Origin of the sequence: Paraburkholderia sp. A3BS-1L, assembly GCF_051125215.1 — a bacterium.
Classification (GTDB): Bacteria; Pseudomonadota; Gammaproteobacteria; order Burkholderiales; family Burkholderiaceae; genus Paraburkholderia.
Genome location: NZ_CP120445.1, coordinates 1 through 56,369 on the forward strand (window position 1 = coordinate 1; position 56,369 = coordinate 56,369).

General features: G+C 65.1%; 50 protein-coding genes and 1 pseudogene (1 of these 51 running past the window's edge). 23 read left to right on the plus strand and 28 right to left on the minus strand.

Annotated elements, in window-relative coordinates; all coding sequences use genetic code 11:
• The first annotated feature begins 216 nt into the window (after positions 1-216).
• A complete protein-coding gene (gene argG / locus P5W99_RS30875) occupies positions 217-1,551 on the plus strand; it encodes an argininosuccinate synthase (RefSeq protein WP_421028438.1) in 1,335 nt (444 codons plus the stop codon).
• A gap of 220 nt (positions 1,552-1,771) precedes the next feature.
• The gene (locus P5W99_RS30880; RefSeq protein ID WP_421028439.1) at positions 1,772-2,194 is read left to right on the plus strand and encodes a hypothetical protein; all 423 of its coding nucleotides are present in this window, start codon (positions 1,772-1,774) and stop codon (positions 2,192-2,194) included.
• Between the two features lie 40 nt (positions 2,195-2,234).
• Here P5W99_RS30880 and P5W99_RS30885 read toward each other — a convergent pair whose 3' ends face one another.
• Together P5W99_RS30885 and P5W99_RS30890 are read right to left on the minus strand one after the other, a co-directional pair.
• Positions 2,235-2,963, minus strand: a complete 729-nt coding sequence (locus tag P5W99_RS30885; protein ID WP_421028776.1) for an MBL fold metallo-hydrolase — start codon at positions 2,961-2,963, stop codon at positions 2,235-2,237.
• Between the two features lie 190 nt (positions 2,964-3,153).
• Positions 3,154-4,101: a pseudouridine-5'-phosphate glycosidase gene (locus tag P5W99_RS30890; protein ID WP_421028440.1), complete on the minus strand. Its 948-nt coding sequence runs from the start codon at positions 4,099-4,101 to the stop codon at positions 3,154-3,156.
• A gap of 210 nt (positions 4,102-4,311) precedes the next feature.
• Between P5W99_RS30890 and P5W99_RS30895 the strand changes: the two genes are divergently transcribed.
• Positions 4,312-5,373, plus strand: coding sequence for a methyltransferase (locus tag P5W99_RS30895; RefSeq protein WP_434665989.1), 1,062 nt, complete (start codon positions 4,312-4,314; stop codon positions 5,371-5,373).
• Positions 5,374-5,401: 28 nt separating this feature from the next.
• On the opposite strand, the gene P5W99_RS30900 is transcribed toward P5W99_RS30895, so the two are convergent.
• From P5W99_RS30900 to P5W99_RS30910, 3 genes are read right to left on the minus strand one after another with little or no spacing between them, the layout of a single operon-like run.
• Complete coding sequence (locus P5W99_RS30900; protein WP_434665991.1) at positions 5,402-8,236, minus strand: Hsp70 family protein; 2,835 nt, start codon at positions 8,234-8,236, stop codon at positions 5,402-5,404.
• 26 nt (positions 8,237-8,262) lie between these two features.
• Positions 8,263-10,125, minus strand: coding sequence for an Hsp70 family protein (locus P5W99_RS30905; protein ID WP_421028442.1), 1,863 nt, complete (start codon positions 10,123-10,125; stop codon positions 8,263-8,265).
• On the minus strand, positions 10,122-10,730 hold the full coding sequence (locus tag P5W99_RS30910; RefSeq protein WP_421028443.1) for a DUF2760 domain-containing protein: 609 nt from the start codon (positions 10,728-10,730) through the stop codon (positions 10,122-10,124). Before P5W99_RS30910 ends, P5W99_RS30905 begins: the two co-directional genes overlap by 4 nt.
• A 574-nt stretch (positions 10,731-11,304) precedes the next feature.
• On the opposite strand from P5W99_RS30910, the gene P5W99_RS30915 reads away from it, so the two are divergent.
• The 7 genes from P5W99_RS30915 to P5W99_RS30945 all read left to right on the plus strand — a co-directional run bounded on the left by P5W99_RS30915 (position 11,305) and on the right by P5W99_RS30945 (position 15,652).
• Positions 11,305-11,844: an aspartate carbamoyltransferase gene (locus tag P5W99_RS30915; RefSeq protein WP_421028444.1), complete on the plus strand. Its 540-nt coding sequence runs from the start codon at positions 11,305-11,307 to the stop codon at positions 11,842-11,844.
• 24 nt (positions 11,845-11,868) lie between these two features.
• The gene (locus P5W99_RS30920; RefSeq protein ID WP_421028445.1) at positions 11,869-12,513 is read left to right on the plus strand and encodes a Crp/Fnr family transcriptional regulator; all 645 of its coding nucleotides are present in this window, start codon (positions 11,869-11,871) and stop codon (positions 12,511-12,513) included.
• 290 nt (positions 12,514-12,803) lie between these two features.
• Positions 12,804-13,322 carry an Rrf2 family transcriptional regulator gene (locus P5W99_RS30925; protein ID WP_434665996.1) on the plus strand — a complete coding sequence of 173 codons (519 nt, stop codon included), beginning with the start codon at positions 12,804-12,806 and terminating at the stop codon, positions 13,320-13,322.
• A gap of 186 nt (positions 13,323-13,508) precedes the next feature.
• The gene (locus P5W99_RS30930) at positions 13,509-14,048 is read left to right on the plus strand and encodes a hemerythrin domain-containing protein (RefSeq protein ID WP_434665999.1); all 540 of its coding nucleotides are present in this window, start codon (positions 13,509-13,511) and stop codon (positions 14,046-14,048) included.
• Positions 14,049-14,087: 39 nt separating this feature from the next.
• On the plus strand, positions 14,088-14,357 hold the full coding sequence (locus tag P5W99_RS30935) for a DUF2249 domain-containing protein (RefSeq protein ID WP_421028448.1): 270 nt from the start codon (positions 14,088-14,090) through the stop codon (positions 14,355-14,357).
• Positions 14,358-14,413: 56 nt separating this feature from the next.
• Positions 14,414-15,253 carry a helix-turn-helix domain-containing protein gene (locus P5W99_RS30940; RefSeq protein ID WP_421028449.1) on the plus strand — a complete coding sequence of 280 codons (840 nt, stop codon included), beginning with the start codon at positions 14,414-14,416 and terminating at the stop codon, positions 15,251-15,253.
• A 177-nt stretch (positions 15,254-15,430) separates the two neighbouring features.
• Positions 15,431-15,652, plus strand: a complete 222-nt coding sequence (locus P5W99_RS30945) for a hypothetical protein (RefSeq protein WP_434666003.1) — start codon at positions 15,431-15,433, stop codon at positions 15,650-15,652.
• A 281-nt stretch (positions 15,653-15,933) separates the two neighbouring features.
• Here P5W99_RS30945 and P5W99_RS30950 read toward each other — a convergent pair whose 3' ends face one another.
• The 15 genes and pseudogenes from P5W99_RS30950 to P5W99_RS31020 all read right to left on the minus strand — a co-directional run bounded on the left by P5W99_RS30950 (position 15,934) and on the right by P5W99_RS31020 (position 29,799).
• Positions 15,934-16,509, minus strand: coding sequence for a hemerythrin domain-containing protein (locus P5W99_RS30950; protein ID WP_421028451.1), 576 nt, complete (start codon positions 16,507-16,509; stop codon positions 15,934-15,936).
• Complete coding sequence (locus P5W99_RS30955; protein WP_421028452.1) at positions 16,493-16,846, minus strand: carboxymuconolactone decarboxylase family protein; 354 nt, start codon at positions 16,844-16,846, stop codon at positions 16,493-16,495. Before P5W99_RS30955 ends, P5W99_RS30950 begins: the two co-directional genes overlap by 17 nt.
• 117 nt (positions 16,847-16,963) lie before the next feature.
• A complete protein-coding gene (locus P5W99_RS30960) occupies positions 16,964-17,176 on the minus strand; it encodes a hypothetical protein (RefSeq protein ID WP_421028453.1) in 213 nt (70 codons plus the stop codon).
• A 20-nt stretch (positions 17,177-17,196) separates the two neighbouring features.
• Positions 17,197-17,580 (minus strand): cupin domain-containing protein, encoded by a 384-nt coding sequence (locus P5W99_RS30965; RefSeq protein WP_421028778.1) that lies wholly within the window; start codon positions 17,578-17,580, stop codon positions 17,197-17,199.
• Positions 17,581-17,609: 29 nt separating this feature from the next.
• Complete coding sequence (locus P5W99_RS30970) at positions 17,610-18,317, minus strand: succinate dehydrogenase/fumarate reductase iron-sulfur subunit (RefSeq protein WP_421028454.1); 708 nt, start codon at positions 18,315-18,317, stop codon at positions 17,610-17,612.
• A gap of 434 nt (positions 18,318-18,751) precedes the next feature.
• Positions 18,752-19,081, minus strand: a complete 330-nt coding sequence (locus tag P5W99_RS30975; RefSeq protein WP_421028455.1) for a hypothetical protein — start codon at positions 19,079-19,081, stop codon at positions 18,752-18,754.
• Positions 19,078-19,626, minus strand: coding sequence for a hotdog family protein (locus P5W99_RS30980; RefSeq protein WP_434666008.1), 549 nt, complete (start codon positions 19,624-19,626; stop codon positions 19,078-19,080). Before P5W99_RS30980 ends, P5W99_RS30975 begins: the two co-directional genes overlap by 4 nt.
• Complete coding sequence (locus tag P5W99_RS30985; RefSeq protein WP_421028457.1) at positions 19,623-20,453, minus strand: beta-ketoacyl synthase chain length factor; 831 nt, start codon at positions 20,451-20,453, stop codon at positions 19,623-19,625. Before P5W99_RS30985 ends, P5W99_RS30980 begins: the two co-directional genes overlap by 4 nt.
• A gap of 7 nt (positions 20,454-20,460) precedes the next feature.
• Entirely contained in the window at positions 20,461-21,717 is a 1,257-nt protein-coding gene (locus P5W99_RS30990) for a beta-ketoacyl-[acyl-carrier-protein] synthase family protein (RefSeq protein ID WP_434666011.1), read from the minus strand.
• A gap of 65 nt (positions 21,718-21,782) precedes the next feature.
• Positions 21,783-22,739 (minus strand): polysaccharide deacetylase family protein, encoded by a 957-nt coding sequence (locus tag P5W99_RS30995; RefSeq protein WP_421028459.1) that lies wholly within the window; start codon positions 22,737-22,739, stop codon positions 21,783-21,785.
• Positions 22,736-25,327: an MMPL family transporter gene (locus P5W99_RS31000; protein WP_421028460.1), complete on the minus strand. Its 2,592-nt coding sequence runs from the start codon at positions 25,325-25,327 to the stop codon at positions 22,736-22,738. Before P5W99_RS31000 ends, P5W99_RS30995 begins: the two co-directional genes overlap by 4 nt.
• 45 nt (positions 25,328-25,372) lie before the next feature.
• Complete coding sequence (locus P5W99_RS31005) at positions 25,373-26,077, minus strand: outer membrane lipoprotein carrier protein LolA (RefSeq protein WP_434666015.1); 705 nt, start codon at positions 26,075-26,077, stop codon at positions 25,373-25,375.
• Between the two features lie 164 nt (positions 26,078-26,241).
• A pseudogene (locus P5W99_RS31010) lies at positions 26,242-27,183 on the minus strand (acyl-CoA synthetase); the annotation flags it as partial.
• Entirely contained in the window at positions 27,180-29,045 is a 1,866-nt protein-coding gene (locus tag P5W99_RS31015) for an AMP-binding protein (protein ID WP_421028462.1), read from the minus strand. The gene P5W99_RS31015 and the pseudogene P5W99_RS31010, both read right to left, overlap by 4 nt.
• Before the next feature lie 61 nt (positions 29,046-29,106).
• Complete coding sequence (locus P5W99_RS31020; RefSeq protein ID WP_421028463.1) at positions 29,107-29,799, minus strand: hypothetical protein; 693 nt, start codon at positions 29,797-29,799, stop codon at positions 29,107-29,109.
• A 667-nt stretch (positions 29,800-30,466) separates the two neighbouring features.
• Here P5W99_RS31020 and P5W99_RS31025 point away from each other — a divergent pair.
• From P5W99_RS31025 to P5W99_RS31035, 3 genes are all read left to right on the plus strand, one after another.
• Entirely contained in the window at positions 30,467-30,727 is a 261-nt protein-coding gene (locus P5W99_RS31025; protein ID WP_035529598.1) for a phosphopantetheine-binding protein, read from the plus strand.
• Positions 30,728-30,797: 70 nt separating this feature from the next.
• Positions 30,798-31,577 (plus strand): glycosyltransferase family 2 protein, encoded by a 780-nt coding sequence (locus tag P5W99_RS31030; protein WP_421028464.1) that lies wholly within the window; start codon positions 30,798-30,800, stop codon positions 31,575-31,577.
• 34 nt (positions 31,578-31,611) lie between these two features.
• Positions 31,612-32,394 carry an alpha/beta fold hydrolase gene (locus tag P5W99_RS31035; RefSeq protein WP_421028465.1) on the plus strand — a complete coding sequence of 261 codons (783 nt, stop codon included), beginning with the start codon at positions 31,612-31,614 and terminating at the stop codon, positions 32,392-32,394.
• A gap of 16 nt (positions 32,395-32,410) precedes the next feature.
• On the opposite strand, the gene cobA is transcribed toward P5W99_RS31035, so the two are convergent.
• Entirely contained in the window at positions 32,411-33,172 is a 762-nt protein-coding gene (gene cobA / locus P5W99_RS31040) for a uroporphyrinogen-III C-methyltransferase (RefSeq protein ID WP_421028466.1), read from the minus strand.
• Positions 33,173-33,684: 512 nt separating this feature from the next.
• Here cobA and nirB point away from each other — a divergent pair.
• Genes nirB through P5W99_RS31055 form a run of 3 tightly spaced genes read left to right on the plus strand, consistent with a single transcriptional unit; the run spans position 33,685 to position 40,887 of the window.
• A complete protein-coding gene (gene nirB / locus P5W99_RS31045; RefSeq protein ID WP_421028779.1) occupies positions 33,685-36,276 on the plus strand; it encodes a nitrite reductase large subunit NirB in 2,592 nt (863 codons plus the stop codon).
• A 36-nt stretch (positions 36,277-36,312) separates the two neighbouring features.
• Positions 36,313-36,672: a nitrite reductase small subunit NirD gene (gene nirD / locus P5W99_RS31050; RefSeq protein WP_434666019.1), complete on the plus strand. Its 360-nt coding sequence runs from the start codon at positions 36,313-36,315 to the stop codon at positions 36,670-36,672.
• Positions 36,673-36,702: 30 nt separating this feature from the next.
• Positions 36,703-40,887 (plus strand): molybdopterin-dependent oxidoreductase, encoded by a 4,185-nt coding sequence (locus P5W99_RS31055; protein ID WP_421028468.1) that lies wholly within the window; start codon positions 36,703-36,705, stop codon positions 40,885-40,887.
• An 87-nt stretch (positions 40,888-40,974) separates the two neighbouring features.
• Here P5W99_RS31055 and P5W99_RS31060 read toward each other — a convergent pair whose 3' ends face one another.
• Positions 40,975-41,298, minus strand: coding sequence for a hypothetical protein (locus tag P5W99_RS31060; RefSeq protein ID WP_421028469.1), 324 nt, complete (start codon positions 41,296-41,298; stop codon positions 40,975-40,977).
• A gap of 49 nt (positions 41,299-41,347) precedes the next feature.
• Here P5W99_RS31060 and cynR point away from each other — a divergent pair, with 49 nt between their 5' ends.
• On the plus strand, positions 41,348-42,247 hold the full coding sequence (gene cynR, locus P5W99_RS31065; RefSeq protein ID WP_421028470.1) for a transcriptional regulator CynR: 900 nt from the start codon (positions 41,348-41,350) through the stop codon (positions 42,245-42,247).
• A gap of 50 nt (positions 42,248-42,297) precedes the next feature.
• On the opposite strand, the gene P5W99_RS31070 is transcribed toward cynR, so the two are convergent.
• Both P5W99_RS31070 and lhpI read right to left on the minus strand, forming a co-directional pair.
• Complete coding sequence (locus P5W99_RS31070; RefSeq protein ID WP_421028471.1) at positions 42,298-42,522, minus strand: hypothetical protein; 225 nt, start codon at positions 42,520-42,522, stop codon at positions 42,298-42,300.
• A gap of 120 nt (positions 42,523-42,642) precedes the next feature.
• Positions 42,643-43,566 carry a bifunctional Delta(1)-pyrroline-2-carboxylate/Delta(1)-piperideine-2-carboxylate reductase gene (gene lhpI, locus P5W99_RS31075; RefSeq protein WP_421028472.1) on the minus strand — a complete coding sequence of 308 codons (924 nt, stop codon included), beginning with the start codon at positions 43,564-43,566 and terminating at the stop codon, positions 42,643-42,645.
• A 132-nt stretch (positions 43,567-43,698) separates the two neighbouring features.
• On the opposite strand from lhpI, the gene P5W99_RS31080 reads away from it, so the two are divergent.
• Positions 43,699-44,448 carry a FadR/GntR family transcriptional regulator gene (locus P5W99_RS31080; RefSeq protein WP_434666025.1) on the plus strand — a complete coding sequence of 250 codons (750 nt, stop codon included), beginning with the start codon at positions 43,699-43,701 and terminating at the stop codon, positions 44,446-44,448.
• Positions 44,449-44,471: 23 nt separating this feature from the next.
• Here the strand turns inward: P5W99_RS31080 and lhpH are convergent, their stop codons facing one another.
• Positions 44,472-45,479: a trans-3-hydroxy-L-proline dehydratase gene (gene lhpH, locus P5W99_RS31085; RefSeq protein WP_421028474.1), complete on the minus strand. Its 1,008-nt coding sequence runs from the start codon at positions 45,477-45,479 to the stop codon at positions 44,472-44,474.
• A 271-nt stretch (positions 45,480-45,750) separates the two neighbouring features.
• Entirely contained in the window at positions 45,751-47,991 is a 2,241-nt protein-coding gene (locus P5W99_RS31090) for an NADP-dependent isocitrate dehydrogenase (protein WP_421028475.1), read from the minus strand.
• A 549-nt stretch (positions 47,992-48,540) separates the two neighbouring features.
• On the opposite strand from P5W99_RS31090, the gene P5W99_RS31095 reads away from it, so the two are divergent.
• From P5W99_RS31095 to P5W99_RS31115, 5 genes are all read left to right on the plus strand, one after another.
• Positions 48,541-49,575 (plus strand): helix-turn-helix domain-containing protein, encoded by a 1,035-nt coding sequence (locus P5W99_RS31095; protein ID WP_434666028.1) that lies wholly within the window; start codon positions 48,541-48,543, stop codon positions 49,573-49,575.
• Positions 49,576-49,803: 228 nt separating this feature from the next.
• Positions 49,804-50,043, plus strand: coding sequence for a hypothetical protein (locus tag P5W99_RS31100; RefSeq protein WP_421028477.1), 240 nt, complete (start codon positions 49,804-49,806; stop codon positions 50,041-50,043).
• A gap of 234 nt (positions 50,044-50,277) precedes the next feature.
• The gene (locus P5W99_RS31105; protein ID WP_434666032.1) at positions 50,278-51,675 is read left to right on the plus strand and encodes an MFS transporter; all 1,398 of its coding nucleotides are present in this window, start codon (positions 50,278-50,280) and stop codon (positions 51,673-51,675) included.
• A 478-nt stretch (positions 51,676-52,153) separates the two neighbouring features.
• Complete coding sequence (locus P5W99_RS31110; protein ID WP_421028479.1) at positions 52,154-53,980, plus strand: S10 family serine carboxypeptidase-like protein; 1,827 nt, start codon at positions 52,154-52,156, stop codon at positions 53,978-53,980.
• A 41-nt stretch (positions 53,981-54,021) separates the two neighbouring features.
• Positions 54,022-54,462 (plus strand): 2-oxoglutarate dehydrogenase, encoded by a 441-nt coding sequence (locus P5W99_RS31115; protein ID WP_421028480.1) that lies wholly within the window; start codon positions 54,022-54,024, stop codon positions 54,460-54,462.
• Positions 54,463-54,520: 58 nt separating this feature from the next.
• Here the strand turns inward: P5W99_RS31115 and gcvA are convergent, their stop codons facing one another.
• Positions 54,521-55,408, minus strand: coding sequence for a transcriptional regulator GcvA (gcvA, locus tag P5W99_RS31120; protein WP_421028481.1), 888 nt, complete (start codon positions 55,406-55,408; stop codon positions 54,521-54,523).
• A gap of 53 nt (positions 55,409-55,461) precedes the next feature.
• Positions 55,462-56,369, minus strand: partial view of a LysR family transcriptional regulator gene (locus P5W99_RS31125; RefSeq protein ID WP_421028482.1) — the 3' portion only. It continues 31 nt past the right edge of the window; the window shows 908 of its 939 coding nt (coding positions 32-939); its start codon lies beyond the right edge, outside the window; the stop codon is at positions 55,462-55,464.

Consider the following 56,369-nt stretch of genomic DNA (forward strand, 5'->3'; position numbering starts at 1 on the left):
CTTGCAAGACGCGATCAGTAGCGGGTGGGTTTGTGGGGAGCGACCCTGCAAGAACGGCAACTCCTCGCCACCTCTCGCCAAACCCGCCAAAATTGGCCCCAAAATGCGCTTCAAAAGTCGCTGCCGGGCACGATTTCTACCGGAGCAGGGGTTCAGCCCTCGCGCTTCGGGTAAACTATGCGCCTGGTCAATGTCCTCCATTAACGGGTTTTGTCGATGAGTACGATTCTTGAAAGTGTTCCGGTTGGTCAAAAAGTAGGTATTGCGTTCTCGGGCGGCCTCGACACGAGCGCCGCGCTGCACTGGATGCGCAAGAAGGGCGCCGTGCCGTACGCCTATACCGCCAACCTTGGCCAGCCCGACGAGGACGACTACGATTCGATCCCGCGCCGCGCAACGGAGTACGGCGCCGAGGGCGCCCGCCTGATCGACTGCCGCGCGCAGCTCGTGGCCGAAGGCATCGCGGCGCTGCAAAGCAGCGCGTTCCACGTCTCGACGGGCGGCGTCACCTACTTCAACACCACGCCGCTCGGGCGCGCCGTGACGGGCACGATGCTCGTCGCCGCGATGAAGGAAGACGGCGTCAACATCTGGGGCGACGGCTCGACCTACAAGGGCAACGACATTGAGCGTTTCTACCGCTACGGCCTGCTCGTCAACCCGGATCTGAAGATCTACAAGCCGTGGCTCGACCAGCTGTTCATCGACGAGCTCGGCGGCCGCGCGGAAATGTCGGAATTCATGCAGCAGTCGGGCTTCGCGTACAAGATGTCGGCGGAGAAGGCTTACTCGACGGACTCGAACCTGCTCGGCGCGACGCATGAAGCCAAGGATCTGGAGAGCCTCGAGTCGGGCATCAAGATCGTGAACCCGATCATGGGCGTGGCGTTCTGGCGCGACGACGTCAAGGTCGACCGCGAGGAAGTCACGATCCGCTTCGAGGAAGGCCAGCCGGTTGCGCTGAACGGCAAGACCTTCCCGAATGCGGTCGAACTGCTGCTCGAAGCGAACCGCATCGGCGGCCGTCATGGTCTGGGCATGAGCGACCAGATCGAGAACCGCATCATCGAGGCGAAGAGCCGCGGCATCTACGAAGCCCCGGGTATGGCGCTGCTGTATATCGCTTATGAGCGCCTCGTCACCGGCATTCATAACGAAGACACCATCGAGCAATATCGCGAGAATGGCCGCCGTCTGGGCCGCCTGCTGTACCAGGGCCGCTGGTTCGATCCGCAGGCGATCATGCTGCGCGAGACGGCACAGCGCTGGGTCGCGCGCGCGATCACGGGTGAAGTGACGCTCGAGCTGCGCCGTGGCAACGACTACTCGATCCTGAGCACGAAGTCGCCGAATCTCACGTATCAGCCTGAACGTCTGTCGATGGAGAAGGTGGCTTCGACGTTCTCGCCGCGCGATCGTATCGGTCAGCTGACGATGCGTAATCTCGACATTACCGATACGCGCGACAAGCTGCGTGTTTATGCGCAAGTCGGCCTGCTGACGCCGGGCGAGGCTTCGGCGCTGCCGCAGATCAAGGACGAGAAAAAGTAAGGGGGGCGGCCGGGTGGTTTCAGGCCGCTGCGTCGCTATGCTGTGAATCCCCGCGTTACCGGTCGGTCGATATGGACGGCTTGGGACGCGGGTTTTTTTTGGCGCTTCGCAGCCAGGCACTTGATGCACCAGATTTTTGGAGGATGATCCCGCAACCGCGTTTTTCCTTTAACTACGGCATGGTTTTTCTTGCGTCGCCGAGGTACGGCAGGAGGCTTGCATGACTGAAACATGGCAGTTCCAGATCCGCATTACCGTCGCGCCCGAACTGGCCGAGGCGTTGCGCACGCGCACCCAGCATCAAGAGCGCGATTTGCTTGAAGCGGTCTTGCATGAGCGCAACGCCTCGTTGAAGTGCCAGTACGATGCATTCGCCGAGTATGTCGAAGAAGCGGAGAAGGCGGGGCGGGACCGTTACCCTCTGTACCAGTGGACGAAGGATACGATCGATAGCCCCGAGAAAAAGGCGAAGTATCTGAGGTCGTTCACGGTGTACGTCCGAGGCGACGAGGTCTACGACAGGGAAACAGCCGCCTGGCTATACGAACGGCTATCTGCTCTCGCTGGCAAGGTAGGCATCGAAGCAGTGAGCCGGTTTGATACGAATCCGGCAAATAACCCGCAGCCGCCCGCGCGAAAGTGAGGCAGGCCCGTCGCACCGAAGCAATCCTTTCACATCGAGGCTAGCCGCGCTCGACGCTATCGGCGAGCGCGCGCAGCAAGGCTGCGCCATCGCCGCGCCAGGCACTGCCGTGCATGCAGGCGAGCGTGGTCGGCTGCAATGCCGCGAGGCGTTCCAGCATTGAGCGGGCGTTGGTGGTGTGCGAGAAGTAATCCATCTGATGACGGAAGGCCTCGCTCGGCTCGAAGATGTCACTCTCGACAAGCGGCGGGGGACGCGAGCCGCCTTGAGTAAACAAGTCGCCGCAGAGCAGCGTTGACGATGTGGTTTCCATGAGAAACCCGCATTCCCACGAGTGAGGTAGATGCGGCGTGTAAAGCCAGCGCACGCTGTGCTGCCCCAGCGAGATCGTCTCGTCATCATCGAGTGCGCGTGGCGGCCGGTCGGCAAAATCGCCAACCGAGACCATGGCCGCGATTTGACCGCATAGAGGCTCCGCACGCGGCGCGACGGCGAGAAATTCATTAAGTGCGCCGCATTCGTCGGATTCGAAATGCGAGAAGCCGATATGGCGCAAACGGTCTATTGGCATGATCCGCTCGACCGCTTCTCTCACGACTGGAAACAGTTTGCGCAGACCAGTATGAAATAGCAGCGGCTCGTCGTCGTCGATCAGGTACTGGTTGAAGGAGAATCCGCCGCCGGGGATCTCGGCCGGCGTGGAGATGCGATAGATGCGATTCGCAATCTCATCGATGGTCGTGCCGCTAAAAAGGGATAGGGTCGCCATGGTGCGCTCCTTCAATCGATGTGCGCGGACTACCGAGGAATCTGCCGGCGTTGATTCGTCGCCAGACAGGTTTTCATTGCGAGCCGCCCGGCCGTGCCACAACCGCGCGCATCACGGCCCTCTGCCACCGTGGCGGCCGCCGGTTGCCTGCTGGGGATTGGGCAAGCATGCGCATGGTCCTCTCGCCTTGCTACGCCTCACCGGCTCCACGCCGCGAGTGTGCCAACGCGAGCGCGAGCCGTGCGCCGACCTCTGCGTTGTGTTTGACGAGTGCGATGTTTGTCGCCAGACTGCGCCCGCCCGTCAGCGCCTTGATGCGGGCCAGTACGAAAGGGGTGACGGCCTTGCCGGTGATGCCTTGCGCCGCAGCCTCAGCAAGCGCCTGCCGGGTCAGGGCATCGATTTCTTCGGACGGCATCGCCGCTGCTTCCGGGACCGGTGTGCTCAACACCACGCCGCCCACAAGGCCCAGGTCCCACTTGGTGCGGATGAAGCGCGCCTGGTCCGCGGCGTCGTCCAGCCTGAAATCCGCGCGATAGCCGCTGTCCCGCGTATAAAACGCTGCGAAATTGTCCTGCTCGCAACTGAGCACGGGTACGCCGTGCGTTTCCAGATATTCCAGTGTGAGCCCGATATCGAGGATGGACTTCGCACCGGCACACACCACCGCCACCGAGGTCTTTGCCAACTCCTGAAGATCCGCGGAGATGTCAAAGGTTTCCTGCGCACCGCGATGCACGCCTCCTATGCCTCCGGTGACGAAAACCTCGATGCCGGCCAGGGCGGCGCATATCATCGTGCCCGCCACCGTCGTGGCGCCGAGACCGCCGCTGGCCAGCACGGCCGGCAGGTCGCGGCGGCTGACCTTATGCACCTGATCCGAGCTGCCGAGCAGTTCCAGTTCGTCTTCGCAAAGACCGATGCGGATTCGTCCGCCGATCAGCGCGATCGTCGCGGGCTCGGCGCCCAGATCACGGACCAACGCTTCGACTTCGCGCGCGGTGCGCACGTTCTCCGGATAGGGCATGCCGTGCGCGATGATGGTCGACTCCAGCGCGACCAGCGGGCGGCCGGCGGCCTTTGCAGCGGCTACGGTGGGGTTGAACGTCAACCAGGCGTGTGCGCGGTCTGCGGTCATGTCCTTGGGTCTTCGAGGAGTTTGAACTTGAGTATGCAGTATAGGACCGCTTCATAAGTCTGTTGAACTCGCACAAGGACACTTTCATCGTGGCCGACATGCCAGGTCTTTGGCTTCGCTTTGTACGGTAGCGCACATCGAGCAAATTTGGTCAGCCTACGATGTCAGCAGGCACTTCACCCCCCCCCCACATCGGTGCCGGGAGCAACCATGGCCAACACACCACACCAGGTTCCACAGGCGTCCGGGGCTGACGCCGCGAATCAGCGCGAGCCCTCGCCTGAACGGCTGCTCCAGGTGGGCATGGGATTCTGGGCGGCCAAGACGCTGCTGTCAGCGGTCGAACTGGGTGTGTTCACGCACCTTGCGCTCACTCCTCGCGACGTTGCGGAACTTCGTGACGTAGTCGGACTGCATCCGCGCTCGGCCCACGATTTTTTCGATGCGCTGGTCGCGTTGAATTTTCTGGAGCGCGAGGACGGGAAATATCGCAATACACCAGACACCGCGTTGTTTCTGGACAAGGCGAAGCCCAGCTACGTGGGTGGATTGCTGGAAATGGCCAACGCCCGGCTGTATCCGTTCTGGGGCCTGCTGACGGAAGCGCTTCGCACCGGAAAGCCGCAGAACGAGGCCAAACACGGCGGCAACCCTTTCGATGCGATCTATCGAGACGAGTCGTCGCTACGCGGCTTCCTTCAGGCGATGACGGGGATCAGTCTGGGTGCAGCCAGGGCGATGGCGCAGAAATTCCCGTGGCAAAACTACGGCACATTCATCGACATTGGCGCGGCGCAAGGCGCCTTGCCCGTGGAGATCGCACTTGCGCATCCGCACTTGCACGGCGGCGGTTTCGACCTGCCGGTGGTGGGCCCGGTGTTTGAGGACTACGTGGCCTCGCACGGCCTGCAGGAGCGGCTGCACTTTCATTCGGGCGACTTCTTCAAAGATCCGTGCCCCTCGGCGGACGTGCTGGTGATGGGGCACATCCTTCACGACTGGGACCTCGAGCAGAAGATGGCGCTCCTCGCGAAGTGCCGCGCGGCGCTGCCTCCCGGAGGTTGCCTGATCGTCTACGACGCGTTGATCGACGATGAGCGCAGGCAGAATGCATTCGGCCTGCTGATGAGCTTGAACATGCTGATCGAGACGCCGGGCGGTTTCGACTATACCGGTGCGCAGTGTTGTGCATGGATGAGGGAGGCCGGCTTCTCCCAGGTGCGCGTCGAGCCGCTCGCCGGCCCGGATTCGATGGTGATCGGAACCAGATAAAAGCGTCCGGAATTCCGCCACGAACCGCTCACTCCACCATCAACTTCAAGCCCGCCGGCAACGCTTCGCCAAATACCCGTCCCGTATCGGCGCTGTCGAGCGTCACGACCTCGCGCACCATCTGGATCCACGTGGCCGGCGCATTCGCGCCTTCGAGCCGCTTGAGAACCGCTTCGCGCACAGCAGGCTCCAGATCGCGCGACCGGTCCCCCGTCATGCGCGCAATCTGCGCCGCGGCGAACATGGCCGGCTCGACCTTCTTCCAGTCGAGCGCGAGAATCGCGTCGAGCCAGCGCGTAGCCACCTCGGGTGCTACAACCCCATGCGCACTGCCATAAAAAGGCAAGCGAGCACCAATGCGCCCCACGGCCCACCAACTCTGATGATTCTCCGCAGGCTTCTGCAAGCGCGCCAACAGCTGCTCGCCGATCTCGATCTTTCGCTCCGCGCCAATGCGCTCCAGCGATGCATAAAGCCGCACCATATCTGCATGCCCGAGCTTCGCGGGATCGAATGGAAGCTTGTGCTTCTTCGAGCTCGCCGCTTCCTCGAGCCAGCGCATCGCTTCGAGCACCTGCTCCTGCGCAGCTTCGTCGAGGCCGCCTGCCGTGCGCCGCCATAGCGTCCACCACTCGGACCAGACCTGGCCTTCATTGACGTGCTGTATGCCGTCGTCGAAGAGCGTCCAGAGTTGTTCGACGCGCCACTCGTCAAGCGGATAACCGAAGCCAGGGCGCACGCAAAAACCCGCAAGGTTCAGCCACAGCCGCTCATGATCGGGCGAACGGCGTCGGCGCGCCGCGCGCTCCCACAGCGCGCCGAATAGCTCGCGCAGCAGGGGGCCGTCCCAGTTCTGTCTCGGCCCGAGGCAGTGTTCGAGTTGCGCGCGCAGGCGCTTCACTTCCTTGTGATCGACCTTCGCCGACTTCGGGCCAAAGACCCGGTCGATCAAGGCAATCGCTTCATCGAGCCCGGCGTGGCGCGCGCTCTGGTCCGCCGCGGCGCCCGAGGCTTCGTCGCGGCGCAGCTGGAATTCGAGCAGCCAGCGTTGCGCGTCGTTGTCGGTGGCGATGCAGCGCACTTCCAGCGTGCCCACTTCGGTCAGTTGCGCAGTGAGCCTGACTGGCCGTTCTTGTTCCGCGTGGCCGCCGGGTGCGCCCCTGGTTTCCTGGCGTTGCACCACCGTGGAGAGCGGCGGCAAGCGCACGAAGTCCGCCGACGAAACATCGGCGATTTCGCCGGGCCGCCAGGCCGTGTCCGCGACCGTCGAGACCAGATGGAATTGCACCGGATGGCCCAGGCGCAGCGCGAACACGCGCTCGTCGAGGCGCACCTCGTGGCCTTCCTCGGTGCCGCGCGGCAACAGGCAGACGCCGCGTGCTTTCGCGTTGTCATCGTCGGCGCGCTTGCCGTTTGCTTCGTCCAGCACGAGAAAGTAGCTGCGCGGCGAGCCGCCGCCGATGCGCGGCGCGCGCCCCGCGCGGGCCAGCGCGAAGGCGACCGCGCCGCGCGCGACCGCCACGTCGGGCTGGTCGTTTTGCAGCACGGTGAGCGGCTGCTCGCGCCACGCGCCCAGCGTTTCGCGCAGCCGCGAGGAAAGCGCTTTCGCGCGGAACACGCCGCCATTGAGCAGCAGCGTGTCGGGTACAGGCAAGGGCGCGGGCAGGGCGGTTTCCCCGCTTCCCGCATCGCCGAGCGCCTCGCGCGACTGCGCGGCGAAGCGGTGCAGGAACGCCGCGATATGGCGCGTGATCGCCGCGTCGGCGGCATAGGGCAGGCCGAATTCGACGATGGCCGCTCGCGAGCGGCGCGGCAGGTCGTCGGGGCCGCCTGCGGGGAAGAAGCCATCCACGACGATGCGTTCGGCTTCGTCGCGCGCAAGCTGGGTCGTGCGCGCGCCGCCGATCAGCCGCGAGCCCGCGCCGAGCAGCGTCACGCCAACGGCCTCGGGCGCGGCTTCGCCCAGCAATTGTTCTTTGGCGACGCGGCACCGCTCCACGAGTTGCGAGAGGCTTGCGGCGCTCAGACGCGCGTTCTCGCCCGCGAGCCGGCTTTCGGCTAGATGGGCGAGCGCGAGGTCCATGTTGTCGCCGCCCAGCATCAGGTGGTTGCCCACGCCAATGCGGCTCAGTTGCGGCTCGCCGTTTTCGACGTGGACCTTGATGAGCGTGAGGTCGGTCGTGCCGCCGCCCACATCGCACACCAGCACGAGGCGCGTCTGCGCGAGCTCGGTCTGCAGCGTTTCGCGATGATGGAACAGCCAGTCGTAGAACGCGGCCTGCGGTTCTTCGAGCAGACGCAGCGCGGGCAGTTGCGCGCGCCGCGCGGCTTCGAGCGTGAGCGCGCGTGCGCCGTCGTCGAACGAGGCGGGCACGGTGAGCACCACGTCCTGCTGTTCGAGCGGCGCGTGCGGGAAACGGTGGTTCCACGCTGCGCGCACGTGCGCGAGGTAGCTCGCGCTCGCGTCGACAGGCGAGACCTTGCCGACGTCGTCGGGCGCCCCCCACGGCAGGATCGGCGCGAGCCGGTCCACTGAAGCGTGCGAGAGCCAGCTTTTCGCACTGGCGACGAGCCGGCCCGGCACCTGCGCGCCGAGCGTGCGCGCCAGGCAGCCGATGACCGGCACAGTTGCTGTGGAATCCGAAGCATCGGGCGTGGGCCACGGCAATTGTTGCGCACCGGGCGCGAGTTCGCCCGGCGCCGGGTGATAGCGCGCCGAGGGCAGGAGCGGCTGCGCGCCCACTTCGCCGGGCGTGGTGAGCTGCTCGATATCGAAGACGCGGATCTCGTCCGCGCCTGCCTCTGCGTAGGCAACGACCGTGTTGCTCGTGCCGAGGTCGATGCCTACGACGTATCGCTTCATGGAGCTCAAGAGAGGGTTGGCCGGAGTCAGGCGCTCGCGCCGCCGCGCACGTCGAACTCGACCTTCCAGCGCTCGCTGCTGCCGCTCGGCACGGCTTCGAGTTCCAGCGTGCCGGCTTCGGTCACGCGCGCGTGCAGCTTGACGGGCACGACTTCGCCGGGCGTGCGGCCATCTGCGGGCAGCGTGGCCTGGATTTCTTCGAGCTCTTGCAGTTCTTCCGGCGACCAGTAGTCGAGCAGGGTGCCCACTTGATCCTGGCGGCGCACCGATGAGCCGAAGAAGCGGAAGTGCACCGGCTCGCCCACAACGAGGCCGAACTCTTGCGACGGCAGCGCGGCGTCCGTGCCTTCCTCCATGCCGAACGGCGCGACGCACAGCGCCGAGACTGGCGGCTCGAGCCCGGGCACCGCCGGCATGGCCGATTCGATCGCCACGTAGTACGCGCGCGCCGTGCCGCCGCGAATGCGCACGCCCTTGCCGCGCTTCACATAGCCGTAGTACGCCGCGCCGCGCGCCACGGCGAGGTCGAGGTCGGCGCCGCCCAAGAGGCGTGCCGCGGCCGCGCCTTCGGCGGCGAGCCAGCCGTTGAGAATGTCGAGCACGCGCCCGGCGAGCAGCGGCGACTTGAACACGCCGCCGTTGAACAGCACGGCCGTGGGGTGCAGGAAGCTGGCGCCTCCATCGATTCCGGCCTGATCGGCCGATTGCGCAAACCCTTCGAGTTCCGCGAGCGCGCCCACCTGGCGGCCGAGGAACGCCGCGAGATGGCGCGTCACGCCCGCGTCCTGCGCGTAGGGCAGCCCAAGCTGCGTGAGGCCGGCGCGGGCGCGCGTGACGGGCCGCGCTGCCGCGTCCACTTGCGGGAAGAACCCTTCGAGGATGATCTGCGTGAGTTCGGTGCGTGTGAGCTCGGTGCGGATCGAGCCGCCGATCAGCTTCGAGCCGCGGCTCGGCACGACGAGCGGCACGGTCTCCACGCTCGGGTCGGAGAGCAGCGTCTCCTTGGCCGAGCGGCACGCGTAGGTGAGCGCGCGCAGTTGCCACGGATCGGCCTGGGTGCCTTGCGCCGCGAGCTTGCGCGCGACCACGTGGGCGAGCGCGAGATCCATGTTGTCGCCGCCGAGCAGGATGTGCTCGCCCACCGCCACGCGGTGCAGTTCCAGATTGCCTTCGCGCTCGACCACGGCGATCAGCGAGAGGTCGGTCGTGCCGCCGCCGACGTCCACCACGAGGATCACGTCGCCGACCTTCACTTCCTTGCGCCACGCGCCGCCGCTCTTCTGAATCCAGCTATAGAGCGCGGCCTGGGGTTCTTCCAGCAGCGTCATGCGCGCGTAGCCGGCGGCCTGCGCGGCCTCGGCCGTGAGTTCGCGCGCGGCCGGGTCGAACGAGGCCGGAATCGTGACGGTGATGTCCTGCTCCGCGAACGGGGCTTCGGGGTGCGCGTGGTCCCATGCCTCGCGCAGGTGCGTGAGGTAGCGAATCGAGCTTTCGAGCGGCGAGACGCGCGCGACTTCGGGCGGCGCGTCGTTGGGCAGGATCGCGGCGCGGCGGTCCACGCCGGGATGGCAGAGCCAGCTCTTGGCGCTCGACACGAGACGGATGGGCGTGCCGGCGCCGCGGCTGCGCGCCATCTCACCCACGGCGTATTCGCGCGTGGTGGTCCAGGGCAGCGTGAGGTCGCCCGGCGTCAGTTCGCCCGCGTTGGGCAAGTAGAGGAACGAGGGCAGCAGCTCGGGCGACTCGATCGCGCCGGGCGCGGTCAATTGCGTGACAGGCAGCACGCCCTGAGTGGCCTTTTCGCCATCGCTGCCGGCGAGATCGACGTACGAGAGCGCGCAATGCGTGGTGCCGAGGTCGACGCCGATGGAATAACGCGGATCGCTCACAGTTCCACCTCTGCCGGTGCGAGGACCTTGGCGTCGTTCGACTTCACGAGCTTGGGCAGCTTGACGTCTTCGACGCGCCAGCCGCGGTGGCTGATCGTGCCGTGGTACGGCGCCGCGCCCACCACGTTGCCGGTCAGGCGAATGGCGGTAGCGTCGAAGCCTTCGGCGACGGTCACGCGGCTGCCCTCGGCTTCCGTGCGCACCGGGCGGATCGTGAAGTGCTCGCGCAGCGTGGCGCGGCAGCCTTCGTGCACGAGGCGCGCCGCAGCGCCGATGTCGGCGTCGCCATAGTTGGCGATGTCTTCCTCGACGAAGTCCACGAAGCGCGCGTTGCGCTGGAGCAGGCCGAGCAGTTGCAGCGCCGACTGCGGGCTGGCTTCCTCGATGGCGGCCACGGGCGCGGGAGCGGGCTTGGCGACGGGCGCGGCGGCCGGAGCCGGAGCTGCGGCTTGCGGTGCGGGGGCGGGCGCAGGCGTGGATACCGGCGTCTCGCCGTCGCGCAGGCGGCGCACGCCGGCGGCCAGTTCGGCATTGCCGAGAATGGCAAAAAACGATCCGAAGGCAAGCGAGAGCCTGCCCGCGAAAGAAATCTTGGGTTCGGTCATCAAAACAACTCCAGTGGGCTCGCCGGTCTGGGCGAGCGGTCCGGCCGGCTTCGCGTCGAGGTGTTCACAGTACCTCTTCGGGACGTCCATCGTGTGACGGCGGGGGCTGTTCAGGCCCCACAGGCGGCAGCCGGCAGGAAAAACATGAGCCCTGCATGGGATCAAACGTGGGCTCAAAACCCGTATTTTGCCTTGTCGCGGGCGCGAGACGGGTATTTTGGCCGTTCGGGGGAGGGAATTAGCGGTTCCGCAGGCCGTTGGCCGCGCATTTGCGGCTGCCGGAACGCGACCGGCGGTGTACTTGGAGCGTCGATATCGGCTTGACTGCGGGACTTGCCTACTTACCCCCGTTAACTCCGCCATCTTGCCGCGAAAGACTATGACGCAAGCTGAGACGCCATGGAGGGTAAGTCATGCAGGGCGCCGGTTACGGGGCTAGCGTGCGGGGTGCTTCGCCGCTCGTCGCGGTTGCAAAAAACCGGCTCTGCGCGCACCTGGCAGATATGATTCCAGTCATAGTTAACTGGCGACAGGGCGCGCTACACTGCACGCGCATTGATGACCGGGGACATCCATGGCACGCATCGCCTCCGTTTTCCTGCTTGCCGCGTCCGTCGCGGCAGCAGTCGCCTGTTCTTCCGCCGTTGCCGACGCGACAGCGAGGCAGAAAGACGTTGCCGAACGGGGACATGACGTTATGCCGTTTTCCCTCACGGCGACCACCCACATCTTTACGAAGACCGCGGACGGTGGCATCCAGCAGGTCGTAACCACGCGAAACGATCCCGGACAGGCCACGTTAATCCGCCAGCATCTCGCGATGATCGCGCAACAGTTTGCCGCCGGCGACTTCGAAGGCCCGGAGCATATCCATGGGAAAGACATGCCGGGTCTGGCTACCCTTCGCGCCGCGAAGCCGGGCGAGTTGACGATCACTTACCGCGACCTGCCAAAAGGCGGCGAAATTGCCTATCGGAGCGCTCAGCCCGCGCTGGTTATCGCGCTGCACCAGTGGTTCGAAGCACAATTGTCCGACCATGGTCACGATGCGATGGCAGGACACCGCCCGGACATGATGCATCACCATGCGGCTGGTACAGGGACTTCCAGGTGATGCCAACGCGCTAAAGAAGCCCCCATGGTCACGTCCGATTCGAACGCAGCCCCGTGCGGGACCAGTCTCCCGTCTTCCTGGCCCGAAACCCTGCGTCTGGCCGCAAAGCCAAGACACTACGACGCCAGCGCGACCGTCTTCCATCGCGGACAGTCGGTGCAGGCCGTCTATCAGGTTCTTTCGGGGCGTTTGTTGCTGAGGCGTGACGAAGCCGGCGGTGAGTCCATTACGTTACAGACTGCCGAACCGGGCGACTTCGTGGCCGAAGCAAGCCTCTTCAGTGCGCGGTACCACTGCGATGGCGTGTGCCCGGTGGCCAGTCAATTGCTCGTTCTACCTAAAGAAGCGGTACTGGCATCTCTGCGGGCCGATTCGACCTTTGCGATCGACTGGATCCGTCTGCTGTCGCAGCAATTGATGCAATCGCGTGCACGCGCAGAGCGCCTTACCCTCCGATCACCGCGCGAGCGCATCCTGCAGTGCCTGCGGCTCGAAGCCGACGCGCGGGGCACATTCACGCTGCCCGGGACCCTCATGCAATGGGCGCGCATGCTCGGCATGGCACACGAGACCCTCTATCGCACGCTGGCCCAGCTCGAGCGAGAAGGTCTTGTCGAACGTGACGGCCCCCGTTTCGCCTTGTGTGGATCAACTCGTAAGGATAGCTAATCTACTCGATCTGAATCAATGGCGCCCGGCATAGCTCATCACCACGGCGCCATCCAGCGCGACGATGTCAATTTGTCGCACCACGAGAAGTGTTGCCCGCCGGGAGCTGAAGCGACAGGCAGGTTGCTGAAATTATCGGGTACCACAGTTGATTTGTTATGCGAACCAATCTTACGACGGCATTGTAAATTCGGAATAAATGATGTACCGTGAATGCATGTTAATTGCCGGTCCGCGTTGAACGGCCGCGCACCCGGGTCCAGCCAGACCGCCTCAGGCAAGGAGTTGCCATGCATCTCACCGTCTACACCGATTACACGCTTCGGGTGATGATGTACCTTGCTCTGAAGTATCCGGATGGTGGCGTCGCGACGATCGACGAGATTGCGGGGGCTTACGGGATTTCGCGCAATCACCTGACGAAAATCATCCACGAACTCAGTCAGGTCGGTCTCATCGAGACGGCGCGCGGGCGGGCCGGTGGCGCCCGTTTGGCGCGCGCGCCCGGGAAGATTTCGGTGGGGGAAATCGTGCGCGTGGCCGAGAAGGATTTCTCCGTGGTGCGTTGCCACGACATGAGCGTCGCGCACGACTGCGCGATTTTTCCAGCCTGCAATCTCAGGCGCAGGCTGTACAGGGCGGTCGATGCCTTTCTCCATGAACTCGACACCATGACGTTGCAGGAGGCCATTGTTGCGCCCGCCGTTGCGGCTTCCGTTCTGGGCGTGACCGGCGGTCGCGAACGGGTACCGGTGGCCGTGTCGAGACCGCACGGTGGCACGAGGCACAGGGCAGGAGTCCAGTCATGAAAACACATCTCCCGCATCGTTTTTCTTTCGGGTCACCTGCATTGGAGTGGCCCGTACTGAGACTCGGACTCCGACCGTTTTATCTCTGCAGCGCGATGTGCTCGCTACGCTGGTCTGGCCTGGCGCGCGGCAAGGCGTGTCGAATCGACGGCAAGGCGGGCTGACACGAAACGATGTGAGCACACAATGAAGTCCAACAGTTTACTTACCAAAGCCGCACCGTCTTTCGACGAACCCGTTGAAATGCTGAAGGCGTGTCATGAACGCATTGCAGCGCAGTGCGCGACACTCGGGAAGCTTGCTGCATACCTGCCTTCGCACGGCGCGGATACGCAGGCGCAGCAGACAGCCAGAAACATCATGCGTTATTTCGACATCGCAGGGCCGCATCATCATGCCGACGAGGAACAGGATCTCTTTCCGGTGTTGATCGAGGCTAGTGCGCGCCTGCACTCACCAGTGGGTGAGCGAATCGCATCCCTGCTTGACGAGCATCGGATTCTGGAGGCGTCGTGGGCGCAATTGCGCACAGTATTGGCCGACATCGCCGAAGGGAGAACAAGGCTGCTCGAACCGGTCCTGGTGTCCGACTTTGTCGACGCTTACCGCAGCCACATCGCGCTTGAGGAACGTGAGATTTTCCCGTTTGCTCAAGCATGTCTCGATCGACAGCAATTGGCGAGGCTAAGCGCCAACATGGTGGCACGCCGCACCATTACGCCTTAGTGACGCACACGATCAACCACCTTTTCAGAAGAAACCGCCATGCAAGATCCAGCTGAGGTCTTTCCGATTCTTTCCGAACCGCACGCCTTCGACGCCCGCGGCGTCGCCAGACGTTTCCGTCACGCTGCCCTTTTCGGCGCGCTCAATGCACTGGAGCCCGGCGAGGTGATGCGTTTTGTCAACGACCATGACCCGCTGCCGCTTCTCGCACAGATCAGGCAGCACTTCGGGTCGCGCGTGGGCATCGGATATGTTGCTCGCGAGCCGGGCAACATCGTGATCGACTTCACGGTGAAGACTCCGGATTGAAATGCGGGCCCGATGCGGTCATGCGTTTAGCTGGATATTCATGAGCAGAGGGAAGCATGTTCACCACAACCTTAACCGGGAGAAGCGCCCCTTCGGTTCCTGTTCGCGAGTTGCCCGTGCAGCCAGGCGACCAGCGGGCACGAATGATGAATGTCGGCTGCAAAACCTGCGCAATGGCGGGACTGTGCACCCATAGCCGCATTGACACGTCCACCCACGAGCGGATCAACGATGCTGTCCAGTGCGTGCGCATCGTCCATCGCGGCCACGCGTTGTACCGCCCGGGCGACGCGTTCCGGAGCATCTATGCGATCCGCACAGGGTCGTTCAAGACTGTGGTCATGCATCGCGAAGGGCATGAGCAGGTCACGGGTTTTGGCATCGTTGGAGATACGCTTGGCATCGATGGCATTGCCAATGGCAGGCATAGCTGCGAGGCGGTCGCGCTGGAAGACAGCTCGGTATGCGTGATGCCGTTCGATCTGCTCGAAGTGCTGTGCCGGGAAGTGAGCGCAATTCAGCATCATGTGCACCAGATGCTGGGTGCCGAGATCGTGCGTGAGTCCACACTCATGATGCTGCTCGGCACCATGACAGCGGAGGAGCGGGTGGCCTTCTTTTTTGCCGACCTGTCGCGGCGCTGGCAGGCGCGCGGCTATTCCGCCGCTGAATTTACGCTGAAGATGACACGCGAGGAAATGGGCTGCTACCTCGGGTTGAAGCTTGAAACGGTCAGCCGGACAGTAACGAAATTGCAGCGGCGCCGGCTGATTCATGCGTGTGGCAAGGATCTCCGGATTCTTGATATCGACGGGTTGCGAGAGTTGGCGGCGGACGTTGCCCCGGCTCCCTTCCGGGGTCAACCGCAGCAGCAGGCATATGGACTGCGTGCCTGAGGCTCGTTTATCAGAGCGTCGGACTGGAGGACATGGATGAACACGTTACACGAAGTCGAAAGCCTTGCATCCCGACAGGTCGACCATAGCGGAGACCCGGGCGTGAGGCACGCACGGCCTTCGAGCCGCACCACATCAGAAAGCATGGCGGCACCCGCTTGCGCCACGAATTTCCCGATGTTGACGCCGCACGAGATCGCCACGCTCATGCTCGTCGCCCATACCCCCGGGCAGGTCAGCATCGAGCGGCCCGACCTGCTGCCCTTGTTGACCGGCGATCTGGTCAGCATCGACAGGTGCCCCAGGTGCCGGGGCAAACCTCAGGTGACGCCGTTGGGCGAGCATCTCGTTGTCCGGCTTTGCAGGGCGACGCAGCAGGCATCGAAAATCGCGTCTTGAATCCTTTAGCCCGGTTCAGGCCATCATTGAGGCACGTTATGCAAACTCTTCCTGACACCATACGCACGGACCATTCGTGCGCAGATCACCTCGAAGCCCTGATTGACGAGGCGGGGGCGGAAAGCTTCCCGGCAAGCGATCCTCCCGCCGTCCATCCGGACTCCTGGCGCGTCACGACCCGTGCGGCCCCCAGGGTCACGCCGGCAGGAACCCCGGTATAGATCAAGTGCTGAAGGCGGGGGCACCAGCTTGGCGGCCTCCCGTTTGCCCGTCCGGAGGCGTTACGCGTCGTCCTCCGGGCATCCGCAATCCGCTTCGGTCGCGATCACGCGGTGCAGTTGCACAAAGCGCTCATGGACCGGCGTCTGGAAAAGCGGGTCGGCCAACCGATCGGGGCTTGCCCGCGCAATTGAAGACCAGTCGCCGGAATCCAGATGACGCGTCGCGATGGGGAACATCGTGAGTTCCTCAACGGCCATGTTATGGCGCAGCCGCTCCGCGTACAGCCGGACACGGAACTCGAGGAGTTCTGCGGACATATTTTCATCACGTACCATCGATTCGAGGTCCTGAATCAGTTCGTGGCCCTGAAGCGCCAGCGTCGCGTGCTGTGCCGACAGCTCGCTTGCCAGCTCCCGGGCCAACGCCTTCTTCTCGAGCAGCTTGCCGATAATGCGGTCCTCCAGCGCGTGGTGGTTCACGTCAGGAAACCGTGTCAGGTAATACAGGGCATCCACGAGCAGCGCGCTGTTCGCCGCTGCCCGCGCGTCGCGGAGCATCGATTGACGCTCGAGGAGGCGCACGAGTCGCTCAAGACGCCGGTGCTCGGCGATCAGGCTGTCAATGATGCTCGTCATGGCGGGCCTGGCGCGACTGCGCCTCTTCCTTCATTACGTCGAGCGCCAGCACCGAATGTGCGTAAGCCGCGCCTGCACGCATTTCGGCCGCGACCCAGATCGCCTCCATGATTTCGTTATCTGATGCCCCAGCCTTCAGCGCCTCCTTCGTATGCCCCCGTATGCAGTAAGGACATTGGGTGACGTGCGCGACGGCCACCGCGATCAGTTGTTTCGTTTTTGCCGGTAGTGCGCCATCGGCAAAGACGCTGCTGCTGAAAGCCCTGAACGCCGTGATCGCTTCGGGAGCAAGTTCCCGGCGTCGTCTGGCTATTTCCGGGCCTGGTTGCGGATACATTGAATTTTCCATCATTCACCTTCTGCAAAAACGTGGACGTTCGAGGTCGACATCGTCGTGCTGGACGTGCCGGGCGCTGACCGCCGCCAGGAACTGAGGTTCCGGCGGGCGCGGCCGTCATGACGGCCGGGGTGCGGAACCCGTTTGTAACCATCGCTTGAACTCCAGATACGCGACGATGAAGCGATGCCGGTAGGGATGGGCGTGCGCGAAATGTCCTTTGTTGAGGATCGCACGACGGTAGATGTACATCGTGCGGCGCACCCACTCGGTGGCCTCAGGCAACCCGTCACGTTCAATGAGAAACTCAATGCGCGCCCGCTCGCTCATTCTGGCCTCGCTGTCCTCTTTCAGGCCTGGCTTGTCGCGTTTCCCTGCTGATCGTCCGCTGGGGTCGCCTGGTGAGCATGCGGAAGGTAAAGGGTCACGAGCACTGAGCCGCTTTCTACGGCCTCGAGCCAATGGGGTTCCCCGGGCAACAGGAACAACAAATCTCCGCTGCGCATCACCTGTGTTCCCGCGCCGGTGCCGAACTTGACGACGCCTTCCAGGCACTGCACGGTGATTTCACCGGGCGCCCGGTGCTCGGGGATATGCTTGCCCGCCGGAAGCACGAGTCGAACGACTTCCATGTGCTCCGAGCGCATGAGGGTGACAGATTTCGAAACTCGCAGTGCATCGCCGAGGGGGTGAACGTCGATCAGTTCGCCCTGTGACGCCCGTGGCATCGCCATAATCGCCTCGCTATGTTGTTTTGCAGTATTCAAATTGTCCGGCGCGCAAGCATGGTGCGGATCTCGCCGATCGCTCTGGCCGGATTCAGGCCCTTTGGGCAGACGTCCGTGCAGTTCAGTATCGTCCGGCAACGGAAGAGGCGGTACGGATCGTCAAGATTGTCGAGTCGCTCGCCGGTGGCTTCATCGCGGGAATCCACCAGAAAGCGATAGGCCTGCAGGAGGCCGGCAGGCCCGACATATTTGTCCGGATTCCACCAGTACGAGGGACACGCGCTGGAGCAGCACGAGCACAAAATGCACTCGTAGAGACCATCGAGTTGATCGCGTTCCTCGGGCGTCTGGCGCCTTTCCCGCTCGGGTGGGGGCGTATCGTTGATCAGCCAGGGCTTGACTGAGTGGTACTGCTTGAAGAACGCAGTCATGTCAACGATCAGGTCGCGGACGACCGGCAGCCCGGGCAACGGCCGCAGGACCGTGTGGCGGGGGATGTCGTTGAGGTTGGTGATGCAGGCGAGCCCATTCTTGCGATTGATGTTCATCGCGTCCGAGCCGCACACGCCCTCGCGGCACGAGCGCCGGAAGCTCAGCGTCTCGTCCTGTGCTTTCAGGCGGACCAGCACGTCAAGCAACATCCTGTCATTCGGAGTCACCTCTACCTCGTACGTTTGCATGTACGGGGTAGCATCCTTGTCTGGATCGTAGCGGAAAATTTCGAAGGTTCTTGTGTCACTCACAACATTCCTCCTTCTGTATAGGTCGCGTGTCCGGCGCGCGACACTCCCCACGTTGATCCACTCCTTGACATCGTGGGGCTAGCCGAATCCCGGGGTCACGGCCCGTATCGTATTTATATCACAACGTGATAGAGTCGGCTCGGCGCATTCGGCCTGAAGTGGCGATAGCAAGTAGATCGTCCGGTGACTGATTTGTCGGGGGCGTTTCCCGGTAGCGTGTACGACGGAAAACGGGAGCAGGAGCAGAGACTGAGGAGCGGCGGCGATAACCAGGGTGAGGACGGGTCCCGGGTGTTTCTTTCATATGCGAAGACGGATTGGCACAAGGCCGCTGCGGGGACCTTGCCCATGGCCGCGCGTTCGCTCACAACACGATGATTGCGCGCGCAACGGGTTAACGAATCGCACTCGTTACCCGCGCATCCCGACGCCCCTCACGCCGCTGTCTTCTGCGTTTCCCTACTACTGCTCGAGTCCGTGTGGAACACGCGCTTCGTGGCGCGCTTGGTCCCTTCCCAACCCTCGCGCGTGGCATGTTTGGTACCTTCCCAACCTTCGCGCGACACATGCGCGATGCCGTGGCCGACCGTTTTCGCCGCGTCCGCAGTAGCGTGGCCAAAGTCACGCGCGGCGTGACCGGTCTTCGTCGCAGCCTCTTTCGAGTCTTTCTTGATGTTCTCTTTCACGTCGTGGAGATCGGCGTAGGCCGCCGAGCTCGCCATGCCGGCCAGCAGCGCGGCTAGAACGATTTGGCGTGTTTTCACGTGGGTTCTCCCTTGAAACGGTTATCGGTGGTCCGGGCCAGCGCGCCGGACGCGTCGAGCATGACGGCTGCGCGTCCGCCAAGCAGGACCTCGTCGCCGCAGCGAATCGTGAAGCCGTAGAGGACGTTGTTGCCGTCCCCGCCTATGCGCTCGGCTTCCACGGTGAGCGGCGCGTCGAACGCGTCGAGGCGCGCGACATGGGCTTGCACGCCGCGCACGCTCGCAAGATAGCCCACGCGCGGGCGGCCCGGCGTTGCTGGCGCATGGGTGGTGTTGTGTCCGCCGTCCTGCGAGCCGGCGAGCGCGCCATGCACCGCCATCGCCTGCGCCGCATATTCGATGCCGCACACCGAGGCGAGCCGGCCCTGCGAACGCAGCGGGTTGTGCGCATCGCGGTGGCTGGTGGCTGTGCAGCGGATGTGCGTGTCGTCCCATGCGTCGACGCTGTCGAGCAGGCACATCGCGCCGCTGTGCGGAATGTGCGCGGCGATCCACGCGCGGTCGAGCGAGACGCGCAGCGCGACGTCTTGTACGTCTTGCGTCATCGCGCGCCCTCCGCTTGCGTTCCCTGCGACGGCGTGACGTCGATGCGCACGCGCGTGTCGGGCAGGTAGTCGATCACCACGCTCGCCGCGCGGCCCGTCGCAATCGCTTGGAGCAGCGGCAGCGCGCGCGCGGCGGGATTCTCCACCCGCAGGGCTTCGAGTTCGGGGGAGGCGAGTGGCGTGGCCGGCGCGTCGGTCAGCTTTGCCTCGATGTACGCCACGCCGTTCGCGTGCGCGTCTTCGGCCAGCGGCGCAAGCACGAGCGCCACGCCGAATCCGTTATCGATCGGGCGCACCGTGTGCAGCGGCTCGGGGTAGGCGCTCTCGTAGGCGATCAGGAGGCTCGGCGCGCCATCGACGACGATCTGGCACAGGCTCTCCAGCAGGCCCGCTGCGAAGCTGCCATCGTGCGCGCACAGCACGTTCGACGCGGCCCGCGAGCGCGCCGCGATGCTCCAGTAACCCGCCGCCGCGTTGTGCACCGAGTTGTGAAAGCGCGTGGGCGAGAGATGGCGGTCGTCGCTCGAAAGCATTGCGCAGATGGCGTGGCAGTTCTCGCCGTCGGCGCTCGATGCGGCGAAAACGGTCGCGAGCGTCGCGCCGTCGCGGCCGCTCGCGGCCAGGGCTTCGTGGCCCGCGGCGAGCGCGATTCTCACGATTGTGCCGGTGCGGCGCCGCTCGGCGGGAGGCAGGCCTTCGGGCGCGGGCGGCGCGGTGCGCGCGCTCGTCCACGGCGCGCGGCCCGCGAGCACGTCGGCGGCGTTTGGCCAGTTGGCGAGGCCAGGCCCGATCAGGCCGATGCTTTCGATGGAAGCGCGCAATTTCATGACCGGTTCACGCTCGCGGTTCGTGCCGCTCGCCCGGCAAACGGTCGGCGCGGCCAAGGATCAGGCTGCAATTCGTGCCGCCGAAGCCGAACGAATTGCTCAGGACAGCATAAAGGTCGGCGTCGCGGCTTTGCAGCACATAGTCAAGCCGGTGCGCGCCATCGTCGGCGAAGCCCAGCGCCGGATCGGGCTGCGTGGTGTTCACGCCCGCAGGCACGAAGCGGTGGCGCAGCGCGAGCCCGGCGATCACCGCTTCAAGCGCGCCCGCCGCGCCCAGCGTGTGGCCAGTCGCGCCCTTGGTCGAGCTGCACGGCGTGCCGTCGAAGAGGGCGCGCACCGCGAGGCTCTCGGCGGCGTCGTTGCTCGGTGTCGCGGTGCCGTGCAGGTTGATGTAGCCGATTTCGTGCGGTGCGATGCCCGCCGTCGCGAGCGCCTGCTCGATGGCCGCGCGCGCGCCCAGCCCTTCCGGGTGCGGCGAGGACATGTGGTGCGCGTCGCTCGATTCGCCCACGCCGAGCAGCAGCACGGCATCGCGATCGAGCAGGCTGCGGTCCTCGGGCATGCGCTCGATGAATGCGAACGCTGCCGCTTCGCCGATCGAGATGCCGTCGCGCGTCACGTCGAATGGCCGGCACGGCTGGCGCGAAAGCAGTTCGAGCGAGTTGAAGCCGTACAGCGTGGTGAGGCACAGCGAGTCGACGCCGCCCACGACCGCCGCGTCGATGAGCCCGGCTTCGATCATGCGCCGCGCGGTGCCGAACACCTTCGCGCCCGACGAGCACGCCGATGAGATCGCCGTGGCCGGGCCGCGCAGCGCGAAATACGCGCGCACGAATGCGGCCACGGAGTAGGCGTTGTGCGTTTGCGCGTAGCGGAACCCCGCGGGCAGTGCACCCGTCTGCGGGTCGCGCTGGACGTACGCGTGCTCGGTTTCGAGAATCCCGCTCGTGCTCGTGCCGATGAACACGCCGACACGGTCCGCGCCATATCGCGCGGCCGCCGCCTCGACGTGCGCGGCGAAGCCGTCCTGCACGAGGCCGATCTGCGCGAGCCGGTTGTTGCGGCACGCGTATTCGGCGAGATCGGCGCGCAGCGGCTCGTTGTCGACGCCCTCGACCGCGCCGATCCACGTATCGAGTTCCGCGCGCTCGAAATCGCACGGCGCGAGGCCGCCGCGCTGGCGGCGCAGTGCGTCGAGCGTCGCGTCGAGCCCGCGCCCGAGGCAGCTGGTGGCGGTGAAGTGCGAGAGCAGAAGTGGTTTCACGAAGGTCGAATCCGGTGGCTGAAGCGCAGGTCTCAAACGGGAGCCCGTTCGGGTATTGATTCTTATCAAATTTTATCAAATGGGGGGTGGTCGGCTCCGTTTCGGCCTGGGAGCCGGGCTGGCGGGCGGCCGTCGGCCGCCGCCGCTGGGTTCGCTGCGGTGTTCAGCGTCGCCGGGGCGAGGGAGAGGGCGTCGCGTAGCGTCGTCCAGCGTAGCTGCGCGCTCGCGGCGGCGCGCAGCACCTCGGGCAGCGCATCGAGCACCACGGGCTTGCCGCCCGGGCCGCGCGCCGCGTGGCCGTCATGCAGCAGCAGGATGTCGAGCGGCGCCAGGCCGTCCAGCAGGCGCTGCGCGACCTTGTGGCCGTCGTGCTCGCGCGTGTCGAAGCCGCGCCGCGTCCAGCTCGCCAGTTGCAGGCCGAACTCGCACAGCACCGGTTCGAGAAACGGATTGCGCAGGCCCGCCGGCGCGCGGAAAAAGTACGGCCGCGTCCCGCTGATCTCGGTGAGCGTGCGCTGCGCGGCTTCAATCTCGCGCCGCAGCGCGCCCGGCCCGCAGACAGAGAAGTTGTGCCGGTGCCGCTGGCTGTGGTTCTCGATGGCGTGGCCGCGCGCCACGATCTCCTCCACGCAGCGCGGGTGCCGCCGCGCCAGATCGCCGATGCAGAAAAACGTCGCGCGCGCGCCGTGCTGGTCGAGCAGGTCGAGCACGTGCGGCGTGACTTCGGGGTCGGGGCCGTCGTCGATGGTGAGGGCGATGCGGCGGTCGTCGCCGCCCTCCGCTGCGTGCGGCAGGCGCGTCCAGTTGGGCCCGAGCAGCGCGCTCCTCGGCCAGAGTCCCGCTGCCGTCAGCACAAGATGCGAGGCGACTACGCCGCCCACCGCCCAGGGCCAGGTCGACGGCTGGGCCAGCAGCGCCGCCGCCGCGCCCACATGCAGCGCCGCCGAGCCCGTGATCAGCGGCGCGGGTTTCCAGCGGCGCGGCGCGCCCGGCTGCGGTGCGAGTGTCGAAGGCGTGTTCATGCGCGGTATGCCTCGTGGCCTCGCAGTCCCGTGGCAGACGAGCGCGGCTGCGGTGCGAGAATCGCGGCGAAGGCGAGCGCGAGCATCGCGCCGGGGCCGACTGTGAGGCCGAAGGTTTCGAGCAGCGGCACCCGCGAGAGCGCGAGCAGGCCGAAGCCCGCGACCGTCGCAAGATTGGCGACCAGCAGCGAAACCAGCGTCTGCGGCGTGATGTGCGGCGCGCTTGCCGGTTCATGCAACGGTCCATGCGCCGGTTCGTTCGCCGCGCGGGCCGCGGGCTTGCAGAAGAACAGCGCATAGTTCGAGCCCACTGCCACGATCAGCAGCATGCCGACCAGATGGAGGATGGTCATCGGCACGCCCGCGAGCGCGAAGCACGCGGCCACTACCAGCACCGCCGCGACGAGCGGCGCGAGCGCGCGTGCCGCGCGCAGCGGCGAGCGCAGCGCGAACGCCAGTAGCACGGCAATCGCCGCGAAGCCTGCGAGCGAGAGGCGGATGTCCTCGTGGACGTAGTTCACATAGAGACCGTCGGCCTCCGCCTTGAGGTCGACGAACAGCGCGCCGGGCACGCCCGCGCGCGCGACGGCGGCGCTGATCGGCGCGGTGTCGAGGCTCGATCCGCTCGCGCGCGCCGCCGCGCCATCGGGCGCGCGCAGCGCGAGCATGGCGCGCCAGCGGCCTTCGCGTTCGGTCAACAAGGCATCGACGGCCAGCGCCATCGAGGTGCCGCGCAGGTCCGCGCGCGTGATCAAGGGCGCGTTGCGCGCGGCCTCGGCGTCGGCGAGGAACGGCGCGAAGACCTCGGGCTTGATGCTGATCGGCTGATTCGCGACGGCCTCGCGCATGCGCGCGGCGAGCGTGGCCGCATCGGGCAGGCTCGCGAGGCGCGCGCGCTGCGCGGCGTCGCTCGGCAGATAGCGCGCCGGGCTTTCGAAGCCCGCGAGCACGCCCTGGTCGACGAGCGGCTGCAGTTGCGCGCCGATCTTCTCCGCGCCTTCGAGCGCGGCCTGCTCGCTGGCGGCGGGAATCTCCACCAGATAGCGCACGTCGGGTGCGCCCACGTCGGCGCGCAGCCGCGCGTCGAGCGCCTGGCTCGCTGCCGGGACCGGGCTCAGCGAAGCGAGCTCGCGGCTCCACAGATCGCCGCGATGCATGGCGAGCACCGCGACGGCGGCCAGCGTCAGCGCCAGCAGGGGCCAGCGCAGACGGGGCGCGGCCTGTGCAGCCGAGGCGAGCCAGCCGCCGACGCGCGAGGTGTCGCGAATCGTCACGGCGCCGCCTTGCAGGCGCGGCAGCACGAAGCGCGTGACGAGCGCCGCCGTCACGAGCCCCGCGATCGAATACGCGCCCAGTTGCACGAGGCCCGGAAAGCCGGAGAACAGCATCGATGCGAATCCGCATACCGAGGTGAGCACGCCAAGCCGGATCGTCGGCCAGTAAGCGGCGACCCAGGCGCGCAGGGTATCGCGCGAGCGCCGCCCGGAACGCGTCTCGGCCGACTGCACGAACAGATAGATCGAATAATCGACGGCTTCGCCGATCAGCGTCGTGCCGAAGCCGAGCGTGAGCCCCTGGACCGTGCCGAACGCGAGGCTCACCGCGGCGATGCCCGCGGCCACGCCCGAGAGCACGGGCACGAGGCCGAGCGCGAGCGTGCGCGGCGAGCGGTAGAGCGTGAGCAGCAGCGCGACGATCAGCAAGAGGCTCAGGGCCGAGATGCGCTGGACGTCGTGGCGGATCGCGTCGCGCGTATCCACCGAGAACACGCCGGGGCCGGTCATTTCCAGCCGGTAGGCGGAAACAGCGGAAGCAGCCGAGGTTTTCGGCAGCGCGCGCGTGGCCGCGTCGAACGCGCTGCGGATCGCATCGATGGCGCTGGCCTGAGCGTCGGTATCGGAACCTGCTGCGGCGGTCTGCGCGACCAGCACGGCGCGCGTGCCGTCGCGCGAGGCCCACACGCCGTCGCGGCTTGCCGGCTGCGCGGCGCTGTCGAGCTCGCCGACCAGCGCGGCGACTTCGCCGGTCGGGTCGTGCGGCAGCAAGTCCTTGGCGACGAGGCCCGCCGACGAGCTCAGCAAGTCGAGGCTTTCGCCCAGCGCCGCATGCAGGCCTCCGGCCGTGAAGCGCTGCGGCGTGACCGCCGGGCTCAGCGCGTAGCGGTACGCGAACACGAATTGCTGATCGCGCGCGTCGTTCACGGCTTCGCCGTTGTGGACCGCCGCGAAGCGCGGGTCGGCGCGCAGCCGGGCCGCGACTTGCCGCGAGAGCTGGGCGCGCGCGGCGGCATCGGTGTTGTTGCTGGGATCGTTGGAACCGTTGGGAACGCCCCCGGCGATGGAGACGAGAATCAGCCGCGAGACCACGCCGTCGCGCAACTGATCGACGAGCACGCGCTGGCCGGCGCTCGGCGAGCGCGGCAGGAACGCGGAAAGGTCGGTGCTGAAATGGGTGCGCGCGATGATTCCCGCGCAGGCGATGAGGAACAGCAGCCACACGAGCACTGCGTGGCGCTGCAGCGCCTGTGCGAGCGCGCGCAAGCCTCGGGCTTGCTGCGTTGGCGAGGTTGGCGAGGTGCGATCGTCCATGCGCGCGGCTGCCTGCTTACCGGTGGGTTGGGCTCAATTCAGAGCTCAATTCGCCGCCGACGCGGGCAGCGGGCGCAGGCGCATCAGCGAATGATCGCCGCCCGCCTGCTGGATCGCCACGCTGCGCAGCGCGTCGCCGGCGCCTTCGAGCGTGATCGCGCTCACCGCCTTGAGCATGCGCGAATCGCGCGGCGTGAGCGTGAGCGTCCAGTTCTGGCCGCTGCCGGTGAGCGCGACCTGATACGTCTGTTCGAGCACGGGCCGGTTGCCCGTGAGCGTGGCGCGGATGCTCTCGATGAACGCGCCCAGCTCCGGATAGCGCGCGAGCGCGAGCGTGTATTTGCGCTGGTTGCGCTCGACGGTGAGCATGTCGCCGTCCACCACGAGATGCTCGGGCTTGGGCTCGAGCGTGTTTTTCTCCAGATGGTCGGGCGCGACGAACACCAGCTCGCCCGACGATTCGATCGGCTGCGAGGCGATCGCGAGGTATTTGGTCTCGGTGAACGCGGCGCGGCCCGACTTGTGCTGGGCGAGCGTGGACATGAGGCGGTCGAGCGACCAGGCGGAGGTGTCGGGCGTTTGTGCTGTTTGTGCCGCTTGTACCGCTTGTGCTGCCTGGGCTGCGAGCGCCGGCACGGCGGGCGCGAACGTAAGCGCGGTCACGGCGCTTGCGCTCATCGCGCACGCGACGACGCGGCGCGCAAGCCGCTGGCCGATGAACGGGCGGACGAAACTGCGGATGGCGCTCATGCGTCGGAAGTCTCCCGGGCGGCAAGGCCCGCGTGCGCTGCTGCGCTGCGTCGCGCGCGAGCGGTGTCGGCGCGGTTCGTCGCATAGGCGTTTCTGGCGACGCGCGCGGCAATGTCCGCATGCGCCGGCGTTGCTTTTGCCGCCTGGGTGGCCGGCGCCGGTTGGGCCGGTTGCGGCTTCTTCTCGGCCTGGTCCGCTTGTGCGGTCTGCCAGAAGTCGAAGTAGTTGAACCAGTTATACGGCGCCGCGCGGCAATGCTTGTCGAGCAGCGCGACGTAGCGCACGAGCGCCGCATCGACGGCGGCCCGGCGCGCTTCGCGCGGCGTATCGGTGAAGTCGGCGACCAGCTCGAAGTGCACGTCGTAGCGGTTGCTGCCGCGATACAAACCGGTCATGAAGATCACCGGACGCCTGAGCATCGCGGCCATGTAGAGAGGCCCGAGCGGGAACGCCGCGGGATCGCCGAGAAAGGCCATGCGGCGCGTGGAGCTGGCGGCGTCGGCAAGCAGCGTGCGATCGGCGAGCATGCCCACGAGGCAGTTCCGGTCGAGCCGCTCGTTCACCTGCAGCATCGAATCGACTTGCCCGAGCGCGATCACCTCCGGCTGCGCGGTTGGGTTCACAGCGCCGATCGTCGCGTTGATCTTGCGTGCGTTCTCGTCGAACATCGTCACGACTACGCGCATGCCGGGCCGCGTGCGTCCCAGCGCGCGCACCACCTCGAAGCTGCCGAGGTGGCCGCCCATCAGGAACGCGCCGCGTCCTTTCGCGAGCGCGGCGTCGACGAGCGTGTGCCCCTGCGGGCGAATGTCGAACAGATCGAAGCGATTGTTGATCAGATAGATGCGGTCGTGGATCGTCGTCGCGAAGGTGAACACGTGCTGGTAGATGTCGCTCCATCGGGCGGGGCGGCCCAGCGCGCGGCGCAGGTAGTCGCGCGAGGCGGCGCGCGCGCGCGGCGAGAACAGCACGTAATAGACGGCGATCAGATGCAGCAGGCCGCGCGCGGCGGTGCGGCCGAGGCGCAGCGAAAGCCAGGTCATGGCGCGCAGCAGCAGCGCGCTGCCGCGCTCCTGGCGTTGGGCCCAGTCGGTGCGCCTGGTCATGGTTGAAGCCCTTCCTGCGAGCCTGCGCGCGTGGCGCACGCTGGTGAGGCGGCCGTCCTTGGGACGGGGGATGGTTCGGTGGACAGCGTCCCGCTCGCCACGTCGCGCTGGCCCGCGCGCACGGTGAAACGGATCGCGCCGCTGGCCGTGGCGTCGAAGTCGAGATCGAGCGCCTCGCCCGGCCAGGCCGGGCTCAGGAACTTCGCGGCGCTCAGGCGCCACGCTTGCATCGGGCGGTTCAGGGCCGCACCGATGGCGTCGATGGCGTGGTCGAGCAGCACGACGCCAGGCACGATCGGATGGCCTGGGAAGTGGCCAGGCAGCGCGGGGTGATCGGCGGGAATCGTGAAGGAGCGCGCGGAGGCGGTGCTGCTTGTGCAACTGGCGCGGCTTGCCTGTGCCGCTGCCGCCGCCGCTGTTTCACGCGCGTGCTGTGCGATGAGCGCCGCGAGCCCGTCGTGCGGGAGCTTGCCGGTTTCGTTGCGGGGCAGCGACTCGACGAACACTAGCGGGCGCGGCATGAATGCGGCGTCGATGCGCTCGCGCAGCGCGCGCTGCACGCTGGCGGCCGTGAGCGTGGGCGCCACGACGAGCGCGGCGAGGCGCGTGACCGCGCCTGTGCCTTCGCGATCGGCGCGCGCGTTGGCATTGGCGAGCGCGGCCGAGTCCGGCATGAAGAACACGCCGTCGGCCACGCCCGGGATCGCGTTGAGCTGATGATTCAGGTAGGCGAGCGAAGTCCGCTTGCCCGCGATGTTGATGAGGTCGGCCTTGCGCCCATGCAGCAGGAAGTGGCGCTCGTCGAGCAGTTCGAGCGCATCGCCCATCGGCATGGGTTCTTCCACGTGAGCGCCCGAGACCCAGAACGTCGGCCCTTCGTCACTATCGTCGCGCTCGTTACTTGCCGCTGCACGCGCCTCCAGGCGGACGTGCGGCATCAGTTCCCACGTCGCGCCCTGCGCAGTGCGCCGGGTCGCGATCTGGCCCGTCTCGGTGCTGCCATAGATCTCCACGAGCGGCGCGTGCAGACGCGTCTCGGTCTCGCGGGCGAGCTTTTCGGCGAGCGGGGCGGTGGCGCAGAGCACGAGCGCCGCTTCCGGCAGCGCCGCGTCGCTCGCGAGCAGCGCGCGCAGGTGGATGGGTGAGCTCACGAGCACGCGCGGCTGCGGCACGGCCTCCAGTTCGGCGCGGATATCGAGCGGATAGAACGGCTGCCGGTTGCTGAACGCAAGGCCGCCGATCAGCGCCAGCAGCACGGTCGATTCGAAGCCGAACATGTGCTGCGGCGGCACCGTGCCCACCACGGTATGGGTGGCGGCGCCCGCCTCGGGCAGCCCGAGGCGTTTGGCCGACGCGCGCACGTTGGCCACCAGCGAGCCCCAGGTCTTGCGATGCGGCACTGGCGCACCGGTTGAGCCCGAGGTGAAGATGCAGGCCATGATGCGCGACGCGTCGATCTGCGGTACATCGAGGGGCGCGTCGTCCTGCGCGTTGTCGTTCGAGCTGATGTCGGAGGCGGCTGGCGCGGCGTCGGGGTAGCGAAAGCGCGGCAGGTCGATGGTGCAATCGGCGCTGTCGTGCAGACAGAACGCGTCGGGTGCGAACGAGGCGAGTTGGCGGACCATCTCCGGCGTCTGCGTGGACGGCAGCAGGCTGATGCGCCCCGCCACCAGCGCAGCGCACAGGCTCACGGCGAAGCGGTAGCGGTCGCGGCAGACGTTGAACACGTGTGCGCCCGGCGGCAGCGCAGCGGCCACTCGCGCGACCTCGGCGAGGAACGCGCGCGCCGTGACCGGCGAGCCGTCGCGCCAGGCAATGATCTGGTGGGGCGAAGCGTGAAAAACGAGCGGATAAGTCGACATAACTTCAGTTGAACCGGAAACAGGGGGCGGCGCTGCTGCGCGCCGCCAGTCGCGCGGGGATTCACTCATGGCACGGGTGGACCGTTCGGCCCGCGTGGTTCGGATGCCCGGCGTAACCGCGAGCCGACGATTGCCGGTACGCGCGAATCGCATCGAGCATGCGGGCGGACGGCTCGCCCCGCAGCACGAGGCGCCGGCACGCGTGCTCGACGACGAACATCGCCCCCACCAGTGGCAACGCCAGGTAATTGGCGAAGGTCGCCCAGGCGACGGTCGGCGCGGCGGCGAACAGCAGCGTCGAAACCGCGGCAATGGCGACGAAGAACACCGTCCACCCGACCGTGATCTGCCGCGTGTAGCGCGCGACAGCCGGCGTGAGCGAGCCATGAATCATCGTCGCGAACTGCGTGCAAAGCGGCACGCGCGCCTTGGCGAGCGTGCGGCCGAACACCAGCGCCATCCCGAGATTGAAGCTCACGTGCTCGATGTACAGGCCCCATTCAAAATGGCGCGCAAGCGGCATGCGCGCGGCCCACAACGCGGCGGCCGCGAGCGCCCAGAGCGGCAGCAGCCAGCCCCGGCGCGGCGAACGGGCCGCCGCAACCAGCGCAATGGCCAGCGGCGGCACCAGCGCCATGGCGAGCCCGAAACCGTGCTCGCCGGGTGTGGCCACCGCGTGATGAGCCAGGATCTGGTACGCGACCACCGCCCCAACCGCGAGCGCCGCGCGCGCGAAGCCTGCGAGCGTGCTCATCGCAGTCCTCCGGGCCGGCGCTGCCGGCCATGAGCCTCGCGCATGTGTTGTCCAGGATGCGCGCCCCGCACGCCGGCCTCGCCGGTGGCCGCGAGGCAAACCGGCAATTTTACCGGAACGGGGTCCGGTTCGAGGCGAAAGCAACAGGGCGGGTGCGGCACGGCGAGTTCGGCTCCATGGGTGGGAATGCGACCAGTCAGTTCTCTCATGACGGGTAGCGGACGGTTATTCACGCACTTTGATGCCCGCGCGCAACATATATGTCGTAGGAATAGCTGGTCGCACGAGGGCGACACGCATATTTTAAGATGGCGACGGACCATCGCCGGAATGGCGCGCCCCCGGTTTGTAACCGTTTGTATGTCCTCGCGCGCAGCTGTGCGGGCGTCCGAACCGGATGCGCGCAATGCCGCGCAAGCGTCTGGCGCGTTCGCGTCCCTGAATTGGCGCGGCGCGCGTCCGACCCCTTGTAACCTTTCAGCGGCGAGCACCGTATACGCCCCGATACCCATCGTCTAGAATCCGCGTAACTTTTACTAAACGAACCCCAAAATCAGACAGGTGGGGCACCGGGCAGGCGCCGGGAGGGGCGGCGGGGAGCACGTGCGATGCGTGCGCCGTGTCGCCGGTTGCGCGCCGCCTGTGCGCCAGCTGTCGGGCACGCATGATGAACGCACTGGAAAAAGAGCTTGCCGCGCTGATCGTCGGCGAACTGAATCTCGAGGACGTCTCGCTCGACGACGTGAGCGCAGACACCCCGCTCTATGGCGAGGGCTTTGGGCTCGACTCCATCGACATTCTGGAGATCGCGCTGCTGATCTCGAAGAAGTACGGCTTCGAACTGCGCTCCGACAATCCCGATAACGAAAAGATCTTCGCGACGCTGGGCGCGCTGGCCGCCTGCGTGGAGGCCAATCGCGTGCGCTGAACGCGCTCGATGCCGCTCGAGGGGCAGCATCGCCTTGTCCGTATTTCGTTTCATGCAATCGCTCGCTTCCATGTCCACGCCGGCCGTTTCATCCACGCATCTCGTCCTGATTCCGAGCTACAACCCGGGCTTCAAGGTCGACGAGACCGTGCGCGCTGCGCGCGCGTGCTGGAACCCCGTCTGGGTGGTCGTGGACGGCAGCACCGATGGCAGCACCGAGCGCCTGCAGGCAATGGCGGCGAACGACCCGGGACTGCGCGTGATGGTGCTGCCCACCAATTGCGGCAAGGGCGGCGCGGTGCTCGCGGGCATCGAGGCCGCGGCGGCGTGCGGCTTCACGCACGTGCTCACGCTGGATTCCGACGGCCAGCATCCGACCGAATTGATTCCGCGCTTCATGGCCGCTTCGCAGGCGCAGCCCGATGCGATGGTGCTGGGCCGGCCCAAATTCGACGCGAGCGCGCCTTGGGTTCGCGTGCAGGGGCGACGCCTTTCGAATCTGTTCGCGGATATCGAAACGCTGTGGGCCGGGATTGGCGATTCGCTTTACGGCTTTCGCGTCTATCCGATCGAGCCGCTCAAGACGATCATGCAGCGCCATGCGTGGATGCGCCGCTTCGATTTCGATCCCGAAGCGGCGGTGCGGCTTTGCTGGGCCGGCGTGCAGCCTATCCAGATCGAGGCGCCGGTGCGCTACTTCAGTGCGCACGAGGGCGGCGTTTCGCATTTCAATTACGTGCGCGACAACCTGCTGCTGACGGGGATGCATCTGCGGCTTCTGGGCGGCTTCGGCTTGCGGCTCCCTTTGCTTGCGGCAAAAAGAGTGTTGGGGCGGAGGGAGACGGCGTAGCGGCGCGCGTGGGTATCAGGACCAAGGACCGAGGATGGATGAGTTCGTTATCGACGAAAGAGGCAATGTTCTTCGCTATTTCGATCTGCATTCCGGGCGTGAGGCTTTTGAGCCGCTCGTTTATATTCACGGTTTGGGCTGCGCCTCGAGCAGCGATTACCCGCCCGTAGTCAGCGCTCATTCGTACGCGAAGCGCAGGTCGTTGCTGGTCGATCTCATGGGCTCGGGCTTTAGCGACAAGCCACGGGACGGACATTATCATTCGCAAGCGCAGGCAGCAGTCTTGTCGGACTTTGTCGAGAGCCACGGTTGCTCGCGCGTGAACCTGTTCGGCCACAGCGCCGGTGCATTCGTTGCACTGAAACTCGCACAGACGCCGCCGATTCAGATGCGCACGCTTATACTGTGCGAACCGGGGCTGACCGAATACGGCATTGCTAGGTTGTCCGAAATTGCGTCGCAGACAGAAGAGCAATTCGTCGACGGCGGGTTTGCGCATTTGCTGGCGCAACTGAAAACCCAAGGCGGCAACGATGCGTGGCTGGGGCCATTTTCCGTGGCGTCGCCTTATGCCATCCATCAATGGGCCCAGTCGGCCATCGAAGATAATTCGAGCCATTGGCTCGATGATCTGGCCAGGCTGAACGCGATAAAAGGCGTGGTCCTTTCCGATGCGGCAACGCGCGACGAGATTGCGAAATTCGAGCAAGCCGGCTGTACCGTTGAACTCGTGGCCAACACCGAGCATATGATTGCGTACGACAACCCCGATGGTCTGGCGCGGGCCATTTCGAATCTTCTCAACCTCGGCGAATAGGGCGGTCGCTTCCTCGCTACGCGCTGCGCAATAGCGACACCTGCGCGTCGAACGCAGCCAGCGTAACCGCCTCCCCAATCGCATCTCCCACGAGAATGATGGCCGGGCTGCCGAGTTCCGCTTGCGTCGCCGCAGCGGCGATGGTGCCGAGCGTGCCCGTCACGCGGCGCTCGTTCGCAGTGCCGGCCCATTGCACCACGGCAGCCGGCGTCTCGCTCGATAGTGCTTGTGCGAGCGTCGCGCACAGCGTCTCGATGCGGCTCATCCCCATATAGATCGCGAGCGTCATGCGCGTGGCGGCGAGCGCGCGCCAGTCCGGTTCGCTGTGGTCGCGCAAATGCGCCGTCACGAAAATCACGCCCTGGCAGTGGTCGCGATGAGTAAGCGATACGCCGAGGCCCGCCGCTGCCGCAAATGCAGACGACACGCCGTTCACGATCTCCACAGGAATCTGCGCTCGTCGCAGCGCCGCGAGTTCTTCGCCCGCGCGGCCGAACAGCAGCGCCTCGCCGCCTTTCACGCGCACCACGTGAAGGCCCTTGCGCGCATGGCGCTGCATGAGACGCTCGATGAACGCCTGCGGCGTGGAACGGCAGCCGCCGCGCTTGCCGACCTTGATCACGCGCGCCTGCGGGGCGAGCGACGCAATCTCGGGATTCACGAGGTCGTCGAGCAGCACGACGTCGGCGCATGCGAGCGCTCTGGCCGCCTTCAGGGTCAGCAGGTCGAGGTCGCCGGGACCTGCGCTCAATAAGGTGACCTTGCCCGTCGGATTCATGTTTGTCCTTTCGCGTTGGTTCAGTTTGTTCGTTGATGCCTTCATGCAAATTCCAGACCAGCGCGCAACGAATCGGTCGATGCCCGTCCCCTTCGCCGCCTCTCGCGGGCGTGCACCGATTTGACAAGCTGTGCGAATGCATCGCCGTGGCGCACCGAACGCGCACAGCAAGCGTGCTGCATGGCACCAAATTTGTGCCGGGCCCCGTCGCGGCGCACCATGGTTCGTGGGAACCAGGCCGCGTAGAAATTCGCGTGCGCCCCGCCATGCGGGGCTTGTGGAGATTTTGCGCGAATTGGCACGGTGCTTGCATAACGATCCGCGAACAGGATCAATGGCGATCCGGCGGCCGGCGATCCGGCTGCCATGTTGCAGCGTGGCAGTGCAAATCGATTCAATCTCAGGGCAACGGCGTCCCCCGAGTCTGGCTTCTCGCGAGCCAGATTCGCGGGACGCCTTTTTATTGGGCAGGGGCTACAGGCATGACGCAATCAACGCTCGCAGTGGACGGTCTGGACATCGTCGTCATCGGTCACGGCATGGTGGGCCACAAATTTCTGGAGTGCGTGCTCGCCGACGCCGCAGCATCAAGCGTGCGGAACCTGCGCGTGACGGTGCTCTGCGAAGAGCCGCGTCCCGCATATGACCGCGTGCACCTCTCCGAATTCTTCGCCGGCAAGTCCGCCGAGGATCTCTCGCTCGTGAGCGACGGATTCTTCGAGCGCGACGATGTTCGCCGCAGTGTGCGCCTCGTGCTGGACGCGAAGGCTGTTGCAATCGATCGCGCGGCGCGGACCGTAAGCGTGTCCAACGGCGAGACGCTTTCATACGACAAGCTCGTGATCGCGACGGGGTCGTCGCCGTTCGTGCCGCCGATCGCAGGCAACGATCGTACGGACTGCTTTGTTTATCGCACCATCGAGGACCTCGAGGCGATGCGCTCGCGTGGCGCCAGCGCGAAGTCGGGCGTGGTGGTGGGCGGCGGTCTGCTCGGGCTCGAATGCGCGAAGGCCCTGCGCGACCTGGGGCTCGATACGCACGTGGTCGAGTTCGCGCCGCGGCTGATGGCCGTGCAGGTCGACGAAGACGGCGGCCGCATGCTGCGCGGCAAGATCGAAGCGCTGGGCGTGAGCGTGCATACGCAGAAAAACACCACTGCTATCGTCGATGGCGAAAGCGCCGCCAACCGCATGGAGTTCGCCGATGGCACGCATCTCGAAGCCGACATGATCGTGTTCTCGGCCGGCATACGCCCGCGCGACGAGATCGCGCGGGCCTGCGGGCTCGAAGTGGGCGTGCGCGGTGGCATCGTCATCGACGACGCTTGCCGCACGAGCGACCCCGATATCTACGCGATTGGCGAATGCGCCCTGTGGCAAGGCCAGATTTTCGGCCTCGTGGCACCGGGCTACGATATGGCGCGCATCGTCGCAAAGACGCTCGTGGGCGACGCGGCAAGCGCGTTCGAAGGCGCGGACCTGAGCACGAAGCTCAAGCTGATGGGCGTGGACGTGGCGAGTATTGGCGACGCGCACGGCAAGACGCCGCGCAGCCGCTCCTACCGCTTCGCCGACGAGCGCCGCGAGGTCTACAAGAAGATCGTGGTGTCCGAATGCGGCAAGCATCTGCTCGGCGCGGTGATGGTGGGCGATGCAAGCGAATACGGCACGCTGCTGCAAATGATGCTCAACCGCATCGAGCTGCCCGAATCGCCCGAGTTTCTGATCCTTCCGCAAGCCGATGGCAAGGCCAAGCCCGCGCTCGGCGTGGAGGCGCTGCCCGAGGAGGCGCAGATCTGCTCGTGCAACAACGTCTCGAAGGCGCGGATCTGCGAGGCGGTGCGCGAAGGCGCGACGAGCATCGGCGCGATGAAGGCCGCGACCTGCGCGGGCGCGTCGTGCGGCGGTTGCGTGCCGCTCGTCACGCAGATCATGAAGTCGGAGATGCGGCGCCAGGGCGTGGCCGTCAACAATCACCTCTGCGAGCACTTCCCGTATTCGCGCCAGGAGCTCTATCACCTCGTGCGCGTGGAGAACATCAAGACCTTCGGCGCGTTGCTCGCGAAGCACGGCCAGGGGCTCGGCTGCGATATCTGCAAGCCGGTGGTGGGCGGCATTCTGGCCTCGTGCTGGAACGAGTTCGTGCTCAAGAAGGAGCACGCGAGCCTGCAGGATTCGAACGACTATTACCTCGCCAATATTCAGCGCGACGGCACCTATTCGGTCGTGCCGCGCATGCCGGGCGGGGAAGTCACGCCCGAGGGCCTCATCGCCGTGGGCATGGTGGCGAAGAAGTATGGCCTCTACACGAAGATCACGGGCGGCCAGCGGGTGGACCTGTTCGGCGCGCGTGTCGAACATCTGCCGTTCATCTGGGAGGAGTTGATCGACGCGGGCTTCGAATCGGGGCATGCCTACGGCAAGGCCGTGCGCACCGTGAAGTCGTGCGTGGGCTCGACGTGGTGCCGCTACGGCGTGGGCGATTCGGTCGGCCTCGCGATCGAAGTAGAGAACCGCTACAAAGGCTTGCGCGCGCCGCACAAGATCAAGTTCGGCGTGTCGGGCTGCACGCGCGAATGCGCGGAGGCGCAGGGCAAGGACATCGGCATCATCGCCACCGAGCGCGGCTGGAATCTCTACGTGTGCGGCAACGGCGGCATGAAACCGCGTCACGCCGAACTGCTCGCGTCCGATCTCGACCGCGCCACGCTGATCCGCTACATCGACCGCTTCCTGATGTTCTACGTGCGCACGGCGGACCGCCTGCAGCGCACGAGCGTGTGGCGCGACAACCTCGAAGGCGGCCTCGACTATCTGGTCGATGTGGTCGTGCACGACAAGCTGGGCCTCGCTGCGGAACTGGAAGCGGAGATGCAGCTCGTGGTGGATACCTACGAGTGCGAGTGGAAGAAGGCCGTGACCGATCCGCAAACGCGCAGGCGCTTCCGCCACTTCGTCAATAGCGACGCGGGCGACCAGCACGTGACCTTCGTCGAGGAGCGCGGCCAGATTCGCCCCGCCACGCCCGAGGAGCGCCAGCACATTCCGGTGCGTGCGCAGCACCAGGCGCTTGCCGAAATTCCCGTTGTCATCGAAGCGGTTTGAGTGTTACCGAGTCCCTTCACTTACGAGGAGTACGAAATGAGCCACATCGCCAGCCACGCAATCGCGCAAAACACCTGGGTTCCCGTTTGCCAACTCGACGACATCGTGCCCAACACGGGTGTGTGCGCGCTCGTAGGGGGCGAGCAGATCGCCGTGTTCCATATCGACGACGGCGACGCGCGCGTGTTCGCCATCGGCAACTACGACCCGAACTCGCAGGCCGCGGTGCTCTCGCGCGGACTCGTGGGCAGCCTGGGCGAGCGCATCGTCGTGGCGTCGCCCATCTACAAGCACCATTTCGATCTCTCGACCGGCGAGTGCCTCGAGGACCCCGTGCGTTCGGTGAATGCGTTTGCCGCACGCGTGGAAAACGGCCAGGTTTGGGTTTCGGCCTGATTCTTTTATAGCCACGGATTCGAGCCGTACATGACCGAAAAAACCGTCAAGAGCGTTTGTCCGTACTGCGGCGTGGGCTGCGGGATGGTGTTGCACGTGCAGGACGGTGAAGTCACGAAGATCTCCGGCGACACCGAGCACCCGAGCAACTTCGGGCGTCTGTGCACCAAGGGTTCGTCGGCGCACGTGGCGCTGCGCAAGTCCGGGCGGCTCGAACGCGCTTTCGTGCGTCACGCGCGCGACGAAGACCCCGTGCCGCTGCCGCTCGCGCAGGCCATTGCCGATACGGCACGCCGCCTGCGCGAGACGCTCGATACACACGGCCCGGACGCGCTCGCGTTCTATGTGTCGGGCCAGATGTCGATCGAGGCACAGTACCTCGTGAACAAGCTCGCAAAGGGCTTCGTGGGCACCAACAACATCGAGTCGAATTCGCGCTTGTGCATGGCGAGCGCGGGCAGCGGCTACAAGCTTTCGCTAGGCGCGGACGGGCCGCCTGGCTCTTATCAGGATTTCGATCGCGCCAACCTGTTCCTCGTGATCGGCTCGAATATGGCGGACTGCCATCCGATTCTGTTTTTGCGCATGATGGACCGCGTGAAAGCGGGCGCGAAGCTGATCGTGGTGGACCCGCGCCGCACCGCGACGGCGGAGAAAGCCTCCCTGTTTCTGCAGATCAAGGCAGGCACCGATCTCGCGCTGCTCAACGGCCTGTTGCATCTGCTGCATGAGAACGGCCATACCGATGCCGCGTTCATCGAGCAGTACACCCAGGGCTGGGATGCGATGCCGGCCTTCCTCGGCGACTACACGCCGGAGAAAGTGTCGGCCATCACGGGGCTGGCGGAGGACGATATCCGCCGCGCCGCGCGGATGATCGGCGAAGCGCCCGAGTGGACGAGCTGCTGGACCATGGGCCTGAACCAGAGCACGCACGGCACATGGAACACGAACGCAATCTGCAATCTGCACCTGGCGACGGGCAAGATCTGCCGCCCCGGCAGCGGGCCATTTTCGCTCACGGGCCAGCCCAATGCGATGGGCGGGCGCGAGATGGGCTATATGGGAGCGGGTTTGCCGGGCCAGCGCTCGGTGCTCTCGGAAGACGACCGCGCGTTCGTAGAGGACCTCTGGCGCGTGCCGCACGGCACGCTCACGACGCGGCTTGGCGGCGGCACCATCGACATGTTCTCGCGCATGGCGGCGCGCGAGATCAAGGCGTGCTGGATCATCTGCACGAACCCCGTGGCTTCGGTCGCCAACCGGCGCACCGTGGTGGAGGGCTTGCGCGCCGCCGAACTCGTGATCGCGCAAGACGCCTTTCTGGACACCGAAACGAATCAGTACGCCGACGTCCTGCTGCCCGGCGCGCTGTGGGCAGAGGCTGAAGGCGTGATGATCAATTCCGAACGCAACATGACGCTCATGCAGCAGGCGATCGAGCCGCCGGGCGAGGCCCTGCCTGATTGGCAGATCATCGCGCGCGTGGCTTGTGCGATGGGTTACGAGGGCGCGTTCAGCTACACGAGTGCGACGGAGGTGTTCGACGAGATCGTGGCGTTTTCGAATCCGAAGACGGGCTACGACCTGCGCGGCGCGAGCCACGCGAAGCTGCGCGAGACGCCGCTGCAATGGCCCTGTGCGCCTGAGGAAGGCGCAGCGCAAAGCGACCGCAATCCGATTCGCTATCTGAACGATGGCGTCAGTCAAACCCTGCGCGAGGACGAACGCGGCAGCCGCCCGCGCATCGTTTTTCCCACGCCGCATGGCAAGGGCGTATTCTTCGCGCGGCCTCACGTGGCACCTGCCGAGTTGCCCGATGGCACGTTTCCCATCGTCTTCAATACGGGGCGCTTGCAGCACCAATGGCACACCATGACGAAGACCGGCAAGGTGGCCATGCTCAACAAGCTTAATCCTGCGCCGTTCGTCGAGATCCACCCCGAGGATGCGGGCGCGCTAGGCATCGCCGCCAAGGACCGCGTGGAGGTGCGTTCGCGGCGCGGGCGCGTGGTGCTGCCCGCCGTGGTGACCGACCGCGTGCAGCCTGGCAATTGTTTCGCGCCAATGCACTGGAACGACGTATTCGGCGAAGAGCTTTGCGTGAACGCGGTCACGAGCGATGCGATCGATACGCTTTCTCAGCAGCCCGAATTGAAATTTTGTGCCGTTGCGCTTGCGCGCGTGGCGCCTGAGCCTGACCGTCTCGTGACAGACAAGCACGATACCGGCGCGGCTCATCCGTCTCAGGAACTCGACATGTCACGAATCGATGCGTTTGCGAATCTACTCGACCTCGGCGCGGTGGCCGCGCCGGAACTCAACGATACGGAGCGGCGCTATCTCGCGGGTTTCGTCGGCGGGCTGCGTTCGTCGAAGACCGAGGCACAGGGCCGCGCCGTAGCGGTGCCCGTGCTGCCCGCACACGCGCCGTTTCCCGCGAGCACGCGCGCGTGGCTCGACGGTCTGCTGGCGGGGCTGTTCAGCCGGGGTGAATCGGGCATCGAGCCGGCGCTCGAAGCGGTTCATGTGCATAACGACAAGCCGGTCGAAAAACCAGGCGCCGTGCGGATTGCCCATACTCGCCCGAAGGTGGTTCTGCTGTGGGCTTCGCAAACGGGCAATGTGGAGTCGCTCGTCGAACGCTACGCCATGCAACTGATGGAGTCGGGCTTCGAGATCCGCACCGCGTGCATGGCCGACTACTCGCTCGCGCATCTGGAGAAAGCACAATACGCATTGTTGATGACCAGCACCTTCGGTGACGGCGACGCGCCCGACAATGGCGAGCCGTTCTGGTCGGCGCTCAAAGCAGAGCATGAGCCGCGCCTTGCCGCGTTGCGTTACGCGGTGCTCGCGCTAGGCGATCGCAATTACGACTCGTTCTGCGGCCATGGCCGCAATCTCGACGCACGTCTCGAAGCGCTGGGCGCGCAGCGCTTGATGGCGCGCCAGGATTGCGACACCGATTACCAGAACAGCGCGGATGCATGGCTCGACCGCGTGGTCGCCCGCATCAAGGAAGAAGACGCCGCGCTGCATGCCGTGCCTGCGGGCGGCTCGATTCCCGAGGTGCTGCCCGGCTGCGCCGCGACCAAAGCGCGCCCGGCCGCGTCGCGCCTCATTCACAACGTGCGTCTGAACATGCAGGGCGCGGTGAAGGACACGCGCTATTTCTCGCTCGCGACGGTCGGCGGCGACGGCATGGGACTCGAATACGAAGTGGGCGACGCGCTAGGCGTATGGCCGACCAACTGCCCCGCGCTCGTGGACGAATTGCTCGCGCTCACGCGCCTTCCCGCCGACGCGCCAGTCGAGGTGCCAGGCGTGGGCGATATGCGTCTGGCGGACGCGCTTGGCAAGCATTACGAGATCGCGCGGCCCGGCCCCGACGCGCTTGCGTTCATCGCATCGCGCACGCGCGGGCAGGGCCTGAACGAACTGCTGCGCGACGAACGCAAGGGTGATCTCAAGAACTGGTTGTGGGGACAACAACTTGCCGATGTGCTGCACGAATTCCCCATCGATCTCTCGGCGAAGGAATTGACCGGCATGCTCAAGCGCTTGCAGCCGCGGCTCTACTCGATCTCGTCGAGCCCGAAGGCGCACGCAGGAGAAGTGCATCTGACCGTCTCGGCGGTGCGCTACAACAATGGCCGACGCGAGCGCAAGGGCGTGGCCTCCACGTTCCTCGCCGACCGTGCGACGGCCGCCAGCGTGCCCGTGTTCGTGCAGAAGAGCACGCATTTCCGCCCGCCGCGCCACGGCGATACGCCGATGATCATGGTTGGCCCCGGCACGGGTGTCGCGCCATTTCGCGCCTTTCTGCACGAGCGGCGCGCGCATGGCGACACGGGCCGCAACTGGCTCTTCTTCGGCGAACAGCACGCGGCCACCGACTTCTACTATCGCGACGAGCTGGAGCGCATGCGCGACGATGGCCTGCTCAGCCGGCTCGATCTTGCGTTCTCGCGCGACCAGAAAGAGAAAGTCTACGTGCAGGACCGCATGAGCGAGCATGGTGCGCAGCTATGGGCGTGGTTGGAGGAGGGGGCGCATTTCTACGTGTGCGGCGATGCTAGCCGCATGGCCAAAGACGTGGATGCCGCATTGAAATCGGTCGTCGCGCAGCATGGCGGTATGAGCGACGATGCGGCCGGCGAGTATGTCGGCCAGATGACGCGCGAACGCCGCTACGTGCGCGACGTGTATTGAGCGTTAACCGCGATTGGCGCACGCTGGCATGCGGCGATCATGCCGGCTGCGCCGTGAACTCACATTCGTGAACTCACACCCGTGAACTCACATTAACGCGTGGCCGGCACGCCGGATGCGGCGCGAGCGCCGTGAGCGCGCGCCCCGCTGGCGCGTGGGCGCGTCGCCCAGTCCTGCGAACGGGCCGTTTGCAGCGCTCTTCTGCGCGAATTTTTCGGGCATGAGGAGCGCGCAGAGAAAAGTCAGGCTGGCGCCTGCCGTGACGGCAACGATGGACATTGTGAAGGCCTCGAACATCCTGTCCCCCAAACGGTAGAATAATGGCGCGCCGGCCAGCGCTCTAGCCATGCCGGCATTTAAGCGCAACTTTGCATCGATTCCATTCTGCGCATCGCGCACGAGCGAGTCCAAGACGATATTACGATCGTTGCTATAAGTGCGCCTTATGGAGGCCGCCGCCTTGTTGCTCCGTCCGATCCGCTACGTGCTCACCGTGGCCGAGTTGAAGAATTTCACGCGCGCTGCGGAAGTGCTGCACGTTTCGCAGCCGGCGCTTTCACAGCAGATTCGTCAGCTTGAAGCCGAACTGGGCGGCGCGCTTTTCGACCGCAGCGGCCGCACGATCAGTCTCACGGATTTCGGGCGCGTCTATATCGAACACGCCCGCATGGCGCTCGAACATCTCGACGCCGGCAAGCGCGCGTTGCAGGACGTGCGTGGATTGACGCGCGGCTTACTGCGGCTCGCCTACGCGCCGACCTTTGCCGAATACCTGATCGGCCCCGCGCTGCGCCGCTTTCACGCGACGCATCCGGCCATTGCCGTGGAAGTGAGCGAGCGGCCGCTCGACGAGATCGAAGCCGGCCTCGAGCGCGATGCGCTCGATCTGGGCATCGGCTTCACCGACGTGCGCTCGGAGAGTATCCAGGCCCAGCCGCTGTTTGCCGAGCATATTGCGCTGCTCGTGGCGAGCGGGCATCCGTTGGCGCGGCGGCGCAGCACGGTGACGGCGGAGCAGCTCGATGACATTCCACTCGCCTTGCTGAGCCCCGACTTCGTGGTGCGCAAATTCGCCGACGCCTACTTTCACGCTCACCAGTTGCGCCCGCAGGTCCTCGTGCAGGCCAATGCAGTCGGCACCGTGCTCAAGCTGGTGAAGGACGGCTCGCTCGCGACGCTGCTGCCTTCGACGGTGCTGCGCGAGCACAAGGGCCTCGCGAGCGTGCCCGTGACGCCCGCGCTGCCGCAGCGCACCGTGGCGCTGCTCGCGCGCCGCCGCGCTTCGCGCACGGTGGCGGCGCAGGCGTTCGAGACGCTGCTGTTCGAGATGATTGCAGAGGAAGGGCTCGCGACGGCCTGAGCCGTCGCGTTGCCGGTGAGCCGCCGCGCTGTCCATGGCGCGGCGTGCTGCTAATGCGCTTTGCGCCGCCAGATCTCGTGGCCCGCACAGACTGCGAGAAAGACGCCGAACAGAATTGCGGCCACTGAGGCCGATTGATCGCCAGCGCCGGCGTGAGTGCCCAGATGAATCGCGTGGAGCCACAGCCCCGCACCTGTCGCCACGGCCACGAGGCCCAGCACGACACCCAGCGCCAGCACCACAACATGTTCCCGTGGACGTTGCCGAATCGTCATATCGCTCCCCGACGAGCGTGTCCATGCTCACGCGGGCGGCGAGGTGCACCACCCGCATGGGATAACGATACGCTGCTCCAAACGGCGCGTCATCAGGAATCGGGGAGGGCCGCCTACGGCTTACGCCGCGTGGCCGATCCGCGCCCGCGCGGCCCGGCAAGCAGCCAGATCCCATGCGGCGCAGCCCACGCTTTTGAAAAAGACCGGGGCTGCGGGCGCGAGGCTTCCCTCGATGGCATCGGCAAGCGTGTGCACGTTTGCCCAGTCGAAGCCGGCCTGAATCAGATCGCCCGCTTCGTGCTTCGCGCCGGCAGGGTCGTCGACCACGACGAAACTGCTGTCCACGGTCGTCTTGCCGACTTCCACCATCGCGGGCGTGAATGCGCCCACGCCGACTACCAACCGCCCGGCCCGTGCGGGTGCGGTGTACACGGGCGATTGACTCGTCGTGACCGTCACGACGACATCGACCGAATCGGGAACGTCGCCATCGAGCGCGCGGAGATTGGGCGTAATCGCGCGCAATGATTCGACAAAGCGCTGCGCGCGTTCCGGCGTCGATCCCTTGATGAGCATCCGCGCATGCGGAAAGAGCGCCGCAAACGCCTCCACATGATTGACGGCCTGTTTTCCGGTCCCGATGATCAGGATCTCCTTGGGTGCGCCCGCATGCAGGCACATGACGCCCAGCGCACTAACGGCAGCCGTGCGGCGCCCGGTGACCGTGGGGCCATCGAGCACGAACAGCATTTCGCCCGTGAACGCATCGCACGCAATGACCTGCCCGTGAATGGTGGGGAGCTGCCGCTTGCCGTTGCCGGGGCAGACATTCACGAGCTTGTGGATCGCGATATCGCTCGCGCTCGAAGGCATCGAGAGCATCACGCCGCCTTCCTGCAATGGAATGACCAGACGTTCAGGACTCGCGATTTTTCCGGCGGCGTATTCCACGATGGTTGCGCGCAGCATTTGCACGAGCGCCGGATAGTCGAGCAACGCGGCAGTGGCTTGTGCGTCGAAGGTTTTGACGGGGGAAGGGGTCATGGCTTTGGAGAAGTCGCTGAACTGGATTCAAGTGGATTCAATTTAAACCAGATTTGGGCGATTATCAATCCATGAATCGAGCGTCTGGCGCAGAAGTGGTATATTGAAAACCAACGCATCGAAAGATCCAACATGGCCTCCGCACGCATCGATTCCCCCGCGAACTTTCGCCCTCTACAGATTTACGAGCAGGTCTCCGAAAAGATCCGCGCGGAAATCCGGGCTGGCAGGTACCTTCCCGAGTCGCGCCTGCCTTCGGAGCGCGAGCTCGCCGCTTTGTTCGGTGTGGGGCGTCCTGCCGTGCGCGAGGCGATCGGGGCGCTCCAGAATGAAGGCCTCGTTGTCACGCGCAGAAACTCCGGCACGTATGTCTCGGCGAATGCGCCTGAAGTTCTCGCGCGCGGCAGCGCGCTATCGGGCAGCGGGGAAGCCGGTTCGGTCGAGGCGGATTACAGCCCGTCGGCAACGCTGGATGTCCGCCTGATTATCGAGCCCGCGATCGCGCGCCGCGCGGCGGCCCACAAGAAGCGGGATGCGCTCGCCGAGCACTATCTCGCCCAGATGGAAACGCTGACCGACGTTTCGGATCCCGAAGAACGTGCGCTCTGGAACAATAGCGACCGCCTGTTTCATCGCCAGCTTGCGGTGATGACGGGCGACGCGCTGCTGGTGAAGCTGGCCCAGGAGATTGCCGACACAATGGACCAGTCCTTGTGGAAGCGCCTCAAGGACGACGGCATCTACGATCCCGCCCGAATCCGTCTCTACGTTGCGGAGCATCGGCTCATTTACGAAGCCATCGTAACCGGCGACGCGGACGCCGCCGCGTTCTACGTGGAGCAGCACATTCACCGCGTCCAGCGCGATATCGCGCCGGCGTGATCCGGCGCGATATTGCCGCGCGATCAGCGCACGAGAAAACCGTACGTCAGCGGGTCGCGCTCGTCGATGATCCATTGTGCAAAGCCGCTGATATACGCTTCGCCCTCGACTTCGGGAATCACGGCAGGCATGCCTTGAACCGACGTCTCGCGCAGAACCCGGCCTTTGAACACCGTCCCGACGATGGATTCGTTCACGAGCGTCTCTCCGGCCTTGAGCTCGCCGCGCTGATAAAGCTGGGCGACGCGTCCGCCGGTTCCCGAGCCCGTGGGAGAGCGGTCGACCTCGCGGTCGGCGAACACGCAGCAATTGGCCTGGGTCGATCCAGCATGACGCGGCTCGTTGGCGATGATAGTGCCGTAGATATGATTGATTTCCGGAATCTCCGGATGCTGCACCGGGAAGGCCTTGTTGGCGGCTTCCTTGACCTCGGCGCCAAAGCGAATGAGCTTCTCGACCGCCGATTCGCGCACCGGCAGATCGAAAGGCGCGCCATCGACATAGAAATAAAACGCACCGCCATAGGCAATATCGCCCGTGACCTTGCCGAAGCTCGGCGTGTCCACGGTGACGTCGCGCTTCCACAGGAATGACGGCACGTTCACGAAGCGCACGCTGCCGGCGTGCTCGCCGTCCCATTTGACGAACGCCTCGATGAAGCCGCAGGGCGCGTCGATGCCCACCCGCGTTTCGGGCATCGTGCGCTGCACCCAGCCCAGCTCGACCGCCGCCGTCGAGAGCGCGATGACGCCGTGGCCGCAATGGTCGCTATATCCTTCGTTATGCAGAAAGATCACGCCGAAGTCGGCGCCCGGCGATACGGGCTCGGTGAGATAGCCGCCATACATGTCGGCGTGGCCACGCGGCTCGAACATCAACGCGCGGCGAATATCGTCGGCGTTGTCCTTGAGCCACGCGCGGCGCTGGACGATGGTGTCGCCGGGCAGGCGCGGCAGACCGCTCGTGACGATGCGGAAGGCCTCGCCGCCGGTGTGGACTTCGACGGTGGAAATGGTGCGGGTCGGTTTCATGAAAATCGGAAGGTCAGGCGGATTCAGGCGAGTCTAGTAATATTGGTTTTGGAGAGACCAATGTATTGCACTGGTGGTGCGATAGCAAGCACTTTTCATAAAATGCATCGATTATGGTCCTTGAAAAAACCAGATTGAGTTCCAGACGGCCGCCGCCAAAAACAAAATCGCCCTTGCAGCGACACACGCTGCAAGGGCGATTTACATGAATGAGGCAAGGGCGCCTCGTGCCGGGCGAGGCCCGGCAGGGCCTCCCGGCTTCGAGCGGGACTTACTTCGCCACGGCTTCGAGGGCGGCGTTGAACGTCTTGCTCGGGCGCATGACTTCGGCGAGCTTCGCGAAATCGGGCTTGTAGTAGCCGCCGATGTCGACCGGCTTGCCCTGCACCGCGGCGAGTTCGCTCACGATGGTCTTTTCGTTCTCGGCCAGAGCCTTCGCGAGTGGTGCGAAGTGCGCTGCGAGTTCCGCGTCGTCCTTCTGCGCGGCCAGCTCTTGCGCCCAGAACATCGCGAGGTAGAACTGGCTGCCGCGATTGTCGAGTTCGCCGGTCTTCGGCGAGGGACCCTTGTTGTTGTCGAGCAGCTTGCCGGTAGCAGCGTCGAGCGTCTTCGCCAGCAGCTTGGCCTTGGCATTGTTCGTCTTGATGCCGAGGTCTTCGAGCGAGACGGCCAGCGCGAGGAATTCGCCGAGCGAATCCCAGCGCAGGTGATCTTCCTGCACCAGCTGCTGCACGTGCTTCGGCGCCGAACCGCCCGCGCCGGTTTCGTACATGCCGCCGCCGGCCATCAGCGGAACGATCGAGAGCATCTTCGCGCTGGTGCCGAGCTCCATGATCGGGAACAGGTCGGTCAGGTAGTCGCGCAGGATGTTGCCCGTGACCGAGATCGTGTCCAGGCCGCGGATCACGCGCTCGAGCGTGTAACGCATCGCGCGGACTTGCGACATGATCTGGATGTCGAGGCCGTTCGTGTCGTAATCCTTCAGGTACGTCTCGACCTTCTTGATCAGCTCGTTTTCGTGCGGACGGTACGGGTCGAGCCAGAATACGGCCGGCATGCCCGAGTTGCGCGCGCGCGTGACGGCGAGCTTGACCCAGTCGCGGATCGGCGCGTCCTTCACGAGACACATGCGCCAGATGTCGCCTTGCTCGACTTGCTGCGTGAGCGCTTCGAGCACTTCGCCCGTGGCGTTGTCGACGATGCGCGCCGTGCCGTCTTGCGGGATCTCGTAGGTCTTGTCGTGCGAGCCGTACTCTTCAGCCTTCTGCGCCATCAGGCCGACGTTGGGCACCGTGCCCATCGTGCGCGGATCGAATGCGCCGTTGGTCTTGCAGAAGTTGATGATTTCCTGGTAGATGCGCGCGAACGTGCTTTCCGGAATCAGGCACTTCGTATCCGCGGGGCGGCCGTCGGCGCCCCACATCTTGCCGCCGGCGCGGATCATCGCGGGCATCGAGGCGTCGACGATCACGTCGTTCGGCGCGTGCAGGTTCGAGATGCCCTTGGCCGAATCGACCATCGCGAGCGACGGACGATGCTCGTGGCAAGCGTGCAGGTCGCGGATCACCTCTTCGCGCTTCGATTCCGGCAGCGCTTCGATCTTCGTGTAGAGATCGACCATGCCGTTGTTCACGTTGATGCCGAGCTCTTCGAAGAGCTTCGCGTGCTTCTCGAATGCGTCCTTGTAGAACACCTTCACAGCGTGGCCGAACACGATGGGGTGCGAGACCTTCATCATGGTGGCCTTCACGTGCAGCGAGAGCATGACGCCGGTCTTGCGCGCGTCTTCCATCTGCTCTTCGTAGAACGCGAGCAGCGCCTTCTTGCTCATGAACATGCTGTCGACGATCTCGCCGGCCTGCAGCTTGACCTTCGGCTTCAGCACGATGGTCTCGCCCGACTTCGTGACGAGCTCCATGCGGACTTCACGGTCCTTGTCGTTCGTGATCGACTTTTCGCCGTGGTAGAAGTCGCCGTGCTTCATGTGCGCCACGTGCGTGCGCGAAGCCATGCTCCACTCGCCCATGCTGTGCGGGTGCTTCTTGGCGTAGTTCTTCACGGCCAGCGGCGCGCGGCGGTCCGAATTGCCTTCGCGCAGCACCGGGTTCACGGCGGAGCCGAGGCACTTCGAGTAGCGCTTCTGAATCGCTTTCTCTTCGTCGGTCTTGGGGTCTTCCGGATAGTCGGGGACCTTGAAGCCCTTGCCCTGCAGTTCCTTGATCGCGGCAACGAGCTGAGGAACCGACGCGCTGATGTTGGGCAGCTTGATGATGTTGGTGTCCGGGAGCTGGGTGAGGCGGCCCAGTTCGGCCAGATTGTCCGGCGCGCGCTGCGCTTCGGTCAGGAACTCGGGGAATTCGCCGAGGATGCGGCCCGCAACGGAAATGTCGCTAGTTTCGACATTGACGCCGGCCGGCGCAGTGAAGGTACGGATGATCGGCAGAAACGCGCTGGTGGCGAGCAGCGGGGCTTCGTCGGTCAGGGTGTAGATGATGGTGGGTTGGGTGCTCATCGGTTTTCTTGGCGGGGTCCGAAAACGGGGTGATAAGACCACCGGCTGCACGCAGTCGGCGAAACACGTGAATTTTGCCTCAATTCGGGCGCGCCTGGGGGCTTACTGTCCATCAATTTCATATTATGGAAATGCGTTGCGCCACATAATTTGGCGCTCAAGCAGGCGCATCTGGCCATCGAGCGCGGCCCCGCGCTGAAAGCGTTGTCGCGCAGGAGGCCCGTGGCGCAAGGCTTTGGCGGGTGGAGCGGGTTATCCGGGAGCGGCTCATGCGTTTTTGACTAAATAAATAATATATTTGTCAATATGGTGAATACCCTTACAAAAATAGTGGGTGAGACGGCCAGTCTTATAGAAGAATTTCGCCCTCGCCGAGGTCATCAACGGCATGGGCGAAATCTAAAGTATCGGCTTTAGGTGGCCGATATCCCGGTAGTCGAGTGGAACAATTCGTGCCAGACGGGCAGTCCCGGACGGGCAGTCCCAGGCGGAGGGTCCCGGTCAATCCAGAAGTCGCTTCTCCACCCGAGGCGATCCATGAGGTGACTCATGAACCAGGCGCCGAACGCGCTGCTACATTCGCAATTCGATACCAGCGGTTTGCCTCGCTCCCAGCAATTCGCCGCGTGGCGAGAAGCGATCAATGTGGTGTTCGACACGCAGGCCACCGAGGCGCGCGATGCAGGGTTCCAGAGCCGCGTGAACGCGTATCTGTTTTCGGACGTGGTGCTGGGATCGATCAGCACCGGTGCGCAGCGCTACGACCGTTCGAACGCGAAGATCGGGCGCGACGGCCACGAGCAGTACGTCCTGCAGTTTTATCTGGGCGGTAGCTGCCGCGTGCGCGACGGCGGTTCGGAGTTGTGCACGCGGCCCGGCGACATGTTCATCGTCGATGCGGCCCAGCCGCTCGCGACCGAGACCACGCGCAGCGAATTCCTCAATCTGGCGGTGCCGCGCCGCATGCTCGCTCCGTTGCTCAATGCGCCCGATCAGCACGGCATGCGCGTGTTGCGCGGCACGCAGCCCACGGTCGCGCTGCTGCGCGAGCATCTGGGCGAACTCTATCGTCATGCGCCGCAAATGACGCAGGCGGATGCCCATGCCGTCCTGCCCGCGACCTTGCAACTCGCGGCGTGCGCAATCAATGCGAGCGTGAATCCGGAACACATTCCGGCGGTTCAGCAAAGCGTGTTCGTCTCGATCTGCCGCTACCTGGAGCAGCACTTGAGCGACCGGCAATTGAGCGTGGAGCAGGTGGCATTCGCGTTCGGCATGTCGCACGCCACGCTGTATCGACTGTTCGAAAAGGAGGGTGGTTTCGCGACGTACGTGCGCGAGCGGCGCTTGCGCCGCTGTCGCGAGTTGCTCGTCGATCCGGCGCGCAGCGGCGTGTCGATTGCCGATATTGCTGCGGAGCATGGGTTCTCGAACGCCGCGAATTTTGCGCGGGCATTTCGCCGCTCGATCGGGCTGTCTCCACGCGCGGTGCGCATGCTGGCGCTCAGCGGTGGTGGTGGCGTCACGCATGCGCAAGGCGCGTCGGTGGACGACTGGCGCTACTGGATGACCTTGCTGCGTTGAACCCATCGCGCGGATCGCGCAGGGTTGGCGTGAGACGCCGCAACAAGTATTTGAGACGTATGGACAGGTTTTGCCGTTGGTCTCTCGCATTCGTTGCGCCCGCGCGCCGCCACCTGCAAAGTTGCCGGCATTCGCGAGATCAGCGAGATCTGCGCAGGACGGGGAAAAATGAAAAAAAATCCGAAAAAGCCTCCGCATGGTGGCGGGTGTCACTACGAGTCGGTCTGGTTGCTCGAACTCGCGCGCGGTGCGTCGCATATCGCCAGCATGCTGTCGGCCGAAACGCTGGACGCTGCCGTGCGTGAGGTCATGCAAGAGTTCGTCGCAGCGCAAGGCAGCGCGGAGCTCGATACCTTTTGCTGGCTGCTGGCCGAGCGGCTCGAAAAACGCGAATGCGCGGCGGGCGCGGCCAGGGTCAGGGAATTCGATGCATCCGGGCTGTCGCGCCAACTGCTCGGCGAGGCGTGAATTAGAAAAAAATTAAAAAACGCCTGTTCGAATTTGGGTTTCAACCAGGTGTCTCGATGCTCCGGTGCCAATAAGCTTCATGTTGTGCCGCGTATTCACGCGAGCGCGCGCCGTGGCACGAGAATGATGAGGCCGCAAGGATCTGTGCCGGGGGAATGCGTGAACAATGGTTGTGCACGCAAGTCACCGGCTTTTGCTTTCTTTGTGCTTACAAAAAATGGTTGAGGTATTCCGATGTCGATAGAAAAATCCGCGGAAATCGCCGCCCGATTCGACCGGCTGCCGCCGTCGCGCACGGTCTGGTCGATGGTGGTCCTGCTTTCGCTCGGCGGGGTGTTCGAGTTTTATGATTTGTTCTTCACCGGTTATGTCGCGCCGGGCATGGTGCATTCGGGCCTGTTCACGCCCGAATCACTCGGCTTCTTTTCTGCGCTCGGGCCGCTCAAGGTCGCCGGCTTCGGCACTTTCGTGTTCTCGACATTCGCGGGGCTGTGGGTGGGCGCGCTCGTGTTTGGCCAGGTCGCCGACCGGTTCGGGCGCCGCATCATCTTTACGTGGTCGCTGATCTGGTACATCGCGTGCACGGCCATCATGGCGTTCCAGACCACCGGCCTCGGGCTCAATATCTGGCGCTTCATCGCCGGCATCGGCATCGGCATCGAACTGGTCACGATCGACACGTACATCTCCGAACTGATCCCAAGCGCAGAGCGCGGGCGGGCCTACGCGGTCAATCAGTTCATTACCTTCAGCGTGGTGCCGGTGGTGGCGTTTCTCGCCTACATCCTCAAGGACACGCAGCCGCTCGGGCTCGACTACTGGCGCGTCGTGATTCTCATCGGCTCGGTGGGCGCGGTGGTGGTGTGGTTCCTGCGCCGCAAGATTCCCGAAAGCCCGCGCTGGCTCGCGCGCCATGGGCACGTGGATGAAGCGGAGCGGATTGTCGCCGACATCGAGCGCCGCGTGGCCGCCGAGAAGTCGATCGAACTGCCGCCGCCCGGCGCCATTCAAGTCGAAAAGGGCGGCCGCGGCTCGCTGGGCGAAGTGCTGCGTCCGCCTTATTTGCGTCGCACCGTGATTCTGTCGATCTTCAACATGGCGCAGGTGATCGGCTTCTACGGGTTCGCGGCGTGGGTGCCGACGCTGCTGATCGACCGCGGCATTCACGTGACGCAGAGCCTCGCCTATGCGTTCGTGATCGCCATCGCCAATCCGTTCGGGCCGTTGATTGGCGTGTGGTTTGCCGACAAGATCGAGCGCAAGACGCAGATCGTCGGCGGCCTGTTCGTCATGGCGGTCGTGATCGCGCTGTTCTCGCAGGCCTCGCAGCCTTCGGTGCTGATCGTGCTGGGCGTGCTCTTCACGCTTGCATCGAACGTGATGTCCTATGCCTACCACGGCTATCAGGCCGAGCTCTATCCCACGCGCGTGCGCGCTCGCGCGGTGGGCTTCGTGTATTCGTGGAGCCGGATTGCGGCGGCGTTCGCGGGACTCGCTATCGGCATCTTGCTGCACCACTACGGCGTGCCGGGCGTGGCGATCTTTATTGGCGTAGCGATGTTCGTGGGTATCGTGATGATTCTGCTCGGGCCGAATACGCGCGGCCTCTCGCTCGAAGATATCAGCCACTGAACGCGCAGGAAATGCCGCGCGCCGCTTCGTCACGCGGCGCGCGCCGAATTTGCCGCGACAATTTCCAAATACAACCGCATATCGGCCGGTATTTATAACTGAATATCGGCGGTTTATCCGCCGATATTCGGGAATTATTTCAACTGCCGATCCACGGCGCATAGGCTTGAAACTCCGCCTTGACAACGCGCTGCAATACCTCCTATTTTTCCTCTGCCAAGATTAATTACTAAATATTTCGCAGGCATCTGTTTGAAGCGTGCGGTATAAATTTCCGGAATTTTCAAGCATTATTTAGTTTGTAATCCGAAATAAATACCATTTCGAACAAGCGGATTAACAGAGTCAGAATCAAGAAAGCTAATTGTCAGCCGCTGTGCGTCGACGATCCCGGCATGTGCGGTCCGTTTTCCCTATGCGTCTCTGCGGCGAAAGGCGGCCTTTGTGTAGCGGTACTTCACCATTCACAGGCACAAAAATGAACCCAGAAAGTAGCTTCAACTATGGCCGCCGGCGCAGTTTGGGGCGGCTGGCCGCGCCCGGCGCGCTGATCGCCGGCGTGCTGATGCTCGCGGGATGCGGTGGCGGCGACAGCAGCACCGGCGTTTCCGGCGCGAGCGCGATGAACGCGGTGGCTGCGAATCAACAGACGCCAAACAGCAGCACGCAGGCGCAAAACGGCAATCAGCGCTATGTCGACCCGATTGCATACTCGCCCTATGCCGCCGATGCACTGCCGCTAAAGACAGTCGCGGAGAAAGCGGCCATCATGCATTATCAGTGGACGGCGGGTAAAACGACGATCAACTACACGACAACAACGGGGCATTTGACGGCCTCGAATCCAGACGGCACGCCTGAGGCGACGATGTCGTACGTCGCCTACACCGCACCGGCCGCGAATGGCGCGCCCCGGCCCGTCACGTTCATCTACAACGGTGGCCCCGGTTCGTCATCGATCTGGCTGCGCCTGGGTTCGTTTGCGCCCACGCGCGTCGCCACGCCCGATCCGCTGATGACGAACTGGCCGAATTTCCCGCTCGTGGACAATGCGGATAGCCTGATCGACACCACCGACATGGTCTTTATCGATCCCCCGGGAACGGGGCTTTCGGAAGCGATTCAACCGTACAAGAACCAGGACTTCTGGGGCAGCGATGCAGACGTCAACGTGATGCGCGATTTCATCATGCGCTATCTCGCGGCGAACAATCGTAGCGGCTCGCCTATTTACCTCTATGGCGAATCGTACGGCACGCCACGCACGGACATGCTGGCACTCGCGCTCGAAACGGCTGGCGTGAAGCTCACCGGCATCGTGCTCCAGTCTTCGATCCTCAATTACTTCGCCGATGCGATCGAGGCCACCGCCATCACGGCTTCCACGGAGGGACTGGCGCTCGACACCGATACACTCGCGGGCTATTACCCCGGCTATGCCGAGGTGGCCGCGTACTTCAATCAGGTATCGCCGCCGCTGATCGACCAGGGGCTGTTTGCGTATCAGTCGGAAGTCTTCGCGACCGGGCAGTACAACCATTTCGGGCGGTACGCGCAATCGTGGGTGCTGAGCCAGCTTGGCATTCCCGATGCGCTCGGCACACCCGTGTTTCCGCCCGCGCGCACGCTCGACTCGTGGCGCTGGCCATCGGGCCTGACTTTGCAGGCGCTTCAGGGCTACTTCAATGCGAATCCCTTCAATGTCGAGTTGCTTCCGGGGACGACCATTGGGCGTTACGACGGACGCGTATCGTTGCCCAATTCGGACCCGCGCCTGCAGAACGATGGGGACCCCTCGGATATTCTGATCTCGCTGCCGTTCACGATGGCGCTCTCGACGCAGTTGCCGGGCTACCTCGGCTACCGGGCGCCGAACGCGACCTACATGCCGCTGAACGACAACATCATCAACGTCTGGGACTTCTCGCACGACGGCCAGCCGTTGCCGGACACACTGCCGGATTTGCTGGCGGCGATTCAGCTGAATCCGCAGTTGAAGGTGCTGGCCGAGAATGGGTATCACGATCTTGCCACGCCGTTCTTCAACACGGAGAAGCAGCTTGCGCGGTTGCAAACGGTGAAGGGGCTGGCACCGGATCTGCAGGTCAACTTCTTCCAGGGCGGACACATGATCTATCTGGACGATGTGGCACGGCCGAAGATGAAGGCCGATCTCGTGAACTACTACGCCGGGCAGCCGATTGCGCAGGCGCTTTCGCTCTGGACGCTGCCGGCGCCGTGGTCCGACGAGAGCCCGGCGGGCACGCCCACGACGGTCACTGCACAGGCCGCGGCCACGCGGTAACCGGCATTGACCTCATGTACACCTAATGAATGCGAGCGATCATGTCTGAATTCGATAAATTGCGGCGCCTCGCGCCGCTAGTCGTCCTCGCTGTCGTGGCGGGAAGCACGCAGGCGGCTGCCCAGGCCACTAGCGGGGCAACTACGCAGGCGACCACGAACGGAACCACTCAGGCCGTGGCGCCCGTCAAGCTCCCGCAGGGTGGGCATGGCGTGGACGGTCCGTTTTTCCCCGCCAACCGCCCGATGCCCGTGACGCCATCCACCGGAACGCAGTTGCAGAACGAGGCGCAAAAGCGCATTGAAGCGAGGCTCGGCGCGAATTCGGTGCTGAGCAACGGCGCTTCGATCACGAAGGAGCAGGCGCAAAGCAACGGTCTCGGCTATATCGCGCAGCACTTCGATCAGATCGATGCGGCGCACACGGGCCGCGTTTCCATGAGCGACGTGCGCCAGTACTTGCAGCAGAAGAAGGGGCAGTAATGCCTCGCGCCTCGGCGAGGGGGCCGCGTCGATCCGGCTCCCTCGTTTCGAGCGCGGATCAACCTGCGCCCGGGTGTTCCCGATCGTGCGCAATCCACTCGCTGAAGCGCTGCACCTTCTGTTGCCGGGCGACGCACTCGGGATAGACGAAGTAGTAGCGCCAGCCTGTCGCCACGGTCAGCTCGAAGGGCATCACGAGCCGGTTCGCGGCGAGATCCTCGCTTGCGAGCGTACGGTCGCCAATGGCCACGCCGAACCCTTGCATCGCGGCGCTGCTGGCGAGATCGAGCGACTCGAACGTGGGGCCCACGTGCGCATTCACGTGCCGCGCGCCCGCGTGCGCGAGCCATAGCTTCCAGTCGCGGTGGTCGCGCGTCGGGTGCAGCAGGGTTTGATGCGCGAGGTCATCGGCATGCGCGAAGCGGTGCTTCTCCAGCAGTTCCGGCGCGCACACGGGCGTGAGGTATTCGTCGAAGAGTGCAACGGCGTGAACGCCCGCGCCGGGCGCCTGCGCATAGACAATGGCGGCGTCGAACGGCTCGGCCTGGAAATCTGCTTCGTGTTGCCAGGTCGTCGTGATCTGCACCTGAAGATCGGGATGCTCGGCCTGAAAACGCATGATGCGCGGCAGCATCCAGCGCATCACGCAGGTGGGGACTTTCAACGCCAGTTCGGTGCGCTGGCGCGTGAGGCGCATCGAGGCTTCTTCGATGCGGGTAAAGCCGTCGCGCACGGCAGGCAGCAGTTGCTCGCCCTCGGGCGTGAGCACGAGCCCCTTGGGCGAACGGCGGAACAGCGGCAGCCGGTAGTATTCCTCGAGCGCGAGAATCTGCCGGCTCACCGCGCCTTGCGTGACGCACAGGTGTTCCGCCGCGCGCGTGAAGCTGCCGTAGCGGGCGACCGTTTCGAAGATTTGCAGCGCGTTCAGGGGCGGGAGATGCCTCATTGAAAGACCGTCGTGGGGCCGTTAATGCCGGAAGTGTAAACGACGCGCTGCATTCACGAATCCCGCGCTTTTCGTTCCGGAGCCTTCTGACCGGATTCCGCCCGCTTGACGAGATGCTCGACCATGCGCTGCGCGGCGGGCTGCAAGGCATCGAATTCGCGAAAGCAGACGATAAAGCGCCGGCGCGCCCAGGCGTCGGAGAGCGCGATCATGCGCACGTTCATGATGCGCGTGTACGTCTGGCCGACCTCTTGCGGCACGACGCTAATGCCCAGATTCGCCGCCACCACCCGGAACGCCGCGTCGAAATTCGACACCGTCGCGCGATAGTCGATGGTGCGCCCGCTGCGCGCCGCCGAGCGCTGCAGCAGCGTATGCACCGCCGTGGAGGGCGGCAGGCCCACGTGTTCGTAGTCGAGCGTATCGGCGAACGCGACGGACTTGCGGCGCGCGAGCGGATGGTCGGGATGCACCGCGAGCGCGAGCCGGTCTTCGCGCCACGGCCGCGACGCGAGGCCGGCTAGCTCGACGTTGTCCCAGCAGACGCCCACTGCGGCCACGCCGTCGCGCACGCGCTGCACCAGTTCGCTGGAAGTGCGCTCGTCCACGTTCACGCGAATGTTCTGGTGCGCCGGCATGCGCATGAACGAGGCGAGGTCGTCGAGCAGCGCCTCCGCTATCGCCGAGGCTGACGCGCACACGCTCACGCTGCCGCGCAAGCCGCTGCCGAACGCCGCGATGTCGCCGAGCGCGCGTTCGAGCGTGAAGATCACGCTGCGCGCGTGCTCAAGGAGCGCGATGCCCGCAGGCGTGGGCTGCACGCCGCGCCGCGAGCGCGTGAGAAGCGGCACGCCGAGGCTGGCTTCCAGTTGCGCGATGCGCTTGCTGATCGCCGAGGGCTCGATGTGCTCGTCGCGTGCCGCGCGTCCCATGTTGCCGTGCTCGCACACGGCCACCAGCA

What these genes read in the sequence shown, in the direction of transcription:
- argG (WP_421028438.1), top strand. Translation starts at nt 217, where the DNA reads ATGAGTACGATTCTTGAAAGTGTTCCGGTTGGTCAAAAAGTAGGTATT.
- P5W99_RS30880 (WP_421028439.1), top strand. Translation starts at nt 1,772, where the DNA reads ATGACTGAAACATGGCAGTTCCAGATCCGCATTACCGTCGCGCCCGAA.
- P5W99_RS30885 (WP_421028776.1), bottom strand. Translation starts at nt 2,963, where the DNA reads ATGGCGACCCTATCCCTTTTTAGCGGCACGACCATCGATGAGATTGCG.
- P5W99_RS30890 (WP_421028440.1), bottom strand. Translation starts at nt 4,101, where the DNA reads ATGACCGCAGACCGCGCACACGCCTGGTTGACGTTCAACCCCACCGTA.
- P5W99_RS30895 (WP_434665989.1), top strand. Translation starts at nt 4,312, where the DNA reads ATGGCCAACACACCACACCAGGTTCCACAGGCGTCCGGGGCTGACGCC.
- P5W99_RS30900 (WP_434665991.1), bottom strand. Translation starts at nt 8,236, where the DNA reads ATGAAGCGATACGTCGTAGGCATCGACCTCGGCACGAGCAACACGGTC.
- P5W99_RS30910 (WP_421028443.1), bottom strand. Translation starts at nt 10,730, where the DNA reads ATGACCGAACCCAAGATTTCTTTCGCGGGCAGGCTCTCGCTTGCCTTC.
- P5W99_RS30915 (WP_421028444.1), top strand. Translation starts at nt 11,305, where the DNA reads ATGGCACGCATCGCCTCCGTTTTCCTGCTTGCCGCGTCCGTCGCGGCA.
- P5W99_RS30920 (WP_421028445.1), top strand. Translation starts at nt 11,869, where the DNA reads ATGGTCACGTCCGATTCGAACGCAGCCCCGTGCGGGACCAGTCTCCCG.
- P5W99_RS30925 (WP_434665996.1), top strand. Translation starts at nt 12,804, where the DNA reads ATGCATCTCACCGTCTACACCGATTACACGCTTCGGGTGATGATGTAC.
- P5W99_RS30930 (WP_434665999.1), top strand. Translation starts at nt 13,509, where the DNA reads ATGAAGTCCAACAGTTTACTTACCAAAGCCGCACCGTCTTTCGACGAA.
- P5W99_RS30935 (WP_421028448.1), top strand. Translation starts at nt 14,088, where the DNA reads ATGCAAGATCCAGCTGAGGTCTTTCCGATTCTTTCCGAACCGCACGCC.
- P5W99_RS30940 (WP_421028449.1), top strand. Translation starts at nt 14,414, where the DNA reads ATGTTCACCACAACCTTAACCGGGAGAAGCGCCCCTTCGGTTCCTGTT.
- P5W99_RS30945 (WP_434666003.1), top strand. Translation starts at nt 15,431, where the DNA reads ATGTTGACGCCGCACGAGATCGCCACGCTCATGCTCGTCGCCCATACC.
- P5W99_RS30950 (WP_421028451.1), bottom strand. Translation starts at nt 16,509, where the DNA reads ATGACGAGCATCATTGACAGCCTGATCGCCGAGCACCGGCGTCTTGAG.
- P5W99_RS30955 (WP_421028452.1), bottom strand. Translation starts at nt 16,846, where the DNA reads ATGTATCCGCAACCAGGCCCGGAAATAGCCAGACGACGCCGGGAACTT.
- P5W99_RS30960 (WP_421028453.1), bottom strand. Translation starts at nt 17,176, where the DNA reads ATGAGCGAGCGGGCGCGCATTGAGTTTCTCATTGAACGTGACGGGTTG.
- P5W99_RS30965 (WP_421028778.1), bottom strand. Translation starts at nt 17,580, where the DNA reads ATGGCGATGCCACGGGCGTCACAGGGCGAACTGATCGACGTTCACCCC.
- P5W99_RS30980 (WP_434666008.1), bottom strand. Translation starts at nt 19,626, where the DNA reads ATGACGCAAGACGTACAAGACGTCGCGCTGCGCGTCTCGCTCGACCGC.
- P5W99_RS30985 (WP_421028457.1), bottom strand. Translation starts at nt 20,453, where the DNA reads ATGAAATTGCGCGCTTCCATCGAAAGCATCGGCCTGATCGGGCCTGGC.
- P5W99_RS30995 (WP_421028459.1), bottom strand. Translation starts at nt 22,739, where the DNA reads ATGAACACGCCTTCGACACTCGCACCGCAGCCGGGCGCGCCGCGCCGC.
- P5W99_RS31000 (WP_421028460.1), bottom strand. Translation starts at nt 25,327, where the DNA reads ATGGACGATCGCACCTCGCCAACCTCGCCAACGCAGCAAGCCCGAGGC.
- P5W99_RS31005 (WP_434666015.1), bottom strand. Translation starts at nt 26,077, where the DNA reads ATGAGCGCCATCCGCAGTTTCGTCCGCCCGTTCATCGGCCAGCGGCTT.
- P5W99_RS31015 (WP_421028462.1), bottom strand. Translation starts at nt 29,045, where the DNA reads ATGTCGACTTATCCGCTCGTTTTTCACGCTTCGCCCCACCAGATCATT.
- P5W99_RS31020 (WP_421028463.1), bottom strand. Translation starts at nt 29,799, where the DNA reads ATGAGCACGCTCGCAGGCTTCGCGCGCGCGGCGCTCGCGGTTGGGGCG.
- P5W99_RS31025 (WP_035529598.1), top strand. Translation starts at nt 30,467, where the DNA reads ATGAACGCACTGGAAAAAGAGCTTGCCGCGCTGATCGTCGGCGAACTG.
- P5W99_RS31030 (WP_421028464.1), top strand. Translation starts at nt 30,798, where the DNA reads ATGTCCACGCCGGCCGTTTCATCCACGCATCTCGTCCTGATTCCGAGC.
- P5W99_RS31035 (WP_421028465.1), top strand. Translation starts at nt 31,612, where the DNA reads ATGGATGAGTTCGTTATCGACGAAAGAGGCAATGTTCTTCGCTATTTC.
- cobA (WP_421028466.1), bottom strand. Translation starts at nt 33,172, where the DNA reads ATGAATCCGACGGGCAAGGTCACCTTATTGAGCGCAGGTCCCGGCGAC.
- nirD (WP_434666019.1), top strand. Translation starts at nt 36,313, where the DNA reads ATGAGCCACATCGCCAGCCACGCAATCGCGCAAAACACCTGGGTTCCC.
- P5W99_RS31055 (WP_421028468.1), top strand. Translation starts at nt 36,703, where the DNA reads ATGACCGAAAAAACCGTCAAGAGCGTTTGTCCGTACTGCGGCGTGGGC.
- P5W99_RS31070 (WP_421028471.1), bottom strand. Translation starts at nt 42,522, where the DNA reads ATGACGATTCGGCAACGTCCACGGGAACATGTTGTGGTGCTGGCGCTG.
- lhpI (WP_421028472.1), bottom strand. Translation starts at nt 43,566, where the DNA reads ATGACCCCTTCCCCCGTCAAAACCTTCGACGCACAAGCCACTGCCGCG.
- P5W99_RS31080 (WP_434666025.1), top strand. Translation starts at nt 43,699, where the DNA reads ATGGCCTCCGCACGCATCGATTCCCCCGCGAACTTTCGCCCTCTACAG.
- lhpH (WP_421028474.1), bottom strand. Translation starts at nt 45,479, where the DNA reads ATGAAACCGACCCGCACCATTTCCACCGTCGAAGTCCACACCGGCGGC.
- P5W99_RS31090 (WP_421028475.1), bottom strand. Translation starts at nt 47,991, where the DNA reads ATGAGCACCCAACCCACCATCATCTACACCCTGACCGACGAAGCCCCG.
- P5W99_RS31095 (WP_434666028.1), top strand. Translation starts at nt 48,541, where the DNA reads ATGAACCAGGCGCCGAACGCGCTGCTACATTCGCAATTCGATACCAGC.
- P5W99_RS31105 (WP_434666032.1), top strand. Translation starts at nt 50,278, where the DNA reads ATGTCGATAGAAAAATCCGCGGAAATCGCCGCCCGATTCGACCGGCTG.
- P5W99_RS31110 (WP_421028479.1), top strand. Translation starts at nt 52,154, where the DNA reads ATGAACCCAGAAAGTAGCTTCAACTATGGCCGCCGGCGCAGTTTGGGG.
- P5W99_RS31115 (WP_421028480.1), top strand. Translation starts at nt 54,022, where the DNA reads ATGTCTGAATTCGATAAATTGCGGCGCCTCGCGCCGCTAGTCGTCCTC.
- gcvA (WP_421028481.1), bottom strand. Translation starts at nt 55,408, where the DNA reads ATGAGGCATCTCCCGCCCCTGAACGCGCTGCAAATCTTCGAAACGGTC.